General features: G+C 63.7%; 49 protein-coding genes (1 of these 49 running past the window's edge). 24 read left to right on the top strand and 25 right to left on the bottom strand.

Annotated features, from left to right (window positions below; all coding sequences use genetic code 11):
• The 7 genes from C41B8_RS08155 to C41B8_RS08125 all read left to right on the top strand — a co-directional run.
• Positions 1 to 461, top strand: the 3' portion of a protein-coding gene (locus C41B8_RS08155) for an acyl-CoA thioesterase (protein WP_037336481.1). It extends 37 nt beyond the left edge of the window; 461 of the gene's 498 nt are visible here — the last part of the coding sequence; the start codon falls outside the window, past its left edge; its stop codon occupies positions 459 to 461.
• Between the two features lie 73 nt (positions 462 to 534).
• Positions 535 to 2,151 carry an OpgD/OpgG family glucan biosynthesis protein gene (locus C41B8_RS08150; protein ID WP_037336478.1) on the top strand — a complete coding sequence of 539 codons (1,617 nt, stop codon included), beginning with the start codon at positions 535 to 537 and terminating at the stop codon, positions 2,149 to 2,151.
• A 57-nt stretch (positions 2,152 to 2,208) separates the two neighbouring features.
• Positions 2,209 to 3,240, top strand: coding sequence for an Lnb N-terminal periplasmic domain-containing protein (locus C41B8_RS08145; RefSeq protein WP_037336476.1), 1,032 nt, complete (start codon positions 2,209 to 2,211; stop codon positions 3,238 to 3,240).
• Between the two features lie 169 nt (positions 3,241 to 3,409).
• Positions 3,410 to 5,335: an oligoendopeptidase F gene (gene pepF, locus C41B8_RS08140; RefSeq protein WP_051883276.1), complete on the top strand. Its 1,926-nt coding sequence runs from the start codon at positions 3,410 to 3,412 to the stop codon at positions 5,333 to 5,335.
• A 313-nt stretch (positions 5,336 to 5,648) separates the two neighbouring features.
• Entirely contained in the window at positions 5,649 to 6,596 is a 948-nt protein-coding gene (locus C41B8_RS08135) for a hypothetical protein (protein WP_037336474.1), read from the top strand.
• A gap of 58 nt (positions 6,597 to 6,654) precedes the next feature.
• Positions 6,655 to 7,002, top strand: a complete 348-nt coding sequence (locus C41B8_RS08130) for a hypothetical protein (RefSeq protein WP_037336472.1) — start codon at positions 6,655 to 6,657, stop codon at positions 7,000 to 7,002.
• A 133-nt stretch (positions 7,003 to 7,135) separates the two neighbouring features.
• The gene (locus C41B8_RS08125; protein WP_037336470.1) at positions 7,136 to 8,203 is read left to right on the top strand and encodes a Gfo/Idh/MocA family oxidoreductase; all 1,068 of its coding nucleotides are present in this window, start codon (positions 7,136 to 7,138) and stop codon (positions 8,201 to 8,203) included.
• On the opposite strand, the gene C41B8_RS08120 is transcribed toward C41B8_RS08125, so the two are convergent.
• The 3 genes from C41B8_RS08120 to C41B8_RS08110 form a co-directional block, all read right to left on the bottom strand.
• Positions 8,190 to 9,269, bottom strand: coding sequence for a glycosyltransferase family 4 protein (locus C41B8_RS08120; protein ID WP_051883275.1), 1,080 nt, complete (start codon positions 9,267 to 9,269; stop codon positions 8,190 to 8,192). The genes C41B8_RS08125 and C41B8_RS08120 overlap by 14 nt on opposite strands.
• Positions 9,266 to 10,159 carry a UDP-2,3-diacylglucosamine diphosphatase gene (locus tag C41B8_RS08115; protein WP_084188700.1) on the bottom strand — a complete coding sequence of 298 codons (894 nt, stop codon included), beginning with the start codon at positions 10,157 to 10,159 and terminating at the stop codon, positions 9,266 to 9,268. The genes C41B8_RS08120 and C41B8_RS08115 overlap by 4 nt, the downstream gene beginning before the upstream one ends.
• A gap of 68 nt (positions 10,160 to 10,227) precedes the next feature.
• Entirely contained in the window at positions 10,228 to 10,710 is a 483-nt protein-coding gene (locus C41B8_RS08110) for a GtrA family protein (RefSeq protein ID WP_037336468.1), read from the bottom strand.
• 101 nt (positions 10,711 to 10,811) lie between these two features.
• Between C41B8_RS08110 and C41B8_RS08105 the strand changes: the two genes are divergently transcribed.
• Together C41B8_RS08105 and C41B8_RS08100 are read left to right on the top strand one after the other, a co-directional pair.
• Complete coding sequence (locus C41B8_RS08105) at positions 10,812 to 12,065, top strand: NAD-dependent epimerase/dehydratase family protein (protein ID WP_037336467.1); 1,254 nt, start codon at positions 10,812 to 10,814, stop codon at positions 12,063 to 12,065.
• A 70-nt stretch (positions 12,066 to 12,135) separates the two neighbouring features.
• Positions 12,136 to 12,669 carry a cupin domain-containing protein gene (locus C41B8_RS08100; protein WP_051883274.1) on the top strand — a complete coding sequence of 178 codons (534 nt, stop codon included), beginning with the start codon at positions 12,136 to 12,138 and terminating at the stop codon, positions 12,667 to 12,669.
• Between the two features lie 44 nt (positions 12,670 to 12,713).
• Here C41B8_RS08100 and C41B8_RS08095 read toward each other — a convergent pair whose 3' ends face one another.
• Positions 12,714 to 14,108 (bottom strand): aminotransferase-like domain-containing protein, encoded by a 1,395-nt coding sequence (locus tag C41B8_RS08095; protein ID WP_037336465.1) that lies wholly within the window; start codon positions 14,106 to 14,108, stop codon positions 12,714 to 12,716.
• Between the two features lie 143 nt (positions 14,109 to 14,251).
• Between C41B8_RS08095 and C41B8_RS08090 the strand changes: the two genes are divergently transcribed.
• The gene (locus C41B8_RS08090; protein WP_037336463.1) at positions 14,252 to 14,857 is read left to right on the top strand and encodes a LysE family translocator; all 606 of its coding nucleotides are present in this window, start codon (positions 14,252 to 14,254) and stop codon (positions 14,855 to 14,857) included.
• Here C41B8_RS08090 and C41B8_RS08085 read toward each other — a convergent pair.
• Positions 14,844 to 15,350, bottom strand: coding sequence for a GNAT family N-acetyltransferase (locus C41B8_RS08085; protein ID WP_037336461.1), 507 nt, complete (start codon positions 15,348 to 15,350; stop codon positions 14,844 to 14,846). The two genes, C41B8_RS08090 and C41B8_RS08085, sit on opposite strands and share 14 nt — an antisense overlap.
• A 599-nt stretch (positions 15,351 to 15,949) precedes the next feature.
• Between C41B8_RS08085 and C41B8_RS20440 the strand changes: the two genes are divergently transcribed.
• From C41B8_RS20440 to C41B8_RS08065, 5 genes are all read left to right on the top strand, one after another.
• Positions 15,950 to 16,111: a hypothetical protein gene (locus C41B8_RS20440; protein WP_156962477.1), complete on the top strand. Its 162-nt coding sequence runs from the start codon at positions 15,950 to 15,952 to the stop codon at positions 16,109 to 16,111.
• A gap of 285 nt (positions 16,112 to 16,396) precedes the next feature.
• A complete protein-coding gene (locus C41B8_RS08080) occupies positions 16,397 to 18,487 on the top strand; it encodes a M13 family metallopeptidase (RefSeq protein WP_037336459.1) in 2,091 nt (696 codons plus the stop codon).
• A gap of 199 nt (positions 18,488 to 18,686) precedes the next feature.
• Positions 18,687 to 19,298, top strand: a complete 612-nt coding sequence (locus tag C41B8_RS08075; protein ID WP_037336457.1) for a DedA family protein — start codon at positions 18,687 to 18,689, stop codon at positions 19,296 to 19,298.
• A gap of 308 nt (positions 19,299 to 19,606) precedes the next feature.
• Entirely contained in the window at positions 19,607 to 20,986 is a 1,380-nt protein-coding gene (locus C41B8_RS08070) for a GntP family permease (RefSeq protein ID WP_037336455.1), read from the top strand.
• A gap of 13 nt (positions 20,987 to 20,999) precedes the next feature.
• Positions 21,000 to 21,770 (top strand): glucose 1-dehydrogenase, encoded by a 771-nt coding sequence (locus tag C41B8_RS08065; protein WP_037336453.1) that lies wholly within the window; start codon positions 21,000 to 21,002, stop codon positions 21,768 to 21,770.
• A 46-nt stretch (positions 21,771 to 21,816) separates the two neighbouring features.
• On the opposite strand, the gene C41B8_RS08060 is transcribed toward C41B8_RS08065, so the two are convergent.
• The gene (locus tag C41B8_RS08060) at positions 21,817 to 22,644 is read right to left on the bottom strand and encodes an HAD-IIA family hydrolase (RefSeq protein WP_037336451.1); all 828 of its coding nucleotides are present in this window, start codon (positions 22,642 to 22,644) and stop codon (positions 21,817 to 21,819) included.
• A gap of 261 nt (positions 22,645 to 22,905) precedes the next feature.
• On the opposite strand from C41B8_RS08060, the gene C41B8_RS08055 reads away from it, so the two are divergent.
• Complete coding sequence (locus C41B8_RS08055; RefSeq protein WP_037336449.1) at positions 22,906 to 23,190, top strand: ComEA family DNA-binding protein; 285 nt, start codon at positions 22,906 to 22,908, stop codon at positions 23,188 to 23,190.
• A gap of 91 nt (positions 23,191 to 23,281) precedes the next feature.
• On the top strand, positions 23,282 to 24,187 hold the full coding sequence (locus C41B8_RS08050) for a 5'-nucleotidase (RefSeq protein ID WP_037336447.1): 906 nt from the start codon (positions 23,282 to 23,284) through the stop codon (positions 24,185 to 24,187).
• A gap of 38 nt (positions 24,188 to 24,225) precedes the next feature.
• Here the strand turns inward: C41B8_RS08050 and C41B8_RS08045 are convergent, their stop codons facing one another.
• The gene (locus tag C41B8_RS08045) at positions 24,226 to 24,915 is read right to left on the bottom strand and encodes a hypothetical protein (protein ID WP_156962476.1); all 690 of its coding nucleotides are present in this window, start codon (positions 24,913 to 24,915) and stop codon (positions 24,226 to 24,228) included.
• 33 nt (positions 24,916 to 24,948) lie between these two features.
• Here C41B8_RS08045 and C41B8_RS08040 point away from each other — a divergent pair, with 33 nt between their 5' ends.
• On the top strand, positions 24,949 to 25,752 hold the full coding sequence (locus C41B8_RS08040) for a zinc-dependent peptidase (protein ID WP_037336442.1): 804 nt from the start codon (positions 24,949 to 24,951) through the stop codon (positions 25,750 to 25,752).
• Here C41B8_RS08040 and C41B8_RS08035 read toward each other — a convergent pair.
• The gene (locus tag C41B8_RS08035) at positions 25,739 to 26,797 is read right to left on the bottom strand and encodes a saccharopine dehydrogenase family protein (protein ID WP_037336440.1); all 1,059 of its coding nucleotides are present in this window, start codon (positions 26,795 to 26,797) and stop codon (positions 25,739 to 25,741) included. The two genes, C41B8_RS08040 and C41B8_RS08035, sit on opposite strands and share 14 nt — an antisense overlap.
• Positions 26,794 to 27,627, bottom strand: a complete 834-nt coding sequence (locus C41B8_RS08030; protein WP_037336438.1) for an SDR family oxidoreductase — start codon at positions 27,625 to 27,627, stop codon at positions 26,794 to 26,796. The genes C41B8_RS08035 and C41B8_RS08030 overlap by 4 nt, the downstream gene beginning before the upstream one ends.
• Before the next feature lie 111 nt (positions 27,628 to 27,738).
• On the opposite strand from C41B8_RS08030, the gene C41B8_RS08025 reads away from it, so the two are divergent.
• Together C41B8_RS08025 and mtnC are read left to right on the top strand one after the other, a co-directional pair.
• Positions 27,739 to 28,353 (top strand): glutathione S-transferase family protein, encoded by a 615-nt coding sequence (locus C41B8_RS08025; protein ID WP_037336596.1) that lies wholly within the window; start codon positions 27,739 to 27,741, stop codon positions 28,351 to 28,353.
• A gap of 88 nt (positions 28,354 to 28,441) precedes the next feature.
• Complete coding sequence (mtnC, locus tag C41B8_RS08020) at positions 28,442 to 29,155, top strand: acireductone synthase (RefSeq protein ID WP_051883273.1); 714 nt, start codon at positions 28,442 to 28,444, stop codon at positions 29,153 to 29,155.
• A 246-nt stretch (positions 29,156 to 29,401) separates the two neighbouring features.
• Here mtnC and mtnA read toward each other — a convergent pair whose 3' ends face one another.
• From mtnA to C41B8_RS08000, 4 genes are all read right to left on the bottom strand, one after another.
• On the bottom strand, positions 29,402 to 30,448 hold the full coding sequence (mtnA, locus tag C41B8_RS08015; RefSeq protein ID WP_037336436.1) for an S-methyl-5-thioribose-1-phosphate isomerase: 1,047 nt from the start codon (positions 30,446 to 30,448) through the stop codon (positions 29,402 to 29,404).
• Between the two features lie 9 nt (positions 30,449 to 30,457).
• On the bottom strand, positions 30,458 to 31,816 hold the full coding sequence (locus C41B8_RS08010) for a phosphohexomutase domain-containing protein (RefSeq protein ID WP_037336434.1): 1,359 nt from the start codon (positions 31,814 to 31,816) through the stop codon (positions 30,458 to 30,460).
• Positions 31,817 to 31,849: 33 nt separating this feature from the next.
• Entirely contained in the window at positions 31,850 to 33,307 is a 1,458-nt protein-coding gene (locus C41B8_RS08005) for a mannose-1-phosphate guanylyltransferase/mannose-6-phosphate isomerase (protein ID WP_037336432.1), read from the bottom strand.
• Positions 33,308 to 33,434: 127 nt separating this feature from the next.
• Entirely contained in the window at positions 33,435 to 34,088 is a 654-nt protein-coding gene (locus C41B8_RS08000) for a thiol:disulfide interchange protein DsbA/DsbL (protein WP_051883272.1), read from the bottom strand.
• 115 nt (positions 34,089 to 34,203) lie between these two features.
• Between C41B8_RS08000 and yihA the strand changes: the two genes are divergently transcribed.
• Positions 34,204 to 34,839, top strand: a complete 636-nt coding sequence (yihA, locus tag C41B8_RS07995; RefSeq protein ID WP_051883291.1) for a ribosome biogenesis GTP-binding protein YihA/YsxC — start codon at positions 34,204 to 34,206, stop codon at positions 34,837 to 34,839.
• A gap of 835 nt (positions 34,840 to 35,674) precedes the next feature.
• Positions 35,675 to 36,376: an IS5 family transposase gene (locus C41B8_RS07990; RefSeq protein ID WP_232226022.1), complete on the top strand. Its 702-nt coding sequence runs from the start codon at positions 35,675 to 35,677 to the stop codon at positions 36,374 to 36,376.
• Between the two features lie 899 nt (positions 36,377 to 37,275).
• On the opposite strand, the gene polA is transcribed toward C41B8_RS07990, so the two are convergent.
• From polA to C41B8_RS07965, 5 genes are all read right to left on the bottom strand, one after another.
• On the bottom strand, positions 37,276 to 39,981 hold the full coding sequence (polA, locus tag C41B8_RS07985) for a DNA polymerase I (protein WP_037336429.1): 2,706 nt from the start codon (positions 39,979 to 39,981) through the stop codon (positions 37,276 to 37,278).
• Between the two features lie 218 nt (positions 39,982 to 40,199).
• A complete protein-coding gene (lysA, locus tag C41B8_RS07980; RefSeq protein ID WP_037336427.1) occupies positions 40,200 to 41,465 on the bottom strand; it encodes a diaminopimelate decarboxylase in 1,266 nt (421 codons plus the stop codon).
• Positions 41,465 to 41,701: an LPS translocon maturation chaperone LptM gene (gene lptM, locus C41B8_RS07975; RefSeq protein ID WP_037336424.1), complete on the bottom strand. Its 237-nt coding sequence runs from the start codon at positions 41,699 to 41,701 to the stop codon at positions 41,465 to 41,467. Before lptM ends, lysA begins: the two co-directional genes overlap by 1 nt.
• Positions 41,702 to 41,756: 55 nt before the next feature.
• Positions 41,757 to 42,611 (bottom strand): S-formylglutathione hydrolase, encoded by an 855-nt coding sequence (gene fghA / locus C41B8_RS07970; protein ID WP_037336422.1) that lies wholly within the window; start codon positions 42,609 to 42,611, stop codon positions 41,757 to 41,759.
• 23 nt (positions 42,612 to 42,634) lie between these two features.
• Positions 42,635 to 43,744, bottom strand: a complete 1,110-nt coding sequence (locus C41B8_RS07965; protein WP_037336421.1) for an S-(hydroxymethyl)glutathione dehydrogenase/class III alcohol dehydrogenase — start codon at positions 43,742 to 43,744, stop codon at positions 42,635 to 42,637.
• A gap of 158 nt (positions 43,745 to 43,902) precedes the next feature.
• On the opposite strand from C41B8_RS07965, the gene C41B8_RS07960 reads away from it, so the two are divergent.
• Together C41B8_RS07960 and C41B8_RS07955 are read left to right on the top strand one after the other, a co-directional pair.
• Positions 43,903 to 44,577, top strand: coding sequence for an alpha/beta hydrolase (locus C41B8_RS07960; protein WP_037336588.1), 675 nt, complete (start codon positions 43,903 to 43,905; stop codon positions 44,575 to 44,577).
• A 3-nt stretch (positions 44,578 to 44,580) separates the two neighbouring features.
• Positions 44,581 to 45,156 carry a DedA family protein gene (locus tag C41B8_RS07955; protein WP_037336420.1) on the top strand — a complete coding sequence of 192 codons (576 nt, stop codon included), beginning with the start codon at positions 44,581 to 44,583 and terminating at the stop codon, positions 45,154 to 45,156.
• Between the two features lie 285 nt (positions 45,157 to 45,441).
• Here the strand turns inward: C41B8_RS07955 and C41B8_RS07950 are convergent, their stop codons facing one another.
• The 7 genes from C41B8_RS07950 to C41B8_RS07920 form a co-directional block, all read right to left on the bottom strand.
• Positions 45,442 to 49,311 (bottom strand): translocation/assembly module TamB domain-containing protein, encoded by a 3,870-nt coding sequence (locus tag C41B8_RS07950; protein ID WP_037336419.1) that lies wholly within the window; start codon positions 49,309 to 49,311, stop codon positions 45,442 to 45,444.
• On the bottom strand, positions 49,308 to 51,155 hold the full coding sequence (locus tag C41B8_RS07945) for an autotransporter assembly complex protein TamA (protein ID WP_037336418.1): 1,848 nt from the start codon (positions 51,153 to 51,155) through the stop codon (positions 49,308 to 49,310). Before C41B8_RS07945 ends, C41B8_RS07950 begins: the two co-directional genes overlap by 4 nt.
• 192 nt (positions 51,156 to 51,347) lie before the next feature.
• The gene (locus tag C41B8_RS07940) at positions 51,348 to 53,276 is read right to left on the bottom strand and encodes an alpha/beta hydrolase family protein (RefSeq protein WP_037336417.1); all 1,929 of its coding nucleotides are present in this window, start codon (positions 53,274 to 53,276) and stop codon (positions 51,348 to 51,350) included.
• Entirely contained in the window at positions 53,273 to 54,049 is a 777-nt protein-coding gene (locus C41B8_RS07935) for an NRDE family protein (protein ID WP_051883271.1), read from the bottom strand. Before C41B8_RS07935 ends, C41B8_RS07940 begins: the two co-directional genes overlap by 4 nt.
• 61 nt (positions 54,050 to 54,110) lie before the next feature.
• On the bottom strand, positions 54,111 to 55,610 hold the full coding sequence (gene ntrC / locus C41B8_RS07930; RefSeq protein WP_037336416.1) for a nitrogen regulation protein NR(I): 1,500 nt from the start codon (positions 55,608 to 55,610) through the stop codon (positions 54,111 to 54,113).
• Positions 55,603 to 56,679, bottom strand: coding sequence for a nitrogen regulation protein NR(II) (gene glnL, locus C41B8_RS07925; protein ID WP_037336415.1), 1,077 nt, complete (start codon positions 56,677 to 56,679; stop codon positions 55,603 to 55,605). Before glnL ends, ntrC begins: the two co-directional genes overlap by 8 nt.
• A gap of 308 nt (positions 56,680 to 56,987) precedes the next feature.
• The gene (locus C41B8_RS07920) at positions 56,988 to 57,587 is read right to left on the bottom strand and encodes a DUF4124 domain-containing protein (RefSeq protein WP_198025119.1); all 600 of its coding nucleotides are present in this window, start codon (positions 57,585 to 57,587) and stop codon (positions 56,988 to 56,990) included.
• Positions 57,588 to 57,671: the final 84 nt, after the last annotated feature.

Here is a 57,671-nt window from a genome sequence, read left to right as displayed (position 1 = left end):
AACCCTCGGACGTGAATTTCGGGGGCAACGTATTCGGCGGCAGTGTCATGAAATGGATCGACCACGCGGGTTATACCTGTGCGGCGAACTGGTCGCACAGCTACTGCGTCACGGCCTACGTCGGCGGCATCCGGTTTCTCAAGCCGATCCGGGTGGGCGACCTGGTGGAGCTCAAGGCCGAGCTGATGCATACCGGCAACACCAGCATGCACATCTCGGTCAGCGTGTATGCCCGCGACCCGAAATCGGACGATGCCCGTTTCACGACGCACTGCATACTGGTGTTCGTCGCCGTCGACGGCGACGGCCGCCCCACGGCGGTGCCGGCGTTCACGCCGGAAACACCGCAGGCCCGGCGCCTGAACGATTACGCGCGCAAGATGATCGACCTGCGTCAGCGCATGCAGGACGAAGCGGCCGATTTCCTCCAGGAGATGGAGACCCATGTCCACGACGACTGAGCGCCGGCGCACCGGGCGACGCGCCGGTAATCGCGGATCGCTCGACTCCGGCTTGTCTTGATAAGGCGAATTCATGCAACGACGTACTCTGCTCAAGGCCTCTCTGGCCCTGACCTCTTTGGGCCTGCCGGCGATCCCGGCCTTTGCCAAGTCGCCGATCGATGAAAGCAAAGGCCAGCCATTCTCGTTCGGGTGGCTTAAGGACAAGGCCCGGAAGATGGCCCGTTCGGCCTATCAGTCGCCGGCCGAGAAGCTGCCCGAGGCACTGGCCAGCCTGGCGCCGCTGAACTACCAGAAGATCGTCTACGACTGGCACGACGCGCTCTGGTCATCGGACCCGAAGGTCGCACTGCGGGTGCATTTCTTCCATGTCGGCATGCATTTCAATACGCCGGTGCGCATGCACGATGTCGACCCGGATACCGGCAAGGCCCACCCCATTCCGTTCAAGCCGGAGCTGTTCGACTACGACCACAGCGGTGTCGATCCCAAGCAGCTCGAGGGGCACAACCTGGGGTTTGCCGGCTGGCGGCTGGCGGTGAACCCGGGCGGGCCCTACGTCAATGAAGTGGCCTCGTTCCTGGGCGCCAGTTATTTCCGCGCGATCGACAAGGACAAACAGTACGGCCTGTCGGCGCGCGGTCTGGCGATCGATACCGACGAGCCCGGCGGCGAGGAATTTCCGGATTTCACCCAGTTCTGGTTCGAGCGGCCCAAGGACGGTTCCGAGCGGGTCACCGTCTATGCGCTGCTGGATTCGCCGAGCGCGACCGGTGCGTACCGGTTCGATATCGATGCCGGCAACGCCCAGGGCGTGATCATGGATATCTCGGCGCATGTCTATACGCGCAAGGCGATCAAACGCCTCGGCATCGCGCCGATGACCAGCATGTACCTCAAGGGCACTGCCCAGGAGACCGCGCGCGATACGATCTATCCGCTCATGCACGACTCGGATCGATTGTCGATGTGGCGCGGCAACGGCGAATGGATATGCCGGCCGCTCTACAACCCGCCGACGATCCAGTTCAACACGTTCATGGACGAGAACCCACGCGGTTTCGGTCTGGTCCAGCGGGATCACGATTTCAACGATTATCGCGACCCGGTCACCTGGTACAACCGACGCCCGAGCCTGTGGCTCAAACCCACGAACAAATGGGGCAAGGGGCAGATCGCGCTGATGGAAATGCCCACCGTGGGCGAGACGGTCGATAACATCGTGGCGTTCTGGATTCCGGAAAAGCCGGTCCACTCCGGCGAGCATTTGCACTACGACTACACGTTGTACTGGTGGCCCGAGCCGCCGGTGTCGCCGTCGCTGGCCATTGTGGATAAGACCTGGTCCGGTATGGGCAATGTGCAGGAAGGCTGGATTCCGGGCAACAAGTCGCCCGACCAGTATGCGCGCCGCTTTGCCGTGGACTTCGTCGGCTCGCCGCTGGACAAGCTGCCGGACGACGCCCACGTGACGGTCAACGTATCGGCCTCCAACGGCAAGATCAGCTATACCTCAACCCATGCCATGAAGCCGATCAACGGCTATCGGGCCGTGTTCGACTGGATGCCCACCAGCGACGCCACCACCCCGGTGACGCTTCGGGCCTATCTGGTCAACGGCAATCAGACGCTCACCGAAACCTGGCTGTATCAATGGGTGCCGCCGGCGCCGCAGGACCGCCATTATTAGACCTATGATGGCCGACGCGGCCTCCACGATGCCCTCATCGAACAGCGCCACCCGGCGATGAGCGCCGTGCTACTCGTAGCGGCCCGCATCGTCGCCGGGCTGCTCGTCGTGCTCGTCGCCGGCTACGGCACCGGCGCGTTATGGTTTCGCGGCCCCCGCCCGCGCGCTCTGCGCATTGTCTTGATCGTGGCGTGGTGGGCCGCGGCGCTGGCCGGCCTCGTCGGGCTGATCGTGCCCGATCGCGTCGGCCCGGCCGTGTTCGCAATCGCAGGGTTGATGTTCGCGCTGTGGTGGGCCCAAATCCGGCCGCGCTCGGATCGACCCTGGGCCGACGACGTCGAGCGCGTGCTCCACGTGGAACGTAACGGCGCCCGGGTGCGCCTGCACAACGTCCGCAACTTCCACTGGCGCACGCGCGACGACTACACCCCAAACTGGGAAACCCGCGATTACGATCTCGACCAGCTCGTCGCGGTCGATATGGTGGCCTCGTACTGGATGGGGCCGACCATCGCCCATACGCTGGTTTCTTTCGCGTTCGCCGATGGCCGGCATCTGGTGTTTTCGGTCGAGGTCCGGCGTCTGGCGGGGGAACAGTTCTCGGCCATCGGGGGCCTGTTTAGGCAATGCGAGCTGGCGTTGGTGGCCGCCGACGAGCGCGATATCGTGCGTACCCGCACCACGGCCCGTCGCGAAGATGTGTATCTGTATCGCGTCGCCCTGCCGCGCCCCGGCATACGCGCCCTGTTCGAGGCCTATCTGGATACCGCCGAAACGCTGGAGCGACGACCGCGCTTCTACAACACGCTGACGTCCAACTGCACGACGCTGGTCTACGACATGGTCAAGGCGATCGTGCCCGGCCTGCCCTGGAACTGGCGGCTGCTGGCGTCGGGCCATCTGCCCGAATACCTCTACGATCTCGATGCCCTGGATACGCGTCTTTCGATGGCGGAGCTCCGACGTCGTTGTTGTATCAACGACGTCGCGATTGCCTCGGATATCGACGGCCAGGCCAGCCCTGATTTCTCCGACGCGATTCGGCGCAATCTACCGGCGCCCGAAGGCACGCCGGCGCCGCCCCCGTAACCCGCTGACCGATACCGGACGGGGCACACCGGTCGGACTCGTACAAAACCTCATCAGGCCCTAATCTGATGGATGTCCCGCGAGCCTGGGTCATGTTTATCCGGCTTGCTTCTTGCTTGCGAACCGACCGTATGTGATCTGCTCTTCTTATCGATCCTCGGGGGCCACGATGTCTCGCATCGCTATTCGTGCCGCGGTCGCAACCGCGCTGCTCGCCGCCGGCCTCGTGCCGGCTCTCGCTGCCGATACCGGCTCGGGATCGAGCCCAACCACCCACACTGACCACCCCGCCAGCCAGACGCCCACCACTTGGGATCTGGACGATCTGTATGCCTCGCCCGCGGCCTGGCAGAGCGCGTACGACCAGACCCAACAGCGCATCGACACGCTGTCGCGCTTCTCTGGCCATCTGACCGACAGCGCCGACGCTCTGGCCAAGGCGTTGAACACGATCTCGGACGTACAGAAGTCGGTCGCCCGTCTGTCGGTCTATGCTGGGCTGGCCGCCGATCAGGACCTGCGCGACAGTCACGCGCAAGAGCGCCGCAACAAGGCCGACCGCCTGGCGGCACAGTTCGGCGAGGCGACCGGCTACGTCCGGCCCGAACTGGTGGCGATGGATCAGGACAAGCTCAAGTCCTGGAGCCACGAGACAGTGCTCGCCGACTATCAGTACATGCTCATGCAGATTATGAAGGCGGCGCCGCACACCCTGTCGCGCCAGACCGAATCCGCACTGGCCGCACTGAGTCCGGTCAACGGTCAGAACGACACCTTTTCATTGTTATCGAACGCCGATATTCAATGGCCGAAGATCAAGATCGACGGCAAGGAACGCACGATCGATCAGGCCGGCTACACCAAATGGCGCAGCAACCCGAATCGCGAGGTCCGTAAACGGGTGTTCAAGGCGTTCTGGTCGAAATATAACCAGTACGAAAGCACGTTCGGCTCGCTGCTCGACCAGACCGTGCTCCAGCACGTGATCGACGCCCGCCTGCATCACTACGACAGCGCCCTGGCGGCGGCCACGGCCGCCAACGATATTCCCACCAGCGTTTATCACCAGCTGGTGGCCTCGGTGAACGACAACCTCGACACGCTGCATCGCTATCTCAAGCTGCGGGCCCGCATGCTTGGCGTGAAGCAACTGCATTACTACGACATCTACCCGCCGCTGGTGAAGTCCGACCGCGCCTTCACCATCGACGAGGCCCGCTCGCTGGTGCGCCGCGCCACCCGGCCGCTCGGCGCACACTACGAACAACTGCTCGACAAGGCCACCAACTCGCCCTGGACCAGTGTCTACCCGAGCCCCGGCAAGAGCTCCGGCGCCTACATGAACGGCGCCGCCTACGACGTGCATCCCTATGTGTTGATGAACTTCAACGACGACTACGAGAGCGTGTCGACCTACGCGCATGAATGGGGCCACGGCGTCCATACCATGCTGGCCGACGAGCGCCAGCCGTTCGCCACCGCGGACTATCCGATCTTCACCGCCGAGGTTGCCTCGACCACCAACGAACAGCTGCTCGTTCATTACATGATCGAGCATGCGAAGACCGACGAGGCCAAGCTGTTCTATATCGGTCAGGCGCTCGAGCAGCTGCGCGGGACCTTCTTTCGCCAGGCCCAGTTCGCCGAATTCGAGCTCGCCATTCATCAGGCCGTACAGAAGGGCGAGCCGCTGTCCGGCGCCCGCTTGACCCGGATGTACGGCGATATTCTCGACAAGTACTACGGCACCCAGGACGGCATCACCCAGATCGACCCGGCCGACGACATCGAGTGGGCCTATATCCCCCACTTTTATTACGACTTCTATGTTTATCAGTACGCCACCTCGATCACCGCGGCGCATTATTTCGCCAGCCATATCGAACAGGGCGACGCGAAAGTGCGCAAGGCGTATCTGCACGCGTTGTCCGAGGGCGGTGCCGACAGCGGCTACACGATTCTCAAGAATGCCGGTGTGGATCTGGCGACAGCGGCGCCCTATCAGGCACTCATGGCCTACATGAACGGCCTGATGGACCAGGCCAATGCCATCCTCGACAAGCAAACCGACAACCACGAGAAGGACGCGGGCTGACCCGGCTGCGAGACGCGTCTGCCCGGTCGTCGTGCCGCCAGCGGACCGAGCACGTCAGCGGGGCGGCGCCGCCCATGCTAGGGTTGTGATCACGAAGCGCATGCTGCGACGGACCGGAGGGCTGTCGGTCGCATGCCCAACGCTTTGTTTGCCCGCTCCTTCACAACTAAGTCGAGCGGTCATCGGGTCTGTCGTTGTTGCATGCGAGTCCGCGCCCAGCGCTGTCTTCCGACAAGCCTCGGATAGCACGGGGGCTCTCGTTTCGAACGACAACAGATCCCAAGGGACATCTTTAAAAAATCAAGGGGGACTTGTGGATCGTGTATCCAATCGACGTCTTGCCGTTGCGCTGATCGGCGCCGGCGTACTTTGTTCCGGCCAGGCGCTGGCCCAGACCGGCGACGCCGCCAAAGCACAGCGGTTGCAGGCCATGCAGCAAAAGCTGAATGCTTTGAAAGCACAGCTGGCCACGCTGAAAAAGAATCAGCAGACGCCGGCCGAACCGTCGACCGACAATGCCTCGACCAGCGATCAGGCCAGCGCCGGGCAAACAGCCGAGACCCAGAAGCCGAAGACCACGCTGACCCTGGGCGGCGCCGTGACCGCCGGTTACAAGCTCAAGCCGGACATCAAGAACCACAGTAAAAGCGGTGACGCCCTGGTTGGCATCACGGCCTTCAACGTCCACGGTAGCCACGGCAAACTGTCGTATGGCGCCGAATATCGCTGGTCGCCCAAGGCATTCGCCGACGACAGCTATCTGCGCTATGGCTGGGCGGCCTACGATTTCAACGCGCATAACCAGCTCAAGGCCGGCATGTTCTACGTGCCGTTCGGCAACCTCAAGTTCGGCTACCAGTCGTTCTGGGGCAACCTGACCTACTTCGCCGGCTTCACCGACAACCAGGCCGCCGGCCTCGGCTATAAATACCAAAACGGCCCGTGGCGCCTGGACGTCGACGCCTTCAAGAACGACGATCTGGGGCAACGCAGCCTGTACGGCTCCAACCCGTTCGACGGCTACCAGCAAATCAACGGCGGCAACGTGCGCGTCGCCTATACCTTCAACCAGGGCACGGATCATAGCGTGCAGGTGTCGAGCGCGGTTCGCGGCGGCGAGCTCGAGGTCGGCGGGGCCGAGCGGCAAACTCGGCACGCGCTGGGCGGCCACCGCAGCCGTCGATGCCGCACTCGGGCCGTGGACGCTGCAAGGCCAGTACGTCGACTATCGCTACAACATCCCCGACGGCCAGTCCTTTAACGGCAACGCGCTGCCGACCGACTCGATCACCGTCGAGAACTATGGCTTCGGTTATCAGATGCCGGCCTCTGGCCAGATCTTTGCGGCCAACATCGCGCGCACCTTCCCGGTCGACTGGGGCGCCCTGGATTCGATCCAGCTGTATGACAACTATGCCTATTTGATGACCGGCGGTAACGGTCAGTTCAACAGCGCGTTGCCCGGCAACCCGGCCAACCCGACCGGCGATATCCAGTTCAACGCCGCCGGCGTGAACTTTTCGTTCGGCGTGCTGCAGGTGTGGGCCGACATTCTGAGCGGCAAGAACGCCGGGATGACCTTCGACGGACCGAACGACGGCAGCTGGAACACCCGCTATAACCTGCAGATGGGCCTGTACTTCAGCGGCGATGTGATCAAGGACTGATCGATCGCGCCGCCTCGTCAACGAACCGGCCGTCGCTCGACGGCCGGTTTTTTTTGCGCGGCGTCCGCGATTGGCAGAATCCCTGGCTTTGCGTCAGCATTCGGGGCCGCCATGCAAATCAATCAGATCGCCCATGTCCGAAGCTGCCGCTCCACGCATTGCCGTCATCGGCTACGGTACCGCCGGCCGCGTATTCCATGCGCCGCTTATCCATGCCACGCCGGATCTCGAGCTGGCCGGGATCGTGACCGCCAATGCCGAACGCGCCGCCGAGATCGGCCAGCGCTATCCCGACGTCACGGTCGTCGGCGATGTAGCGACGCTGCTCGCGCGGGCCGACGAGTTCGATGCGGTGGTCGTGGCCAGCCCCAACGGCCTGCATGCCGAGCACGCTCGCGCGGCGATCGAGGCCGGGCTCGCCGTGGTTGTGGACAAACCGCTGGCCGCCTCGGCCCATGACGCGGATGCCCTGATCGCGGCCGCCCGCGATCGCGGGGTCGCACTCACCGTGTTCCAGAATCGCCGCTGGGACGCGGATTTCCTGACCCTGCGCTCGCTGATCGACGCGGACCGGCTCGGCCGTGTCCGACGCTTCGAATCCCGCTTCGAGCGCTGGCGGCCCGAGCCCAAGCCGGGCTGGAAACGCAACGCCGCACCCGACGCGGCCGGCGGCATCTTGTTCGATCTGGGCAGCCATCTCATCGACCAGGCGCTCACCTTGTTCGGCCCGGCACGCGAGGTCTACGCCGAGCTGGACCCCGGCTATGCCGACTCGGGTGTCGACGACGATTCCTTCGTCGCGCTCACGCATGTTTCGGGCGTACGTTCCCATCTGTGGATGAGCAGCGTGGCACCGGATCTCGGCCCGCGTTTCCGCGTGCTGGGCGATCGCGCCGGCTTCGTGAAATTCGGGCTCGATCCGCAGGAGGATCGCCTGCGCGAGGGTGCGGTACCCACGGGCGCGGACTGGGGCGCCGAAGCCGAGGACGCCTGGGGCCGGCTCGGCGCCGGCGAGGCCGTCGAGATGGTGCCGAGCATGGCCGGCAGCTACCCGGCTTTTTATCGCGAATTCGCGGCCGCGCTGCGCGGCGACGCGCCGTTGCCGGTGGACCCGGCCGATGCGGTCGCCAACCTGCGCGTGATTGAAGCCGCCCGGCACGCCTCGGCCGAGCGCCGCGTGGTCGGCCTCAGCGGCCGATGAAACGGGTGACCGGGGCGCTCAGCCGCGCGGCCAGCGAGGCATGCGCCCCGTCCCAGACCGCGGGGTCGAGCACTTCGACCTGCTCCACGAAGCGCGTGGCGCAGGCCGTCCACGAATAATCCAGGGCGAACGCCCGTGCATCGGCGGGCGACAGCTCGAGCGCGCCGTGCACCGCCGTGGCCAGATCGTCGTTCAGACACGCTACATGCGGCGCATGGCCGAGTACGTCCGCCGGCCCGGGCACCGGATAGGCGGCCACCGGCAACCCGCTCGCCAGCGCTTCGAGCAACACCAGGCCATAGGTATCGGTACGGCTGGCGAACACGAATACATCGCCGGCCGCATACCAGCGGGCCAGATCGTCGCCGCTCTGCCAGCCGGCGAACACCACGTCCGGATAGCGCTGCTTGAGCTCGGCCAGTTGCGGGCCGTCGCCCACGACGACCTTGGTGCCGGGCACGTCCAGATCGAGAAACGCGCCGATATTCTTTTCCACCGCCACACGCCCGACGTAGACCATGACCGGACGCGGGCCGTCGATCGCGACCGCATCCGTGCGCGGCGCGAACGCCCGCGCATCCACCCCGCGCGGCCAGAGCACGGTATGGGTGATGCCGTGGGCAGCCAGTTCGTCGGCCAGCGTATCGGTGGTCACCAGCACTCGCGCCGCCGCGGCATGAAAACGACGCATGACCGCGAAGGTGAGCCGGCGCGGCACGCCCATGCGCATTTCCAGATACTGTGGAAAATGCGTGTGATAAGAACTGGTGAACGCCAGGCCGCGGGAACGACAATAGCGACGCGCGGCTTGGCCGAGCGGGCCTTCGGTGGCGATATGAATAGCCTCGGGCCGGGCATCGGCCAGCCGGCGCCCGACCTGACCCGGTGTGGCCAGTGCCAGGCGGATCTCCGGCTCGCCGGGACACGGCAGGCTACGGAACCGATCGGGCGTGATCGTGACCACGTCGTGGCCGAGCTGCGTCAACTCGTCGACCACCGTCGACAGGGTGCGGACCACGCCGTTGATTTGTGGATGCCAGGCATCGGTGACCAGTGCGACCCTCATACCGATGCCGCCCGGCGGCTCTCGCGCTCGGCCGGGATCTCGTCGTCGGTGCCGCGGCCCCAGTACAGCAGCGACATGCGCCCGGCGAAGTCCTCGGTCAGCGCAGTACAGGATTCCACCCAGTCGCCGTCGTTGCAGTAGTCAATGCCGTCGACATCGCGCCGCGACGGGGTATGGATATGACCACAGATGATGCCGTCGAGCCCGCGTCGTTTGGCTTCGTCGGCCAACGCCTCCTCGAAGCGTCCGATATAGGCCACGGCATTCTTGACCTGATATTTCAGAAACGCCGAGAGCGACCAGTACGGGTAGCCCAGACGCCGCCGCACCGTATTGAACCAGCTGTTGCCGACGATCACGCCGCGATAGGCATAGTCGCCCAGCACCGCCAGCCAGCGAGCCTCGGTACAGACCGCGTCGAAGGCATCGCCGTGCATGACCAGATAGCGCCGGCCGTCGGCGGTCTCGTGCACGCACTCGTCGCAGAATTCGATGCCGGCCAGATCCAGTGGCAGGAAATCGCGCAGCATCTCGTCGTGGTTGCCGGGCACATAAACGATGCGCGTGCCATGATCACGATGCAGAGCCAGCACCGCCTGAATCACCGCGCCGTGGCTGGCCGGCCAGTACCAGGCATTCTTGAGTGCCCAGGCATCGATGATGTCACCCACGAGATACAGCGTGTCGCAGCGCACGGTGGCCAGAAAATCGAGCAGCCGCTCGGCGCGGCAGCCGCGCGTGCCCAGATGAAAATCCGAAATCCAGACGCTGCGATATCGATGGAAGCCCCGCGGCGTGGGCGGCGATTTGGAAGCGGCGGGCTTGTAGCTTGAAGAAAACCGGTCGTCGGAACCGACCGGGCTGGAGTCGAGCACGTCATCGAGCGCCATGGCGGTGCCTCCACGCAGAACCTGCAGCGCATTGTCGACACCGGATGTGACGCCTATATGGCGTTTATTTAACGTCCCGATGACAGATTCGGGTCACGAAACACCCAGCGGCCGGCCAGCCGGTAGTTGATCGCGAGCCCCAGCAGTGCACCCGGGACTACGCTGATCAAGGGATGCGCCGCGCCCACCGCGGTGGCCGACACCAGCGCCAAATAACAGCCGAAGTTGACCGTGATGTTGATCGTGTTCACGGCCAGATAACGCAGCCATTGATGCCAGCGCGCACGGTCGTCGCCGCTGGCGAACGTGAAGCGCCGGTTGATGAGCCAGGCGGTACTGGCTGCCAGCGGTATCGAGATCAGCCGGGCCTTCACCGGCGCGATGCCGAGCCCGTGCACCAGGGCGCCGAGCGCGCCCATATCGACACCAAACGCGATCAGCCCGGCCGTGCCGAAGGCCAGCCAGCGCCGCAGCGCGGCCGGCGCGACCGGCCGAAACCGACGGCGCGCGCGCCGCACCTCGCCCATGGAGAACACATCCCGATCGATCATCCCCCCAGACTTAGCAGCCCCGCACGACAAATCGATGACTGTCATGCTCCGGTCATGCGAACGCGCCAGCCTCGGATCAGTCGATCCAACGGAGCACGACCATGTCGATCGCATCGCAACAACCCAACCAGCGCATCCTCATCCTCGGCGGCGACGGCTTCTGTGGCTGGCCGACCGCCCTGCATCTGTCCGATGCCGGCCATGAGGTGATCATCGTCGACAACCTCTCGCGGCGCATGATCGACGTGGAACTCGAAGTCGAATCGCTCACGCCGATCCGGCCAATGAGCGAACGCCTCGCGGCCTGGCGCGAGATCAGCGGTCGCGACATCGGCTTTCATCGCTTCGACGTGGCCCGCAACTACCAGCGATTGGTGAATCTGCTGTGCGAATTCATGCCCGACGCGATCGTGCACTTCGCCGAGCAGCGTGCCGCGCCCTACTCGATGAAATCCCCGGCGCACAAGCGCTATACGGTCGACAACAACGTGGGCGCCACCAATACCCTGCTTGCCGCGCTGGTCGAGTCCGGGCTGGATGCCCACGTCGTGCATCTCGGCACCATGGGCGTCTACGGCTACGGCAGCGCCGGGATGAAGATTCCCGAGGGCTATCTGAAGGTCCACGTCGAGACCGAGGCCGGCGGCATGACCACCGACGAAATCCTCTACCCAGCCCACCCCGGCAGCATCTATCACCTGACCAAGACCCAGGACCAGCTGACGTTTGCCTTCTACAATCGCAACGATGGCGTGCGCGTGACCGATCTGCACCAGGGCATCGTCTGGGGTACCCAGACCGAACAGACCGCACGGGATGAACGGCTGATCAACCGTTTCGACTACGACGGCGACTACGGCACCGTGCTCAATCGCTTCCTGATGCAGGCCGCGGTCGGCCATCCGCTGACCGTGCACGGCACCGGCGGCCAGACCCGCGCTTTCATCCATATCCAGGATACGGTGCGCTGTATCGAACTGGCGATCGGCAACCCGCCGGCCGCCGGCGAGCGCGTACGGATCCTCAACCAGATGACTGAAACCCATCGCGTGCGCGACCTGGCCGACCGCGTGGCCGCGCTCACCGGCGCGACCCTCGACTACCAGCCGAACCCGCGCGTCGAAGCGGTCGAAAACGATCTGCATGTCGCCAACGACACGCTCATTCAGCTCGGGCTGCGTCCGACCACGCTGGATACCGGCCTGTTCACCGAAGTCACCGATATCGCCGCGCGCTATGCGCATCGGGCCGATACCCGGCGCATCGTCTGTCGTTCCGCCTGGCGGGCCGATCGCCAGGTCCCCGACGTGGAGACAGGCGCCGCCACGCCGTCGCGCGTCACCATCCCGGTATAGATCCGGATTCGCGTCGCCCCGGGCCAGGCCCTACGCTGTCGACATGATTCGTCATTGCAACGAGTAAGCCATGACCTCGCGCCTCGAAACCGGCCCGTCGGTCGAGCCGGAAACGCATATATTCGACGACGACGGCCGCACGCCCAACAGCCGGCATCCGGTGCTGCTCTATCGCGGACTGACGAACGAAACCGGCGAGGCCGCCGCGGCCGATTTTGAAGCGTGCTTTGCCGCGAACCGCTGGCCACCGCAGTGGCGCGGCGGCGTGTTTGCGTATCACCATTTTCATTCCAACGCGCATGAAGCGCTCGCGATCTATGCCGGCGAGGCCGAACTGGTGCTGGGCGGCGAGTCGGGCCAGCCGATCCGGCTGGGCGCGGGCGGCGTCGTCATCCTGCCCGCGGGCACCGGCCACTGCCGCGTCGAGGCCAGCGAGGATTTCGCCCTGACCGCTGCCTATCCAGACGGCCACGGCGACTGGGATCTGTGTCGCCCCGGCGAAACCTCCCCGGAACGCGCCCGCGAGCGTATCGCGGCAGTCCCGATCCCGCCGCAGGACCCAATCACCGGCGCCGACGGCGCGTTGGTGCGGCTCTGGCGCTGAGTTTCAACACACGCGCCGGGCCTGGCTTTCTCCCAGGCCCGGCATCAGATGGTCTGCCAAGGGCTCGGCGCCGGCACGGCCAGCACGTCGCGCACCTGCATGAGCGCATGCGCCAGCGTCGCGCGGTCCCGGGCGGCGGAAAAACACAGCCGTATCGCCTGCGGGGCGGCTTCGCTGCCAACACAGAAGGCCTCAGCCGAATTCACGCGAATACGTGACTCGGCCAGCCGTGCCACCACCTGCGAGGCGCGCTGGCCCGGCGGCAGGGACAACCAGGCATAGAAACCGCCGGGCCGCGTGCGCGGCGAGAACTCGGCGAGCGTCTCTTGCACCATATTCCGTCGTGCTTCCAGTTCGGCGAACTGGCGGGCCAGCTGGCGATCGGCATCGCCGGAGGTGATCCATCGGCCGACGATGGAGGCGATCAACGGCGGCGGCATCCAGCTGACGTTGCGAACGACGGTCGCCACGCGTTCGCGCATGGCCGACGGTACGCGCATGACGCCGGAGCGCAGCCCGCCGGATAGAATCTTGGATACCGAGAACAGGAAGATCGTGCGCTCCGGCGCCAGCTGATGGAGCGGCGTTCCGCGTTGCTCGACCGGCAGATGCTGCACGCCGTCCTCCACCAGCCAGACATCGCGCTCGCGGGCGAAATCCACAAGCGCGGTCCGTCGATCCTCGGCCAGCCGGGCCGTGGTCGGATTCTGATGCTCGGGCATCACGTAAAGCACATCGAACGGCTGTTGGTCGTGGCGCGCCGCCAGCGTCTCCACGACCAGCCCGTCGTCATCGTGATCGAGAGCGACCATACGCAGGCCCAGCTGGCCCGCCACGCTGATCACGCCCGGATAGCATAGGCGTTCGGCCGCAATACGCCCGCCGGGCCGCGCGAGTGTCGATAGTGCAATGAAGATGCCGTTCATGCCGCCCTGGTCGATGACCAGTTCATCGGCCGCCATCGGCAAGCCGAGCCGCCCCATCCATTCGGCATAGATCTCGCGGTGCCAGTCGAGGCCGCTTTCGGGTTGATAGTCGAGCGCCTCGGCCATGGCCACCGGATCGGCCTGTACCGCCGACAGCGCCCTCGACAACGCCGCATCGCGTTCGACGTCGGCCGGCGGCAGCGCTAGCGACAGATCCACCCAGCCGTTGTCGTCGCGCGCCGCACTCACATGCGAGAAGGCCGGCCCCTCGTCGACGCCGCGTACATAAGTACCACTGCCGACGCGCGCACTCACCCAGCCGCCGCGTTCGGCTTCGCTGTAAGCCCGCGTGACGGTGCCCACCGTCACGCCCAGGGCTTCGGCAAGCCGCCGCTGGGTGGGCAGCTTCGCTCCCGGCGCGAGCTCGCCCTGCCGCACAGCCTGAGCGATGGCGTTTGCCAACTCGCGATAACGCGGCCCGATGCCCGCCAGTTCCGGCACCCAAATTGTCATGGTGACAATAAATTCATTGACGCTCTAAAAATACCGTCTAATCTTAAAATTGCAGCACAAAACTGCGAATTTATCCGAAAATTGAACCCATACATTATCATGAAATATTCGATCCGAAACCCGCTCGAGCCGAGGCGCGCACCATGATCGGCCCGACTGCCATGATTCCGGTCGCACTGTTCGCCCTGGCCACGGTCGGCACCCCGGGCCCGAACAACGTCATGCTTACGGCCTCGGGCGCGCGCTACGGTTATCGTGGCACGCTCGTGCATATCGCGGGCATTCTGGGCGGCAGCGCCGTGCTGTATCTCGGCGTGGCCCTCGGGCTCGGCGCGATTTTCCAGCAATACGCGCTCGTGCAGTACACATTGCGCGGGTTGGGCGCTGCCTATCTGCTTTATCTGGCCTGGCGTATTGCCAGTGCCCCACCGCCCCGGCTCGACGTCGCCGGTGATGCCCGGCCGCTGTCGTTCACGGCCGCCGCCGCGTTCCAGTTCGCCAACCCGAAAGTGTGGGTGATGGGGCTGACGCTGACCGCGTCATTTCTGCCGGCCCAGGGGCCGATGTTCGCGAACGCGGTCGTGCTGACCGCGATCATGCTTATCGTCGGCTTTCCCTGCCTGTCGTTCTGGGCCACCTTCGGCAGCGTGATCGGCCGCATGCTCCGCACGAATCGTGCCTGGCGGGTGTTCAATATCGTGATGGGCGCACTGACGGCCGCCTGCGTCGGTTTCATCATTGTTGATTGAGCGATGCCAGCGACTTGTACATAACCAACGCATCGATGTCGCCGAGCCGAGGATGACAGAACGCACCGGGCAGGCGCCCGACAATCTCGAAACCGTGCTTCTGCCACAGGCGGACAGCGCCTTCATTGGTCTCGGCGACGAAGTTGTACTGCATGGCCCGGAAGCCCCGGGCCCGTGCTTCGTGTTGGGAGTGTTCGCACATGGCACTTGCCCAGCCCTGCCCGCGAGCGGCTTCCGAGACGACGTAGCCGCAGTTGGCCACATGGGCGCCCTGACCGGGCTGATTGGCCACGATGTAGTAGGTCGCCACGATCTCGCCCCGTGCGTCCACGCCGACGAAAGTCGCCGAAGGCTTGTCCATCCAGGCCGCCCGCGCGCTGGCTTCATCGATATCGCGCGAATAGGCATAGGTCTCGCCGGCAGCAAATACCGGCGACAGAATCGACCAGATAGCCCGCCAGTCGGTCGCCTCGGCGATACGTATCGAATGCATGACCTGCAACTCCCATGAACGAACGCGCCAAGATTACAACGAATCGGGCAGCGGCATGCCCGATCGCCGGGGTTTACTGTCGTTAATGCGGGCTCGATGGCGCTACTTCGATTCATGAATCGTTCATTCACACGATCGTGGCCACGAGGCACCGCTATGGCTGCCGAACGAGGTATTTCACCGCCGGGTGACGCAATGGACGGCATGAGGCGCGATCGCGGGCAGAAAATGACTTGCGCGCCGCTCTCAAAAATTTTTAAGTCATTGATTTAAAATGCCACTAAAACACCCCTGATCAATACAGATTTTTTTTGCGAACAAGGGTTGTCAAATTCGACTTTAGGCGTAGAATCGCCCGCGTCGACGACAGATAACGAGAGTTCAGGGCGTTTTTCGCCGCCTACGGGCAGAACTCGTCGTTCTCGTCGAATCGGGCTTGTCCCAAAGAGGCAATACTTGCTTATTTCTATTCGTTGACCGGCATCGGCAGCGTGACACCGAGGGAAGCGGTTCACGTCAATGCGGATGCCGGGAATTGGCGTGGCGTCGTTCAAGCAGCGAGCCACCGAATATTTTCTGGTTTTTGAGGAGCATTGATGATGGATACGTTCAAGCTGAACATCGTGAACAGCCTTGTTGTCACCGGCCTGGTCGCCGCTTCGATGATGATGCCGATCGTCGCCGCCGAACTGTCGCAAGCCCCGAGCAACCACTCGGTCCCGACTGCAGCCCAGACGACGGACGTTAAACCGATCCGCTGATCGGCCCGGCGACACGAATATCAAAATACCCGGCCCCGCGCCGGGTATTTTTTTGTCTGCGGTGCGCGGGCCATAACCCGGTAGACGCGGTCGCGCCGTCGGAAAACGTCGGTCCGTGGCCATCTGAAATCGTGTCAATATAAAAGCTTCCGGACTACGAGCGGCATCCACCCGGCTCCGCTCGAGTTGGCACGCTCGGTGCTTGGCGCTCAGACGCCATACGTCGCGCCGTACCCATCGGCACCGGCCGGGATGGCTATCGGCATCAAACGACCAAGGACGATCATGACCCGACGACAGGCCTTAACGCCCATAGCGATCGCGCTCGGCCTCGCCATAAGTTCGCCCGGCGCCTTCGCCGCCGATTCCGATTCTCAGGCTGCCGACATGCAGTTATTGGCCGCGAAACAAATCTTCGATACGAGCAATCTCGACACGCAAGTCAGCGCCTGCCACAACCTCAATACCTTCGTGAACACGAAATGGGTGGCTGCCAATCCGATCCCGGACGATCACACGCGTTGGGGCTCGTTCAACATGCTGGCCGAGAAGAGCCTCGAGGATCAGCACACGATCGTAAAGAAAGCCGCGGCCGAGGCCGACAAAGCCGATGCCGGTTCGATCAAGGCGAAGATCGGTCATCTCTACCAGTCGGGCATGGATGTCGAGGCCATCGACGAGGCCGGTTACCAGCCGATCGAGCCGCGACTGAAACAGATCGCTGCCATCGACAACCGGCGCGAGCTAAGCCATTACCTCACCCAGGCATTCGCTGCCGGCCAGGGTCAGGTTTTTGCGCTGGACGCCAGCCCCGACTACAAGAACGCCACGCGTGTCATCGCTTACGCCTACCAGGGCGGGCTGGGCCTGCCAACGCCCAAGTACTACACCGACAAGGATTACGCCAAGCAACGGGCCGCCTATGTCGACTATATGACCACGCTGTTCAAGCTGACCGGCGAATCCGACGCAAAAGCCGCGGCCGACGCCAAGCAAGCCATGGCCTTCGAAACCGAGCTGGCCAAGCATTCGCTGTCCCGCGTGGCCATGCGCGATCCAAAGAACCAGTACCACTTCGTAAGCCTGGACGAGGCCAACAAGGCGACACCGAACTTCGACTGGAAAGCCTTCTTCGTCGCCCAGGGCGCCGATATCAAGAAGGGCTTCTCGCTATCCGAGCCCAAGTTCTTCGCCGAATTCAACAAACTGTTGGGCAACGCGCCGCTCGACCAGTGGCGTGCCTATCTTCGCTTCCACACCATCGACGATGCGGCCCCGCTGTTGTCCACGCCGTTCAACGAGGCGCATTTCGCGTTCTATGGCACCACGCTCAACGGCCAGCCCAAACAGAAGCCGCGCTGGAAACAGGCGCTGGATGCGGTTAATTCCGCCATGGGCCAGGCACTGGGCCAGCTCTATGTCGCCGACTACTTTCCGCCGGAAGCCAAGGCCCGCGCCCAGCAGATGGTGGCCAACATTCGCGCGGCGCTGAAGACTCGCATTCAGAACAACGACTGGATGAGCGAGAAGACCAAGGACAAGGCGCTCGACAAGTGGTCGAAGTTCCTGCCCAAGATCGGCTACCCCGAGCACTGGCGATCCTGGAAAGGCCTGAACATCTCGGCCGATGATTTCTACGGCAACATGGAACGCGCCGCGGAGTTCAATCACGCCTACGAGATGGCCTATGTCGGCCAGCCGCGCGATCGCCAGCGCTGGGGGATGACGCCGCAGACGGTCAACGCCTATTACAACCCGACCGACAACACCATCAACTTCCCGGCCGCTATCCTGCAGCCGCCGTTCTTCTATGCCCACGGCGACGACGCGGTGAACTATGGCGGCATCGGCGCGGTGATCGGGCACGAGTCGTCGCACGGCTACGACGACCAGGGCAGCCAGTTCGACGGCGACGGCAATCAGGTCAACTGGTGGACGGCCGCCGATCGCAAGGCCTTCGACGCCCGGACCCAGAAGCTGGTCGACCAGTTCAACCAGTACACGCCCATCCCCGGCAAACCGCAGCTGCACGTCAATGGCAAGCTGACGCTGGGCGAAAACATCGCCGATCTGGACGGGCTGACGCTGGCCTACGACGCACTGCAGACCGCACTGGCCCACAACCCGAAAGAAGCGCACATGAAGATCGACGGTTACACCGAAGATCAGCGTTTCTTCATGTCGTGGGCGCGGGTCTGGCGCGGGCACAGCCGGGAAAAAGCGCTCGAGGTTCAGCTGAATTCCGACCCGCATTCACCCATGTCGTTCCGCGCTATCGGCGCGCCGTCTAACATGCCGGCGTTCGCCAAAGCGTTTGACTGCAAACCGGGCGACGCGATGGTCCGGCCGAAGAACAAGCGCGTCGAAATCTGGTAATCGCGCGACCGAACAGGCCGCGGGGCTTCGGTTCCGCGGCCCGGGCGGCGACGCGCAAGCGCCTCCGGCGGCATTGCGTGCGCGCTGGCGTATCATCCCGTAACTCCGGGTCGGATACACTGCCGCCCCAGCCGTTGGCTTCCCGACGCGCTCGTATTCCTGCCATGACGACGCCCGCGTCTTACGTTAGTTTCCAGGCATGCCCGATATCAGCCAGATCATCTCGGACTATGGCCCCTGGGCCATCTTTCTGCTCGTGCTGCTCGAGGACTTCGGCATTCCCGTGCCAGGTGAGACGGCCCTGATTTCGGCCGCCCTGCTCGCCTCGCAGGGTAAGCTGCCGATCGAACTGCTGTTGCCGGCGGCCTGGCTGGGCGCGGTCATCGGCGACAACATCGGCTATGCCATCGGCCGCTTCGGCGGACGGCGATTGGTCATACACCACGGCACGCGAGTGGGCATCACGGATGCCCGCCTGGCGCGTATCGAGCGGTTTTTCCAGCGCCGCGGCGGGGCCATCGTCATCATCGCCCGCTTCTTCGTCGGCCTGCGCCAGCTCAACGGCATTGTCGCCGGCATCGGCTGCATGGCGGCACCACGCTTCGTGTTCTACAACGCCATCGGGGCCGCGCTCTGGGTCGGCGCCTGGGGCTTCGGCACCTACTGGTTCGGCAAACATTTCGAGCAGGCACTCGAGAAATTCGGCCCGATCGGCATGTACAGCGCCGCCGGCGTCGCCGTACTGGTCGTGGTGACGTATATCGTCTGGCGCCTGTTCTACCGGGGCCGCCCCCAGAGCTCGAACGATTGATAACAGCAGCCGTTAAGAATCCACTTTAAGAGCCTATCCCAATAGGATGGCGTGGTCTGAGCGTGTGCCCGGCTAGGCGCGGCCGACGCCGCGTGGTCATTCCACGTCAGGAGGCCGCAACACCGCCGGGTGCGCGCTCAGACCCGCCCTTCGGGGCGCACGAAACGGCAACAGCCCCTAACAAGGATTTCGAAGCTTATTCTGAGGCCTGTCTCTAATACGAAAAACTAACAGGAGTGGGACCGATTCCACTGTAGGGTGTGCCGCCTCTTGCCGCTTCCATTCAGACCGCGCAGAGGAGACCTCGCATGGATCACTGGCACCAGAGCCTGTCGACCGGCCCGCTGCTGGGCATTGCTGCGGGCGCGATCGCGCTGCTGCTCATTCTCATCATCCGATTCAAGGTCCACGCGTTTCTGGCGCTGACCGTGGTCAGCCTGGCGACCGGTTTTGCCACGCTGATTCCGCCGAAGCAGATCCTGCCGACCATGTTGAACGGTTTCGGCGATACGCTGGCCTCGGTCGCCCTGTTGGTCGGTTTCGGCGCCATGCTCGGGCGACTGGTGGAACATTCCGGCGGCGCCAAGGTGCTGGCCGACCGGATGGTCGAGGTGTTCGGCGAGAAGCGCGCCCCGTTCGCGCTCGGGCTGGCCTCGCTGTTCATGGCGTTTCCCATCTTCTTCGACGCCGGGCTGGTGGTGATGCTGCCAATCATCTTCGCCGTTGCCCGCCGGCTGGACGGCCCGCTGCTGCTTTACGGCCTTCCGGCGGCCGGCGCATTTTCGGTGATGCACGTGTTCGTACCGCCCCATCCCGGACCGGTGACCGCAATCGCCGCCTACGGCGCCAATCCAGGTCTTGTGCTGGCCACAGGCATCGTCGTGGCATTTCCCATGTGGTACATCTCGGGCTATCTCTGGGGCAAAATTGCGGGTCGCCGGTATCCGTTCGCGGTGGCCGAGCATCTGTTCGGTGCGACCGACCACGACACCATCGACAACCCGCCACGCGTATCCACGGTTATCGGCCTGTTGCTGATTCCGCTGGTGCTGATCTTCGCCAATACCGGCCTGCACTTCGCGGCCACGCTCGGGTGGGTCGACGACCAGGCCGAGTGGTTCCATGTGCTGCGCCTGATCGGCCAGACGCCGGTGGCGCTGTTGATTTCGGTACTGGTCGCGTCCTACGTGCTGGGCTGGCGCCGGGGCGAGCACGGCAGCGCCCTGGAAAAGATTCTGGATTCGGCCTTGCCGGCAATCTGCTCGGTGGTGCTGATCACCGGTGCCGGCGGCATGTTCGGCGGCGTGCTGCAGGCCTCGGGTATCGGCGACGCGCTGGCCGGTTCACTCAACAATCTGGGCCTGCCGGTAATCGTGGCGACCTATGTCGTCGCCGTGATGATTCGGCTCGCCCAGGGCTCGGCCACGGTCGCGCTGGTCACCGCCGCCGGGCTGATGGCACCGGCCGTGGCCCAGGGCGATTATTCGGCCATGCAGGTGGTGGCGATCGTGTTCGCGACCGCGGCCGGCTCGGTGTTCGCCAGCCACGTCAACGATTCCGGCTTCTGGCTGGTCGGCCGCTTGATGGGCATGGACGTGGCCACGACACTCAAGACCTGGACGGTGCAGCAGGCGCTCGAGTCGATCGTCGCCTTCGTCATCGCCTATGCCATCTTCGCCATCTTTTAGAGGACGCAATCTCATGAGCGATGCACTGTTCGATGTCGCCGGCAAGCTGGCGCTGATTACCGGTTCGTCGCGCGGGCTCGGCGCCGAGCTGGCCCGCGGCCTGGCCGAGCGCGGCGCGCAGGTGATCCTGCACGGGCGCGATCCGGACAAGCTGGCCGGGGCCGCCGAGCGGCTTGCCGGCGAGACCGGCGCCGAGGTGGCGTATGTTGCCTTCGACGTGACGGATGCTGCCGCCGTGAAGCAGGCAATCGCCGAGGTGATCACGGCCCACGGCCTGCCGGACATTCTGGTCAACAACGCCGGGCTGCAGAAACGCGCGCCCTTCGCCGAGTTCCAGCCGGCTGAGTGGGACGCCGTGGTCGCGACCAACCTGTCGAGCGCGTTCTATGTCGCCAACGCCCTGGCCGGGCCGATGAGCGAACGCGGCTCCGGCAAGATCGTGAATCTGGGCTCGGTCCAATCCAAACTGGCCCGCGAAACAATCGCACCCTATTCCGCCTCCAAAGGCGGCGTGGCCATGCTTACCCAGGGCATGGCCGCCGATCTGGCGCGCTACAACATTCAGGTCAACTGTATCTCGCCCGGCTATTTCCAGACCGATATGAACACCGCCCTCTGGCAGGACGCGGATTTCGATGCCTGGATCAAGAAACGCACGCCGGCCGCACGCTGGGGCCAGCTCGATGAACTGATCGGCACGCTGATCTATCTGTGCTCGGACGCTTCGAACTTCGTTTCGGGCCAGAATATCTTTGTGGACGGTGGGATGACTTCGGTGGTGTGAAGCCGGCCCGGCGGTGCTTGCACCGCGGTATCACCGGCAGCGTGGATCAACTCTTGTTCTTTCGGCCCTTATGGCTCTTGTCGTCGCTGCCGTCGCCCGTGCCCGATTCGAGTAAATCCTGCACCGAATCGAGAATCGCCGCCGGCCGGAACGGATAGCGATCGACGTCCTCGCGGCTGGCGATGCCCGACAAGACGAGGATCGTATGCAGCCCGGCCTCGATGCCGGCCACCACGTCGGTATCCATGCGATCGCCGATCATGCCGGTACGCTCGGAGTGGGCACCGAGCTTGTTCATGGCCGAGCGAAACATCATGGGGTTCGGTTTGCCGACGTAGTAGGGGTCGCGCTTGGTGGCAGCCGTGATCAATGCGGCGACCGCACCCGTGGCCGGCAGTACGCCTTCGGCGCTGGGGCCCGTAACATCCGGATTGGTGGCGATGAAGCGGGCGCCGTTGTTGATGAGGCGGATCGCCTTGGTGATCGCTTCGAAGGAATAGGTCCGGGTCTCGCCGAGCACCACGAAATCCGGGTTGGCGTCGGTCATCACGAAACCGGCCTCGTGCATGGCGGTCGTTAACCCCGCTTCGCCGATAATGAACGCCGAGCCCTCCGGTGCCTGATCGGCCAGAAACGCTGCCGTGGCCAGTGCCGAGGTCCAGATCTTGTCTTCCGGTACTTCGATGCCACTGCGATACAACCGGGCGGACAGGTCGCGCGGTGTGTAGATCGAGTTATTGGTTAGCACCAGGAAACGCGTATCGCTGTCGCGCCATTGCTCGATGAGCTCGGCCGCGCCCGGCAATGCCTTGTTCTCGTGCACCAGCACGCCGTCCATGTCGGTCAGCCAGCAGTCGATCTTGCGCTTTGCCACAAAGGCCTCGGGGGGTTGGTTCGATGACAATGCCCCCGATCATACCGAGTCTGTTCGCCACGTCATCGTCTTCGCCGATGCGCGCTGGGCATCGCCGCAAGCACGGTGGTAAGTAAGTTTTAACAAATAACTAAATTTGACGACTATTCATGTGCTTAATGCACGGTCACGTTAGTCCTTTGGCGGCCGGCACTTGCATAGTTACGAACAGTTTGAATACGTTTTAATTTCGTTACATTGCATAGCGCTAAGGGGTTAAGGATGAAAAAACTACTGATGGCAATCGTGGCCGGTTCGGTGTTTTATGCGGCGTCGGCGCTCGCAGCGGTCAATATCAATACCGCCAGTGCCGATCAGCTCCAGACGCTCGATGGCATCGGCAGCGTCAAGGCGCAGGCGATCGTCGAAGATCGCAAGACCAATGGCGACTACGACAGCCTCGACCAGCTCACGCGAGTCGACGGCATCGGCGACAAGACCGTCGACGGGCTGCGTTCGGAAGCCACGGTCGGCGACGACAGCGGCACGAGCGACAGCGACAGCTGACGGCAGGTCGGGATCGGCCGGCCCGAGCCCGGTCGATCCCGGCAATGTTCCGGGCTACGCCGCGACGATTCGTGGCGCTACACTCGGCGCTATGAACACTCATTCCGGCAAGCTGGTTATCGGCATCTCCTCGCGGGCGCTGTTCGATCTGGAAGCCAGTCATGCCGTATTCGAAACCGAAGGCCGCGAAGCCTATTGCAACTATCAGATCGAGCATGAGGACGATGTGCTCGAACCCGGGGTCGCATTCGGCCTCGTGCGTAAGCTGCTCGCCCTCAATGATCAGGCGCGCGAGCGGGTAGAGGTGATCCTGCTTTCACGCAACAGCGCCGACACTGGATTGCGCGTATTCAATTCAATCGCGCATCACGATCTACCCATCACGCGAGCCGCCTTCACCAGCGGCGATTCGCCCTGGCGCTATGTTGCGGCGTTCGGCGCCGACCTGTTTCTCTCGGCCGATCCGGAAGACGTTCGAGCCGCCCTGGCCGCGGGTTGTGCCGCGGCCACCATCGTGCCCGGCTATTCACGGCCCGCCGGCCAAGGCGTGCTCAAAATCGCGTTCGACGGCGATGCCGTGCTGTTTTCCGACGAAGCCGAGCGCATCTTCAAGCAACATGGGCTGGCTGCCTTCACCGAAGCCGAATCGGCCGCTGCGGGAGAACCGCTGCCAGGCGGCCCGTTCAAGGCGTTTCTCGAAGCCCTGACCCATATCCAGAGCGAATTCGACCCGGACAATTGCCCGATTCGAACCGCCCTGGTGACGTCGCGCAGCGCACCGGCCCACGAACGCGTCATCCGCACGCTGCGCGCCTGGCATATTCGTATCGACGAAGCGCTTTTCCTCGGCGGCATGGCCAAGGCCCAGTTTCTGCAGGCTTTCGGTGCCGATATCTTCTTCGACGACCAGGCAACACATATCGGCCCGGCTTCGAGCCTGATGGCTGCAGGCCACGTGCCGCACGGCGTCGCTAACGAGACGCCGGCGTCGAGTTAGGCGTCCACACCGAGACAGCAAACCGCAGGACTGGACAGCTAGTATCGACCGCTGTCGTCGCTCTCACTCGCGAGTTCGGGCTGCGCCCGTCGCTGTCCGGGAAACCGAGTGGCAAGAATATAACGCCGGAAGTCGTCGTTGAGCGCCCCAAGGATCTCCTCCCTGGCTTCAACCACCATCAGGCGCCGCGTATTCAACAGAGTCGGGTAATCCAGAACGAGAATGAGATGCGCGAAACGCCAGTTCGGATCCTCGACTTGCTCGGCCGTCAGCGCCCACAGTCCGGCGGTCTGCGCCGGCAGCTCGACGAAATTGCGTTCGATCAGCCCGGCCCGCTCGTGCCGCGTGACCACCGAATTACGGCGTCGGGCGATGATGTCGTCATTGCGGCGCGGCCGGATCACGTCGCCCGTGTCGCCGAAATAGGTCAGGCTGATATGGGTATCGCTGGCGGTGATCAGCCGAACGTCGCGAACGGTCACGCGCACATCGGTGCCGTTGGCGCAGACGATATGTACGCGATTCTCGTCGGGATCGCTGCGTTCGGGCCGAATCAACCGCTTGAGCTTGAATTCCAGGCTCTTGTTGCGCAGCACGAAGAAACCGTAGACCAGCGCCGACCAGACGACGAACGACATCACGGTACCGACGATGTTTTGTAAAATCGTGCCCCAGGCCATCCACACCCCCGCCCTCGTGTATCGGTCGTATTCTCGTCCGTCCAGCATGATGATGATCGCCGATTTTTCGGAGGCGACGCCATGAATCTGTTCACGAGCCTGCTGGTGGCTGCGGGGGCATTGCTCGGCGTGGCGCTGCTCGTGATCGGCCCGGGCTGGCTGCGCCAGCGCCCGACCCTGTCGCCGTCACAGCGCCGTCGTCTGGGCCGGCTCATGCCCTGGACCCAGCGACTCGATGCCCGGCGTCGCGAGCGCCTGCAGACGCGAACCGCGCGTGTGCTGCGCGACATCGATTTGCTCGGCGACAACGGTCGGGCGCTAAGCGAGGACCAGCGGCTGGCCGTCGCCGGCCAGGTCGGCATGCTCTGTCTTGGGGCCCAACCCAGCCAGACCCGTCTGCCCAGTGAAATCGTGGTGCATGCCATGGCGGACGATGAATGGTCCGGCCCACCCGTGGCCGGCCTGCTCGAGGATCTGGGCGAAATAGCCACCGGCGACAGCTGGCAGAACCTTCGGCTGCACATCGCATGGCCGGCGGTCGCCGAGGCACTCGCTGGCGGGCCGCACAACCCGATCGTGCGACAGATCGTACGTCTGCACGATTTCGCCGTACCCACCACGGCCGTGGCCGGCGGCCAGACCTGGGGCGACGCACTGGATCAGGAGTGGCGTCGTGTGCGTGAAAGCCGATCCAATCTACTGCCCGTGGACCCGGACATCGGCCTGAACGAATTCTTCGGTGCGGCAGCGGAAGCCTTTTTCCAACGTGGCGAAGCGCTGGCGGCCGCCCATCCCGAGCTCTATGCCGTCCTGGCCGCCTATTTCGATATCGAAACCGCGCGCAGCCGCCCCGCCGGCCATCGGACGCCGGCTATGCGTCCGTGATTTGGATCGTGCCGCTGCCCGGCAGCGTCTCGACGAACGCCGCACCCGCGAGTTTCGACGGCGTATAGGCGCCGCCCGCGGGCGCATCGGTAAGCAACCGCTGGGCCAAAGCCAGGCTGGCGTGAATGGTCACGTCATAGCCATTGGCCACATGCACCCGGCCGACTCGGATGTCGCCCGCGGCATTGCGTACTTCGCCCCAGACGTAGGTGCCGTGGCGTGCCCGCGTGGCGGTATCCGGGCCCCGTACCTGTCCCGCGCGAGCTTTCAGGAAATTCTTCACCGGCGACAGCGCGAACACCGGGCGCACCCAGTTCAACCACTTCACCTGCCGAATACGCGCCGATGACATCGGCATATACACCGCGACATTCGGGATACGGGTGGAATAATACGCGGTGGCCACGTCACCCCAGGGGATGGTCATGGCCGGCTTGAGGCCGTTGCCGAAATCGATTTCGCGAACATCGGCCGCCAGCGGCACCTTGACGATCCGTCCGTTGCGGCGCACTCGCCCCCCGCCGGCCAATCCGTCGACCGATGTCTTGGCCGTGCCCGGCGACAGCCCGGAGCGCGAATCGAAACCCAGCGCGAGCGTTGTGGCATCCGGCAGTGCCGCCGCCAGCGCCGCCGCGAGGCAATCGGTGGGCACGACATCGAACCCGGCGCCCGGGCACAGCACCGCACTGGTCTCGCGAGCATCGGCATCGCGCGCAAAGACGTGTTCGAATACATCGATCTCGCCGGTGATATCGAGATAATGCGTGCCAGTGGCGATACAGGCCTCGACCATGGCCGGCGCCGTCTCTACGAACGGCCCGGCGCAATGCAGCACGACATCGATATCGGCGAGCTGGCCGGCGATGGTATCGCCGCCGAGATCGAACGGGCGAGCGTCGAGCCCGAGCTCTTGTGCCAGGGCCGCGACTTTCGCCGCATTGCGCCCGGACAGCACCGGCGAACGCCCGTCGGCCACGGCTTGGCGAGCGATCAGTTCACCGGTGTAGCCATAGGCCCCGTAGATGAGCAGACGATCGTGACTCATGCGGGCTCCTCCCTGCGCGGTTTGAGCATCGAACGCGCGATCTTTTCCACCGCGCGAAAGAACAACTCCGGCTGCAGTCTCTTCAATCGATATTGCCACCGTGTATCGCGATGCGTAAGCACCAGAAAGCGACCGGCCGCCACCGCGTCGAAGATCTGCCCGGCCACGTCATCGGCGGTGACGCCCGAGCGCGCCATCAGCTTTTCCACCAGCACCTCGCGGCCCGGCGTGGTGCTGCGAAACGATTCCATCAGATTGGTGGAAAAGAACGCCGGACAGGCCACGGTGACGTTCACGCCGTGATGACGCTCCTCGGCGCGCAGTGTTTCCGACAACGACAGCACCCCGGCCTTGGTCACGTTGTACGACGCCATGCCGGGCGCGTTGGCGATCGCGGCGAACGACGCCGTGTTGACGATATGGCCGCGCGAGGCGCGAATGGCCGGCAACGCCGCCCGACAGCCCCGCACCACGCCCATCAGGTTGATATTGGTGATCCAGTCCCAGTCGGCCTGCGGCGTGTCGGCCACGGTACCGGATGAGGCCACCCCGGCGTTATTGACGAATACGTCGACGCCACCCCACTCGCTGTCGAGCCGCTCGATGAGCTGGTCAAAATCCGACTGGCGCCGCGTATCGAGCGTCTGCGCCATGGCCTCGCCGCCGGCATCGTTGACCTCGCCGGCCACGCGGCGTGCCCGACCGGTCTGAATATCAGTGACGGCCACCCGCCAGCCGTCCCGGGCATAGCGCAGCGCCAGCGCACGGCCCAACCCGCTGCCGGCACCGGTAATGGCGATGCGTTTGGATTGATTATGATGAGCACTCATATCTGACACGTCCTATTGTCACAATTGCGAGCATACGCCAACGTATTGCCAATGTCTTGTCGGCGGCGCATGGTCGGCGGGTCATGCATTGGCAAAGCAAAGGAATCGCTCATGAAAATCTATGAAATGCGTCGGGCGCCGAACCCGCGCCGGCTGCGTATCTTTCTCGCGGAAAAAGGTATCGACCTGGCCGATTTCGAAGTCGAGCAACTCGACCTCGCGGCTGGGGATAACTTATCGGCGTCGTTCAAGGCCAAGAACCCGATGAGCGGTGTGCCGGTGCTCGAATTCGACGATGGTCAGTGTCTTTCGGAGTCGATGGCGATCTGTCGTTATTTCGAAGTGACCCATCCGGAGCCACCGTTGATGGGCGATAGCGCCGAGTCGCAGGCCCGCATCGAGATGTGGAACCGGCGCATGGAGTTGCATCTGCTGTTCCCGGTGGCGATGGCGTTCCGGCATATCACGGGCCATTTCGCCGATCGTGAAGCGGTATTCCCGGACTACGGGGCCGATCGCGCCCAGGCCGCGGCGCGGATGTTCGATTTTCTCGACCGACATCTGGCCGAATCGTCCTATATCGCAGGGGAGGACTATACGGTGGCCGATATCACGGCGCTGGCGGCCATCGATTTCGCCCGTGTGGTGGATTTGCAGATTGGCGAACGAGCGCATCTGGCCGCCTGGCACGAACGCGTTTCGGCGCGCCCGAGCGCGCGCGCCTGAACGACGCGGGGCAGCATCGGGCGCGCCGCTTGGCGAGGCCGGCCATGCGGGATAGCATGCCGGCCTCGTCCCTTCGCCGGAGCCGGTCGTGCGCCTGGAAGAACTCAGCCCGGAAGTCGTGGCTATCATCGTGGATATCGAGGGCACCGTCAGCGATGCCGGATTCACCCGCGATGTCCTCATCCCCTACGCCGAATCCCATCTCGGGCCGTGGATCGAGCGTCACGCTGAACGCCCGGATGTGGCCGAAGCGCTCGAGGCACTGGCCCAGGCGGCCGGCGAACCGGAGGTCGATGTTCCGCGTCTGATCGAGCTGGCCGAATTCGGGCTCGTCGAGCGCGACTCGGGTCCGGTCGCCGCCCTCTGTCATCTATTGTGGCGGGATGCCTATCAAGCCTTCGAGCTGACCGGCCACGTCTATGACGACGCCGTGGCCGCACTGCAAGCGTGGACCGACGATCATCGCGCGCTGTTCACCTACTCGGCCGCGCCCTCGGAAGCCCAGCGACTGCTACTGGCCTATAGCGAGTTCGGCGATATCTCCGGGCTGTTCTCCGGCTTTTTCGATCGCCGTATCGGTGCGAAGAAAAACGCCGATAGCTATACGGCGATCGCCCAGGCCCTGGGCGAGAACCCGGGCTCGCTGTTGTTCATCTCGGACACGCGCGGCGAGCTCGATGCCGCCAAACAGGCCGGGCTGCAGACCTGCTGGATCGCCCGTGACGAGGAAACGCAAGAGAAAGCCGCATCACAGGACGCGCATCAGAACGTGGCGTCGTTCTCCGAGATCGAGCTGCTGTAAGAGCCTATTCCAATAGGATGGCGGGTCTGCGCTGGTCTGAGCGTGTGCCTGGTTAGGCGCGGCCGACGCCGCGTGGTCATGCCACGTCAGGAGGCCGCAACACCGCCGGGTGCGCGCTCAGCCCAGCCCTTCGGGGCGCCCGCTCGGGCCCCAGGGCGGTGTCAGGGGCGCCTTGTGTGGCGCCACCACACTGCGTCGCCCCTTCCTACCCCTGAGGCCCGAGCGGGCGCCGCAGTCCACTCCGTCCTATTGGAACAGGCTCTTAGCCGCGCCACCGGTCGCCAGCGCACCGTTGGCCACATCGGCACGGTCGAACACGCCGGCATCCATGATCCAGTGCGTGATCAGGGCGGCCGGCGTGACGTCGAAAGCCGGGTTGGCCACGGGCGCATCGGCCGGCGCCCAGCATAGATCGCCCGCTGCGCCGGCCACGCCGCGCACTTCGGCCGCGGCGCGCTGTTCGATCTCGATCAGATCACCCGACGCGCAGGCGGGATCGAGCGTCGTATAGGGCGCGGCCACGGCGAACGGAATGCCGTGATAATGCGCGGCCACAGCTAATCCATAGGTGCCGATCTTGTTGGCCGCATCGCCGTTGACCGCAATACGGTCGGCGCCGACGATCACGCGATCCACCTGACCACGCGCCATCAGCGCCGCTGCCATGTTGTCGGTAATCAGCGTATACGGCACGCCGAGCGCACCAAGCTCCCACGCGGTCAACCGGCCGCCTTGCAACAGCGGCCGTGTCTCATCCACCCAGACCGCGATGCCCTTGTCCTGCTCATGGGCGCGGCGGAGGACGCCGAGCGCGGTGCCGATGCCGGCCGTTGCCAGCCCGCCGGTGTTGCAATGGGTCAAAATGCGTTCGCCGGGGGCAATCAGCGCCGCGCCGTGATCGCCGATGGCCTCGCACAGCGCGACGTCGCCATCGGCCAGATCATCGGCCGCTTCGACCAGCGCGGCGCGCCAGTCGGTAGCCGCCATCGATTGGCGCAGAACGTCCATCGCGTTCGACAGATTCACCGCAGTAGGCCGAGCGGCACGCAACGTTTCGATGGCGTCGAGCAACGTCTCGCGATCATCGCCGGCTTCGGCGCGCACCGCGATCATCAACGCCGCCGCGATCGCAATCAGCGGCGCGCCGCGTACCCGCAGCGCCTGAATCGCTTCGACCATGGCCGGGATCGTATCGATCGCCAGCCAGCGTTCCACCTGGGGCAGTTGCGACTGATCCAGCAGTTCCAGCTGGCCGTCAATGACCGCCAGCCCCAATCCTCGACGATTCCGCATGGGCCGACCTTACGCCGTGCCGCCGATACGCGCGAGCAGTTCGTCGGTCTTTTCCTGCATCAACGCCTTGTCGCCGCGGGTTTCAACGTTGAGCCGAATCACCGGTTCGGTGTTCGATTTGCGCAGATTGAAGCGCCAGTCGCCGAAATCCATCGACAGGCCGTCGACGTGCTCCACGCTCTGAGCGGAATCGGCGTAATGCGCCTCCATGTCGGCCATCACGGCATCAGCGTCGTCGACCTTACGATTGATCTCGCCCGAAGCCGGGAACGCAGCGATGCGTTCCTTGACCAGCGTGGACAGGCCTTTGCCGGTTTCCGAAATGAGTTGCGCGATAACCAGCCACGGCAGGTGGCCGTTATCGGCATAGGAGAATTCACGGAAATAATGGTGCGCGCTCATCTCGCCGCCATACAGCGCATCGTTCTCGCGCATGACCTGCTTCATGAACGAATGGCCGGATTTGGATTCGACCGCTCGGCCGCCGGCTTCCTCGACCTGGGCCAGCGTGTTCCAGATCAGACGCGGGTCGTGCACGATTGCTTCGCCCGGGTTCATTTTGAGCAACATCTGAGCAATCAGGCCCACGATGTAATAGCCCTCGATGAACTCGCCGTGTTCGTCGAAGAAGAAGCAACGGTCGAAATCGCCGTCCCAGGCCACGCCGAAGTCCGCGCCGGCGTCGCGCACGACTTTCGAAGTCGCCTCGCGGTTTTCCACCAGCAACGGGTTGGGTACGCCATTGGGCAGCTCGCCGTCCGGCTCGAACTGCATGCGCACGAATTCGAACGGCAGTTTTTCGGCCAGCTTCTCGACCACCAGCCCGGCACAGCCGTTGCCCGGATTGACCACGATCTTGAGCGGCTTGAAGTTTTCCGGCTTGATCTGGGCCAGCAGAAAAGCGACATAGGCGTCGCGTTGATCCAGCGGGCGGCGCTCGCCTGGCGTGGCAGCCGGGCTGACGTCGTTGGCGTGCACGCGACGCTCGATATCAGCCAGGCCGGTATCCGCCGAAATCGGCTTGGCCTGTTCGCGTACGAACTTCAGGCCGTTGTAATCCTTGGGATTATGGCTGGCGGTGACCATCACGCCGCCGTCGGCATTCTGCGAAAAGACGCCGTAGTAGACTTCCTCGGTGCCGCATAGCCCGATATCGAGCACATCGGCGCCCGCCGTGGTCAGCCCGTCGATCAGGGCATCGGCCAGTTCGGGGCTGGACAGGCGCATATCGCGCCCGACCACGACGGTCTTCGCGCCCAGTTCGGCGGCAAACGCCAGGCCGATGCGGCGCGCCATGTCGGCGTCGAGTTCTTCGGGCACCCGCGCCCGCACGTCGTACGCCTTGAAGAACGGATAATACTGGCCCATCGGCGTGCTCCTTGAAATAAATGGTGTGGCGGCTCAGGCCCCCGTACCCGGCGCTGCACCGGTGTCGTCTTCCTCCAGCTCGGGCCGCCCGTAGACGTCGTCGTAACGCACGATGTCGTCTTCACCGAGGTAGCTGCCCGACTGTACTTCGATCAGATCCAGTTCTACCTTGCCCGGGTTTTCCAGACGATGAACCGCGCCCAGCGGGATATAGGTGGACTGGTTCTCGGTCAGCAACATCTCGCGCTCGTCGCAGGTGACCTTGGCGGTGCCACGGACCACGATCCAGTGTTCGGCGCGATGATGATGCGACTGCAGCGACAGCCGGCCGCCGGGCGTCACGCGAATATGCTTGACCTGGAAACGCGGCCCCGCCGCGATCTGCTGATACGAGCCCCACGGCCGGTACGACTTGCGATGCGCCGTGGCCTCGCTGCGACCCGCCGCATCCAGATTCTTCACCAGCGCCTTGATGTCCTGCTCGCGCGAACGATCGGCGACCAGCACCGCGTCCGGCGTCTCGATGATGATCTGATCGCGCGTGCCCAGCGCCGCCACCAGGCGGCCTTCGCTGCGCACTACGCAGTCGTCGGCATCTTCCAGCCAGACATCGCCGGTGGCGCTGTTGCCGCGCGCATCAACGCCGACCGCGCGGGCGACCGCACTCCAGCTGCCGAGATCCGACCAGGCGGCATCGAGCTCGGCCATGACCGCACGATCGGTCTTTTCCATCACCGCGTAGTCGATCGAGTCGGACCGGACGGCCTCGAAGCTCGCCTTGTCCAGGCGCAGGAAATCGATATCGGTGGTCGCTTTTTCGTAGGCCGCGGCAACGCCATCGAAGATATCCCGGGCGTGCTCGGCCAGCAGCTCGAGATAATCCACGGCGCGGAACATGAACATGCCGCTGTTCCAGTAATGATCGCCCGCGGCCAAAAACTGCTCGGCGGTGGCCCGGTCCGGTTTCTCGACGAAGGCATCCACTACACGCACGCCTTCGGAGACCGGTGCCCCGGCCCGGATATAGCCGTAGCCGGTTTCCGGCCGATCCGGGGTCACGCCAAACAAAGCCAGCCGCCCGGCGCCGGTCGCCGCCCGCGCGCGCTGGATGGTGGCCACGAATTCGGCCTGATCGGTCACGGCATGATCGGTCGGCAGCACCAGCAGCTCGACCTCATCGCCGTGTCGAGCCCGGGCTTCGAAAGCGGCCGCCGCCACGGCCGCGGCCGTGTTGCGCGGTGCCGGTTCCAGGATGATGCGGCCGTTATGGCCGGCGCCGTGCATCTGCTCGGCAATCACGAAACGATGCGCTTCGCTGCCAATGGCCAGGGCATCACCGAGATCGTCCAGGGTCTGCAACCGCTCGAGCGTGGCCGACAACAAGCTGGTCTCGCCACCGGCCAAGGGCAAGAACTGCTTGGGCCGACTCTGGCGCGACGCGGGCCAGAGTCGTGTGCCGGTGCCACCGGCGAGAAGAACGGGAACGAGCATTGAAACCCCTGGAATTCGATTCGAACGTCTAGGTAGATCGCGCCCGCAGGCGCAGTCCATGCGCTATCTGGACGCTATGATACAAACCGCACGGTGTATTGCGCTACGCGCCGCGGTCGCCTGGCGTTCAGCTTCCGCTCGAAGGGTTCGTCGTGCGGCTCTGTTCGATCAGATAATCCGCGACCTTGAGCATGCGCTCGTTGCTGCCCGCCATGCGACCGCTGGTCCAGTAGCGGCCGGCCACGCTGATGCTGGGAACGGACATGACCGGATAGCGCTGCATACGCGCGACGATGTGCTGGACCTTCTGCTTGACCGCCGCGCTATTGTAGATCCTATCGAAGCGCTGGCCGTCGACGCCGTGCGCTTCCATGAACTGGCGCATCTGGCCTTCGGTGGACAAGGGCCGGCCATCCTCGTGGATGGCATCGAAAATCTGATCGTGCAGGCGATCGACTACGCCGAGTTTGACCTCGGTGTAATACAGCCGCGCGTACGGCTGGGCGCCCGAGCCGAACAGCACCGGCACCCGACTGAAGGCGATCTTCGGATGCTGCTTGAGCCAGGCGTTGAGCTTCGGCTCGAAATGGAAACAATGCGGGCAGCTGTACAGAAAGAATTCGGTCACGCGAACCGCGCCGTGCGCCCGGGCCGGCCCCGGCGAACTGGCGACCTTGTAATCGTCGCCGGCCACATAACGCGAGACCAGGCTCTGCGCGGCCGCCGGCAGGCACACCACAAGCCCGAGCAAGGCCAACAGGACGGTTTTTCGATGCAACATCCGTTCGTGTCCGTAGATTGACGAAAGCCGGCTACAGTGCGGCGTCGGGCGAAATCCGCCGACGGAGACCGCTACAATGGCCGAGCGCCGTCACACTACCAGCCTGATCTCATCGATGCCCGAACTCACCGCCCGCGATTTTCGAACCATGCGCTTTCTGCTGTCGGCGCCCAAGCTCTCGGCGCTGCCGCCGGCCGATCGCTGCGAAATCGCGTTCGCCGGGCGCTCGAACGCCGGCAAGTCGAGCGCGCTCAATGCCTTGTGCGAGCAGGGCAACCTCGCACGCACTAGTAAAACGCCCGGACGTACCCAGGCGATCAATTTCTTCGATAACGATCGGCTGCGCTTCGCCGATCTGCCCGGCTATGGCTTTGCGCGCGTACCGCCGGCCATCAAGGCCGAATGGGGCGCGCTGATCGAGGGCTATCTGGCCGAGCGTGAAACGCTGGCCGGCATCGTGCTGATCATGGATGCCCGCCGGCCGCTGCTGGATTTCGATCGACAGCTGATCGAATGGGGGAGCGCCTACGGGCTGGCCTTCCATCTCATGCTGACCAAGGCCGACAAACTGTCGCGTAACGAGCAACACAATGTTTTGCGTCGCACGCGCGCCGCGGTCGAAGGTGCGACCGCCCAACTGTTTTCATCGACCAAGCGAATCGGTATCGAGGAAGCACGAGCCGCGATCTCGGCGCTCGTCCCGGATGACGAAAGCGATGGCGATGATCCGCTGATCGAGACATCCGACTGAAACGCAACGCTTATTCAGGTTGCGCCCGGACGCGCTACGTTCATCGAGCCAGACCGACCACTTGTCGGCAAAATCGCGTTTAAGAGTCGACCCGGGCGATGGCTTGTGCGATAACAGGATCCACGGGTTACGCCCAGGGAAAATAAAAAGGGCCTCGGCGACGCAGGGAACGCCGCCGAGGCGCCGAATCCGATCTTAGGGGGAACCGGACTCTAACCGCTCAGGGAGAAAAGCGGGCAGGCACGGCCTGCTGTGAATATAGACGACAGGCCCGGAGAAAAGTTCCCGGGCCCGTCGAATAATTCGGGAGCCGATCAGGTCGCGAAAAACGACCATAAAAAAGCCCCGACGGTCGGGGGAAACCGTCGGGGCGGATCCGGTCATTGGGGGGGAACCGGATGTAGCCGCTCAGGGAGAAAAGCGGACAGGCGTTGCCTGTATAGAAGTAGACACGGGCTCGCTCGAGAAGTTCCGCCGATGCGAAAATTTTTACGCTATGCGTTCGTCGAGCAAAAAAAGCCCCGACGGTGGGGGAAACCGTCGGGGCGGATCCGGTCTTGGGGAGGGAACCGGATGTAACCGCTCAGGGAGAAAAGCGGGTAGGCCATGGCCTACATCAAGTCAGACGCCGCACGTCGCACAGAGTTCCCGCAAGCCTCAAAAAAAATTCTCGGTATATCGGATTGAAGGCACTAGGACGTGTTGAGGTTTCGTCATAAGCGATTGAAATGAAATGGCGAACTCGCATTGTTGCGGTATTCCACCCCCGCTTCAAAACGAGTTCGCCATGGCCCGCCAGATGCTCTCAGAAAAGCTCTGAGCGAAGCTCAGACAGATACTGCTGGCTGAGTCGATTTACGACAAGCCACGATTGCGGCAAACAGTCGAGGGCATGCTCTACCGTGTGCGGGTCGGATGCCCATGGCGCGATCTGCCGCAGGCCTTCGGGCCGTGGACTACGATTTATCAGCGTTTTCGAGCCTGGGCCGCCAGTGGCAAGTGGCGGCGTATTTTCCATGCGTGCATCGTCGACCCCGATCTCGAATGGGCGTTTATGGATGGCAGCTATGCCAAGGCCCACCAGCACAGTGCCGGGGCTAGCGGCGGTCAGCCGCAGGCGATCGGCGCCAGTCGCGCCGGGCGCACGACCAAGATTCACTTGGCCGTGGATGCCTACGGCTTGCCGATCACCTTCGAGATCACGGGCGGTCAGATCAACGATTGTTCGATCGGGCCGAGCCTGGTCGACGCGATACCTCGCGTTGACATCATGATCGCGGACAAAGGCTATGACAGTCGTCGGGTTCGAGCCGCGATCCAGACTCGATCCAGTCGGCCGGTCATTCCGCGCCGGCGTCATTCCAAGCGAGCCAATCCAGACTTCGATAGCGGTTTGTACCGTTATCGCCATCTCGTCGAGAACGCGTTTGCACGGCTCAAACAGTACCGTGCGATCGCTTGTCGCTTCGATAAATTAAAGACGCACTACGAAGCGGTCGTCGCCATGGCATGTGCTCTGCTCTGGCTGCCCATGTGACGAAACCTCAACAGACCCTAGCACTAGCTCTTCCAGTCCGGCCCGGTAAACGCCTCCAGCCGGCGTTTAGCCGCTTTTTGCCGGACACGATGGGCGAGGCCCACAAGGCGGTGCCGGAAAGATCCATCAGGGCGCATGGCGACTGCTATCGAGTCATTTGCCCCAGAAGCTCGTTGCGAATTCTGAGGTCATGCTGGCGCGCGCGGGCTATGGCTTCTTCCGAGCGCTCTTCTATTTTGAACAAGCCGGAGAAGCCAACCGCGCCGCAGCGCGAAACTGGTGGTCAGCGGCGGCCTGGACTTCTTCCGCATGGGCTCAGCGCGCCCGGTACAGTGCGCCGCCCATTCGCACGTCTCGCCTTTCCGAACGCTCGGAACAACCCAGAGAACGCTATTACCCAACGGATTTACGAAGGGCCAAAAAAAATGCCCCGACGGTGGGGGAAACCGTCGGGGCGGATCCGGTCATTGGGGGGGAACCGGACGTTGCCGCTCAGGGAGAAAAGCGGGTAAGCATTGGCTTACATGAATGAGACTGCAGGCGACTGGAAAAGTTTCAAGCCGATTCGAAAAAATTCTTCGAGGTGGAAATCGCCGTCCCGCTTCTGCCACGGGAGCCGAGCAAAAAGAAGCCCCGGCAGCAGGGGGAATTGCTACCGGGGCAAGCATTCCGGTTCTTGGGGGGAAACCGGATGGGGGTTACCGCTCAGGGAGAAAAGCGGGCAAGCCGCAATGTGCTTGCACGGAATAAGACCCGTCCCCATCCGGCAAGTTCCGACGGGCAAGAAAAAATTTTGCCGAAAAAATACAAGCCGCTGTTATGCCTCGAAATTTGTATTGAAACTGACGCGAGCGCAAACCCGCCAAGGCGCCGATCCAGCGGCCGGCGCCTGGCGGGCTTCAATGCGCCTGTTGCCAGTTATCGGCCACGCCGGCTTCGGCCACCAGCGGCACGTCCAGTTCGGCGACCGCGCTCATGCGCTGTGCGATAGTCTGGCCCAATGCTTCGGCTTCGGCGGCCGGCACTTCGAACACCAGCTCGTCGTGGACCTGCATCACCATGCGCGCCTCCACTGCCGAATCACGCAGCCAAGCGTCGACGTCGATCATCGCCTTCTTGATCAGATCGGCAGCCGTACCCTGTAACGGCGCATTGATCGCCGTGCGTTCGGCGTACTGGCGACGCGATGCATTGCGGGCGTTGATCTCGGGCAGATAAAGACGGCGCCCGAACAGCGTTTCGACATAGCCCTGGGCCTTGGCCGCGGCACGCGTGTCGTCCATGAACTTGGCAACGCCGGCAAAGCGGTCGAAGAACTTGTTGATGTAGGCGCCGGCGTCTTCGCGCGACAGGTCCAGCTGCTTGGCCAGGCCATAGGCCGACATGCCGTACATCAGCCCGAAGTTGATCGCCTTGGCCGCGCGCCGCTGGTCGGGGCTCACGTCGGCCAGCGGCGTATCGAACACCTCACTGGCGGTCGCGGCATGGACGTCGCGCTGTTCGTTGAACGCCGCCAGCAGGCCGGGATCGCCCGACAGATGCGCCATGATGCGCAGCTCGATCTGCGAATAATCCACCGCCAGGATCTTGGTGCCGGGCGGCGCGATAAAGGCCTCACGAATACGCCGGCCGGCCTCGGTCCGGATCGGGATGTTCTGGAGATTCGGGTCGGAAGACGACAAGCGCCCGGTGGCCGCCACAGCCTGGTGATAGCTGGTGTGAATACGCCCCGTCGCCGGATTGATCAGCGTCGGCAGCTTGTCGGCATAGGTCGAACGCAGCTTCGACAATTCCCGCCAGGCCACGATATGCGCCGGCAGCGCATGTTTGTCGGCCAGCTCGCGCAGCACATCCTCGGCCGTGGACGGCGCGCCCTTGGGCGTCTTGCGGATAACCGGCAATTCCAGCCGATCGAACAGGATTTCCTTGAGCTGGGCCGGCGAGCCGAGATTGAACTCGCCGCCGGCGGCGTCGTAGGCGGCCTTCTCGATCTCTTTCATGCGCTCGGCCATTTCACCGGACACGCGGCGCAGCAGCTGGTCGTCGACCAGCACGCCGTTGGCCTCGACGCGGGCGAGTACCGGCATCAGCGGCATTTCGATCGTTTCATAAAGCTCGAGCAGACGGCCGACCTCGCTCAAGCGCGCATGCAGCAACTGATGCAGTTGCAGCGTGATATCGGCGTCCTCGGCCGCATACGGCGTGGCGACATCCAGCGACACCTGATTGAAACCAACCTGCTTCGCGCCCTTGCCGGCGACGTCCTCGAACTTGGTGGTCTTGCGCTCGAGGTATTTCTGCGCCAGCGAATCCATGTCGTGGCGCGTCGCGGTGGAATCCAGCACATAGGATTCGAGCATGGTGTCCTGATCGGCGCCGGCGACATGCACGTTGTAGCGGGCGAGCACGTTCAGGTCATACTTGATGTGCTGGCCGAGCTTGCTGATGGCCGGGTTCTCGAGCACGCCGCGCACGCGATCGAGGACGGTATCCATCGGCAGCTGGTCCGGTGCGCCGAGATAATTGTGCCCGACCGGCACATACCAGGCCTCGCCCGGCTCGACCGCGAACGATAGCCCCACCAGATTCGACTGCATGGCCGACAGAGCGTCGGTTTCGGTATCCACGCAGATCAGCTCGGCGGCCTCGAGTTTGGCCATCATGGCCTCGAGCGCTTCGATATCGAGCACGGTGTGATACTGCGTTTCGCTCGGCGCAGCCGGCGTGTCGGGCGCCGCGGACACATCGGTCGGAGTATCCAGCTCTTCCAGGAACTTGCTGAAATCGTAACGACGAAACAGCGCATGCAGCGCGTCGTTGTCCGGCTCGCGCCGAGTCAATTCGTCGGCCAGCCCGGTCAGATCCAGCTCGGTGCGGATCGTGGCCAGATCCTGATACAACGGCAGCTGGTCGAGCCGCGCCCGCAGATTGTCGGCCACCTTGCCGCCGATCTCATCGGCGTGCTCGATCACGCCGGCGAGATTGCCGTACTTGATCAACCACTTGGCCGCTGTCTTCGGGCCAACCTTCTCGATGCCCGGAATATTGTCGGAGGTATCGCCGACCAGCGCCAGATAATCCGTGATCAGTTCCGGGCCGACGCCGAACTTGTCGTGTACACGGGCGACGTCGGTGCGCTTGTCCTGCATGGTATCGAGCAGCACGACCCGCTCGTCGACCAGCTGAGCCATGTCCTTGTCGCCAGTCACGATCACGACGGGGCCGGGCTCACGCGCGGCCAGCGTACCGATCACGTCGTCGGCCTCCACACCGTCCATCTGCACGATCGGTAGGCCCATCGCGTGGATGACCTCGCGGATGCCCTCGAACTGATCGGCCAGATCCGGCGGCACCGGTGGCCGATGGGCCTTGTAGTCGGGAAACAGTTCGTTACGGAAGGTCGGCCCGCGCGGGTCGAACACCACCACGATGCGATCGGATTCGTACTCGCGCAGGAACTTGCGCAGCATGTTGGTCATGCCGTAAATCGCACCGGTCGGCTGGCCGTCGGCATTGGTCAATGGCGGCAGCACGTGAAAAGCACGATACAGCCACGACGAGCCGTCGATGAGGATCAGCGGGCCATGGGCATTGGATTCGGACATGACGAACGGGAGACGGCGAAGCAATGCCGCTACTTTAAGAGGGCGACGATCGCGGGTCCATGAACGGCAGCGCCAATTTTGGATTACGGCGCTCGTTCCTCAAGTGTGATCCGCAGATTTCTCAGATGACACAGATTGGAGACCATGCCATTTCGAGTGACTCGGCGTGATCTGCAAAATCCGTGGATCGTTTTCTTATTCGAGCGCTGAATCGCGACTCAGGTAAACGGCAGACGTCGCTCGCCGCGCATGAGATCGGCCAGCGTCTCCCGGGCGCGGACTTCGTGCATCGTGTCGCCGACCACCATCACTTCGGCCGCGCGCGGGCGCGCGTTATAGTTCGATGCCATGGTGAAGCCGTAGGCACCGGCCGTGCGCACGGCAAGCAGGTCGTCCTCGGCGAGCGTGAGTTTGCGGCCCTGGGCGAGGAAATCGCCCGTCTCGCAGATGGGGCCGACGATATCCCAGGCTCGGGTCTGTCCCCCATGCGCATTCGCTTTCACGGGCACCACGCGGTGCCAGCCGTCATAAAGCGCCGGGCGGATCAGGTCGTTCATCGCCGCATCGACCACGGCGAAATGCTTGTCCGTCTCGCTGGCCCCAGGTTTCAGCAGTTCCACACGGGTCACGAGAATGCCGGCGTTGGCGGCCAGCACGCGCCCCGGCTCGAGGATCAGTTTGAGCGGGCGGTCGCCCAGCATTTCCGCGATCGCACTGGCGTATTCGGCCGGTGTGGGCGGCGTTTCGTCGCGATAGCACACGCCGAGGCCGCCGCCGACATCGATATGCGACAGTTCGATACCATGGGCGGCCAGCCGATCGATCAACGCCAGAATACGGGCGACGGCATCTCGGAACGGCGCCAGAGTGGTCAACTGCGAACCGATATGGCAATCGACACCGATCGGGAACAGCCCGGGGCGTTCGGCGGCCTCGGCATAGAGCGCCTCGGCGCGCTCGATGGCGATACCGAACTTGTTTTCCTTGAGCCCGGTGGAGATGTACGGATGCGTCTGGGCATCCACATCCGGGTTCACGCGCAGCGAAATCGGGGCAACAACGCCCAGGCGCTGGGCTACCGCATCGATCCGCGCCAGTTCGGCTTCGGACTCGACGTTGAAGCAGGCAATGCCCACCTCCAGCGCGCGTTCGATCTCGTCGACGCGCTTGCCGACCCCTGAAAACACGATGCGCGCCGGATCGCCGCCGGCCGTGATCACTCGTTCCAGTTCACCCACCGATACGATATCGAAGCCGCTGCCCAGATCGGCGAGCAACCCCAGCACGCCGATATTGCCGTTGGCCTTCACGGCAAAGCAGATCTCGTGGTCGATGCCGGAGAGCGCCTCGTCGAACACGCGATAGTGGCGCGTCAGCGTGGCCGCGCTGTAGACATAGGTCGGCGTGCTGAAACGCTCGGCGATATCGGCCACGGGGACGTCTTCGGCGTACAGGGCGCCGTCGCGGTAGTCGAAATGATCCATTACGGCGTGCTGCTTTGCGAGTGGGAAGCGCCGTTGTCGCCGCCTTGGCTGGACGCATCGCCCGATGGCTTCTGGCTCTCGTCCTTGTCCTGGCCCGGGCTCTTCGCCGGTTTGATCAAAGGCTTGGGCGGGTTCGGATTATGGCCCGGCAAATACAGCGGGCCTTTCTGCCCACAGCCGGCCAACACGAAACCGGCCGCCAGCGCGACGAACAGGGCGAGGAGAATCGGCTTCATGCGCGGCACTCGCATTCCGAAAAACAACGGCCGGCCAGTCTAACCCGAGACGCCGTCAGACGCCCATATAGCGCGCCAGGAACCGCAGATGCTCGTCAATGAACGTGGCGATGAAGAAATAGCTGTGGTCGTAGCCTTCGCGGCGCCGAACCTCGACCGAGGCGCCCGCTTTCTCCGCGGCCTGTTCCAGCGCCTCGGGCTTGAGCTGTTCCTCGAGGAAGCCGTCGGCCAGGCCCTGTTCCAACAACACCGGCGGCAAGGCGGCGCCGTGATCGGCATGGGCCATCAGATCGCTGGCGTCGTACTCGGCCCAAGCCTTGCGATCATCGCCCAGATAAGTCGAGAAGGCCTTCTCGCCCCAGGGCACGGCCACCGGATTGCAGATCGCCGAGAACGCCGAGATGGCGGCGAAGCGATCGGGATTGCGCAGGCCGATGACCAGCGCGCCGTGGCCGCCCATGGAATGCCCCGCGATCGCCTCGCGCGAAAGATCCACCTGCTCGCCGAAGCGATCGGCGAGCAGGTCGGGCAGTTCGGTCACGACATAGTCGTACATCCGGTAATGCGTCGACCACGGCGATTGCGTGGCGTTGACGTAAAAGCCGGCGCCCTGACCCAGATCATAGACGTCCTCATCGGCCACATCCTCGCCGCGCGGGCTGGTGTCCGGCGCGACGATGGCGATGCCGAGCTCCGCGGCCACGCGCTGGGCGCCTGCCTTGTTGACGAAGTTCTCGTCGGTGCAGGTCAGCCCGGACAGCCAGTAGACCACCGGCACGCGATCGTGCTCGGCGGCCGGCGGCAGATACAGAGCGAACGTCATGTCGCAGCCGCACGTCTTTGAGTGGTGCGTATAGCGGCGCTGCCACCCGCCGAAGGATCGATGCTCGTCGATGACTTTCACGTCCACGGTCGTCGTCTCCCGCAAGCGATTTAGAAATGCAGTACCGAGCGGATCGCCTTGCCCTCGTGCAGAAGATCGAAGGCCTCGTTGATCTGCTCGAACTTGAGATCGTGGGTCACGAAATCGTCGATATTGATATCGCCCGACATATAGCGCCCGACATAGTCCGGCAGCTCGGTGCGGCCCTTCACGCCGCCGAAGGCGGAACCGCGCCACACGCGTCCGGTGACCAGCTGGAACGGACGGGTTTCGATGGTCTCGCCCGCGCCGGCCACGCCGATGATGGTCGACTCGCCCCAGCCCTTGTGGCAGCACTCGAGCGCGGCCCGCATGACGTTGGTATTACCGATGCACTCGAACGAGTAGTCCACGCCGCCATCGGTCATGTCGATGATGACCTGCTGGATGGGGTCGTCATAGTCGGCCGGGTTGACGAAGTCGGTCGCGCCCAACTGGCCGGCGAACTTGAATTTGTTCGGGTTCAGGTCGATGGCGATGATGCGCTCGGCACCAATCATCTTGGCGCCCTGGATCACCGACAGGCCGATCGCGCCGAGGCCGAACACGGCGACCGTCGAGCCGGGCTCGACCTTGGCGGTGTTGTAGACCGCGCCGATGCCGGTGGTGATGCCGCAGCCCAGCAGGCAGACCTTGTCCAGCGGGGCTTCGGGGCTGATCTTGGCCAGCGAGACTTCGGGCACGACGGTGTATTCCGAGAACGTGGACGTGCCCATGTAGTGGTACAGATCCTGCCCGTTCTTGGAGAAGCGGGTGGTGCCATCCGGCATCAGGCCCTGGCCCTGGGTCTCGCGCACCGCGCCGCAGAGATTGGTCTTGCCCGATTTACAGAACTTGCACTCGCCGCATTCGGCCGTATACAGCGGAATGACGTGGTCGCCCGGCTTGACCGAGGTCACGCCTTCGCCGACTTCCTCGACGATACCGCCGCCTTCGTGGCCAAGAATACGGGGAAAGAAACCCTCGGGATCCTTGCCCGACAGGGTGTAGGCATCGGTATGACACACGCCGGTAGCGACAATACGCACCAGCGCTTCGCCGGCCTTCGGACCGGCAACGTCGATTTCCTCGACCGACAACGGCTTGCCTGCCTCCCAGGCGATCGCGGCGCGTGACTTCATCGGAACTCCAATCGACTCGGCGTCGTTGTTGTGTACATAACTGCGCCGATACTATCGCAACTCTCTTGGGTGTCGAAGGCCAGGGTGGCCGCATGTCGCATGGGCGATGTTGCATGTCGTTCAGCGCCTGTCCAGACTTCGCCATCGGTACCCTGCTCATGGACCACATCATGCTCGACTGCGTTGAAATCCAACCGCCGAATCCGGCAACCGCCAGCGTCATATGGCTGCACGGTCTGGGCGCGGATGGAAATGATTTCGTGCCCATCATCCCGGAACTCGGGCTGGGGGACGCGCATTCGGTGCGCTTCGTGTTTCCGAACGCGCCCCAGCAACCGGTAACGATCAACGGCGGCATGCGCATGCCCGCGTGGTACGACATCAAGGGCGCGGATATTGCCGATAAACAGGATCGCCCGGGCATCGAGGCCAGCACCGCCGAAATCGAGACACTGATCGCCCGCGAGATCGACGCTGGCATCCCGGCCGATCGCATCGTGCTGGCCGGCTTTTCCCAGGGCGGGGCGGTCGCGCTGCATGCAGGGCTGCGCCATAACACCCCGCTTGCCGGTATCATGGCGCTTTCAACTTATCTGCCGCTACACGACTCGCTGGCCACCGAGGCGAGCGACGCCAACCGCGGTATTCCGATTTTCATGGCCCATGGCAGCGAAGACCCCATCGTGCCGATCGCTCTGGGCCACGGCAGCCGAGACCGGCTCCTCGCCGCTGGCTACGCCGTCGACTGGCATGAATATCCCATGGCCCATCAGGTTTGTCTGCCCGAGATCGCAACCATCGGCCGCTGGCTGCGCGAACGCCTGGAGCGGTAACGCATGATCGATACGCTGTGGCATCTGATCGCGGAATACGGCTATTTCGCGGTCGCCGCCGGCTGCTTCTTCGAGGGCGAGGCCTCGATTCTTCTGGGCATGCTGGCCGCGAACAACGGCGTATTGACCGAACACGGCGTGTGGTTGGCCGCGACCATCGGTACCTTGCTGGGCGACAACATCTGGTTCCATATCGGCCACAAAATGGGCCGACCGGCGCTGGCCAAACGCCCGCGCTGGCACGCGAGGGCGACCCAGATCGAGGCCCTGCTCGAACGCTACGGCGCCGTCGTGATGATCGGCTTCCGGTTCCTCTGGGCGATGCGTTCGCTTACCCCGTTCGTGCTCGGCTCGCTCGGCGTCTCGCCCTGGCGTTTCCTGTTCTACGATTTCATCGGCACGCTGATCTGGTCGACCACCGTCACCGTCGTCTCCCATTACCTGGCCGATGCGATCGGGCAGGCGATCAGCCATATCCAGAACATCGAGCAGGCCCTGCTCGCGCTGGTCATTGTGTTGGCCGGGGCGGCCTGGCTGGTGTATTACCTGCGGCGCCGTTCGAACGAAAACAGCGACTGAGCCCGCTCCGGCCGGCGCGATCGGCGGACATCGGCATCACGCCCGTTGCTTTGAATCGAGTCGGCCGACCGCCTCAGAACGCTCGGCTCCACGTCATGCGCCGCGATTGGCGCTGGCCCACCGGCCCGCAAGTCTCACGCAGGCCGGATGGCGCTTGATAACGCCGCACACAACCGGCGCCATCCGCTATTTCAAGTGGCTTTTGACCGCCGCCCGCGGTGCGTATGCCCGGCGTACGTGCTTTATCACCCCGAATAACATCGAGCTTTGTGCGGGGGCTTGTAACTAGCGATCGAACTTCCAGACCACGTCGCCACCGGTCGACTTGCCGCTCGATGAGGTCTCGAGCGTCCAGTGCGACGACAGGGTATAACGCATGGTGACAGTCGAGACCTGATCGAAAAGACCCAGACCGTAGCCCACATAAAGCTTCGGCGACAGATATTTGCCCACGGTCAGCGCGGCCTGGCTGCTGCTCTTGCCGGCGCCCGTGCCGATGCCGACATTGTCCAGCCCCAGTTTGCTGCCGATATCCTGCAATACCTTGTTACCGCGTGAAGACCCGAGCGCCAACGCGGCACGGGCGACCAGACTGGACTGCTGCCCGTTGGTGGAATCCAGCGGCCGGCCGAGCAACAGCCAGGACAGCTGCTCCGACTGGCTCATGGCTGGCGTCGAAAATAATTGCAGCTTCGGATTCTTGATACTTCCGCGGACGTGCACACCGACGGTCACGTTATCTGTCGGGTAGCGGGCCGCCTTGATATCCAGGCCGGGCTCGCTGACCGGGCCGCCGGCAAACAGAATCTTGCCCTGCTGAATATCCAGGCTTTGGCCGTAGGCCTGATAGGAACCGTTGTTGATGTGAATCGCGCCGGTGCCGGTAGGTTCGTTACCCGGCTGTTGCACGACCCGCAGATTGCCGCCCAGATCGGCTTTCAGACCGAACCCGTCGATATGGACTTTCTTGCCGAGGATCACGTTTACATCGGCGTGGATCGCGCGTGCCGCTGCCTTCGTGGGGCTGGGCTTGTTGCTCACGATCACCTGATCAGAGGAGGGCGTGGTCACGCCCGAAGCCGGCAGGTTGCGCGGCGTGATCGAGGCCTCGGGGATGGTCACGCTACCGCTGACATCTACCTTCGACGGTGTCACCGCGACCTTGAGATCCGGACTGACGTAGGCCGTGACGTCGGGAATATGCGCGATCTGGAAGTGATCGCCCTTGATCGCGAGATTGACCGTCTGCCCTCGATCGGCCAGAGAGATGTCGCCGTTGGCGTTGAGCGTACCGCCGCCGGACTTGGCCGCGGCCGTGATCCCGATGGACTGGCCCCGACCCTGGGCCGCCAGACTCACGTCGGTGAGCGTCAGGCCCGGGGTCACCAGCACGATCTTGGAGGCATCGAGCCCGATATGACCCAGCACGGTCGGCTTGGCCAGCGTGCCGCCAAGCTGCATGTCGCCCGCGAACTTGCCGTCGAAAGTCGCGACCTCGGGCGACAGTTGGGTAATGAATCCCATCGACGCCAGGCCGATATGCAACTGCCCGTTGAGCGAATGCTTGAGCAGACTACCGCGTCCGGAGGCCACCGTGGCCTGCGCCCGAATGCCGTCGCTGCCGGCCAAGGGCAGGTCGACGTTGGCATCCAGGCCATTGTTGGCCATCTTGGCCTGGATGTGGCCGGGCCGCATCTCGAGCACCTTGACCGTCTCGCCCTGCGGATTGGTCATGCTGACCGTGCCGGCCGAGGTTTGCAGATTGGCGTTGACCTGCGGCGTACCGCCGGTGGGCAGCTTGGCGTCCACCTGGCCGGAAACCGAGCCGGTCACCGCCAGGCCGTCGGGGAAGAAGCTCTTGGCATAATCGTAGTTGAAATTCGACAACTCGATATGGCCCTGGCTCACCTTCGTATCATGCTTGCCGGTCAAGCACAGGCGCGCCCGGCCGGAGGTCAGACAGGCGTTGTCGATCGACTGAGCGCCGGCGGAGATGGCTCCAGAAGCCGGCGCCGCCAACGACCACGGCGCGAGCTTTTCGTAGCCGGCGGTCAGCCGGTGCAGCGTGAACTTCTCGCGATAGGTTTTCTTGTCGAGTGAGCCGGTCAAAGCCAGATCGGCCTTGGCCGTATCGCTGTCGAGATTCAGCGCCAGGTGGTGCGAGGACGGGGTGCCGTCGAGATTGAGCGTGACCTTGTGGATCTTCTGGCCGGAGGCATCGATCCCGCGCACCGCCAGATCGACCTTGGACTGCGTCGCCCCAGACCAGTCCACCTTCGCGTTCAGGTCGGCGGCATCGACTTTGTTGCCATAGGCATCGAGGTGACGTGCGGTGAGCTTGGCGGTAACGTCCGGTGCCTTGAACCGGCCGGATACGCGGCCATCGGTCTGCAGGCTACCCGCCAGCCCCGGCATGATCGTGGACAGATCCGTCGAGTGAATCGACCACTGGCCGTCGAGCTTGGCGTCCGGGGTCCAGCCAAACGTACCGTTGATATCGGCGGTCGCGGCCCCCGATACCAGATGTAGTGTATCCACCTTGACGTGATCGCCCAGGTACTGCGCCTTCGCTTTCAGATCCAGCGGCTGATGGCGCAAGCTGCCGTGCGCGGTCAGCGTTTTCAGATCCGCGTGAATTTGCTGGCCGACCTGGGTCGCCGTGACGTCGGCATTCAGATTGAAGTCGCCCGGCACGTTGGCCACGATCGCGCCCGGATTGATATGACTGCCTTCCAGATGCGCGTCGACATCGAGCTTCGGCGACCATCGGGTTCTGGCATGCCCGGTGATATGCCCCGGCCCCCCGGAAATATCCAGCGATTTCAGGTCGAACGCCTTCAGGCTGCCGGAGCCGTTGGCGGCCAGCTTGCCCTGGGTCTGGCCGACCACCTGCCAGACCAGCTGGGTATCGAGATCGTAGTTGTCCAGCGTGCCGGTGAGCCGGACCTTGCCCTTGTCCGACTTGTAGGACGGTTTGGCCGATAGCGGCCAGGCCAGATTCGACCAATCGACGGTCAGATCCATCTTGTTGCCGGAGGCCATGGCGACCTGGCCGTTGGCCGTCAGCTGGCCGTTCGTGGCCGGCACCCCGATCTTGAGGTTCTTGATGTCGACTGTCTTCGGCGTGTAGTGCAGCCCACCGTCGAGCGTGGCCTTGCCGTAGTCGGCGCTGTCCACTTTCGCCGACAATTGCACGCCCAGATCGTCGACCGGGCCCTTGGCCTTGATATCGGCATCGGCGGCGATCTTGGGCAATGTCTTGCTGATCGCCTGCGTCTTCACGCCCTTGGCCTGAATTTCGGCGTCGATGCCCATTTTGGACAACACATGCGTGATGTCGCCGGTGAGCTTGAGGTTATAGGGCGAAGCGACGTTAGCGGCCAGATGCAAATCATCCAGGTTGCCGGTGATATCGGCGGTCGCCGACAACGGCGCGTAATTCGGCAGGCGCAGCTCGGCCTTGGCTTGCAGGTTCGTGTTGTAGCCGCCGTTCGGCGTGACCGCCGCATGCGCGTCGAGATCGAACATCGGGCCGTGGCCGGTCAGCGACTTGATTTGCCACTGGGCGTCATCGAGCCGAGCACCGGTCAGCTTCACGCTATCGACCTTGACCGGCTTGGCTTTGGGCGCGGTCACCGCCGAAACGTCGGTAACCGCCACGCGATCCACGATCACCGTGACCGGCAGATTGATCTGCTGGGGTAGCGAGAACGGCTGGCTATTCTGCTTGGGCTGAGTCGGCGTCGTCTTGAGGACCTTGTAATCGACGTTAGCGACATCGAGATGGGTGATATGAACGGTCCGGTGCCAGATCGCCGAGAAATCCATATCGAAATCGATCGAGCCGACATGCACTTTCATCGCATCGGTATCGTAATCGACGCCGGAGACGTGCAATGGCCCGATCAGGCGGCCTTTGACCGAATCGATATGGATGCCGGCCGGCATGAACCGCTGCGCTTGGTGCCAGGCGAATTCGGTACCGGTGCGCGTGCCGCCAACCCAGCAGACCAGGCCCACCAATACGACGACTACAATCAGCAACGCCAGCAGCGTCCACTTGAGGATGCGCCACAGCCACGAACGCCGGCGCGCCGGCGTCTTGTTCGGCGCCGGTTGCGGGGTCGGGTCGTCGTTGTTCTGCGGCGTACTCAAAGATCGGGCCCAAGACTGAAGTGGATACGAACAGGGGTACTCGAGTCATCCAGCGGATGCGCCAGATCCAGCCGCACCATGCCCACCGGCGAGCCCCAGCGGAAGCCGATACCCACCCCGCGCTTGAAGCTGAAATTACCCAGGCTGTCGGTTACGTCACCCGCATCGAAGAACGCCGCCACGCCAAACTTCTTGTAGAAGAACCAGTCGCCTTCGACGCTACCGGTGGCCAGATAGCGACCGCCCACATCCTGGTTCTTGCTGTTGGTCGGGCTGATCGATTGATAGGCGTAGCCACGCACGCTGCGATCACCACCCGCGAAAAATCGCTGGGACGGCGGCACTTCGTTGAAATTGTCGGTTTCGATGGCACCGAGCTCGGTCCGCATGACGATACGGGTCTTGGCGGTCACCGGAACCACGGCATGGGCGCTGAAATCGCCCTCGATGAAGTTGGTACTCGACAGCAACTTGTCGCTGGCGCCGCGAACATCGAGCGACAGGCTCACGCCCTTGTGCGTGAACAGCAGATTGTCGGCTTTCTGCAGCGTGATGTTGTAGCCGGGATAAAGCAGCGTGCTGTTACGCGAGCCGTAGCCGAGGTTGTAGTACTCCCGTTCCAGCTTGATATAGGCGCGCTGCCGACCCAGCTGCCAGCCGGTGTCGCGTGTCACGCCCACACCATAGAGCGTGGACGTGATATCGCCGAAGTCCTGATTGCTGATGGTGGCGGTGAAACTGAGTTTGTCCTGAGTCACGTCGCCGATCGGGATATCGTAGGACGACTGCAGCGTCCGCTGGATCTGGGAAATCCGTAGATCGGTGCGGAACTGGTGGCCATACTGATTGAGGTGACGGAACTTGACCCCCAGCCCCAGACGGGGCCCGGTGTCGGTACCGTAGCCAGCCGAGATCTTGTAGCTTTGCCCCTTGCTCGGCTTGGCTTTGACCGTGACCGGAATCCGCAACTCGCCGATCGATTGCAATGGATCTTGCGGCGGATAAATCAGATCGTAGAACCATTGATTCATCGCCGGGGCGCGGGTCGCTTTATCGCGCGGCGCGTTGATCTCAATCTGACTGAAATAATCGGTATCCGACAGCGCCAGCTGGAGATTGATCAGTTGTTCGGCGTCATACGGCTGGCCCGGCGTGAACGGTACATAGCGGTGTACGAACTTGTCGTTGAGCAGATCCTGATCGAACGTGACCGGACCGAAGTAGTAACGCTCGCCGGTATCGAGCACGAGATCGATCTCCGCCGTATTGGTCTTCGGGTTCACCCGAATCGCCGACTTGGAAAACTTCGCGTCCAGATATCCGGCATTGTAGGCCGCGTTATATAGCGCGCTCTTGGTATCCGAATACTGGGATTCGACCAGGCGCTTGCCTTTCTTGAGCTCGGTCGAGTGCAGCGCGGACTGTATCGCTTCGAGCTGATCGCCCGGGCCCTCGACGTCGATATTCAAGCGCGTGATCTTGGTCGCCGGGCCGTGCTTGATATTGAAGCGCGCGTGCCAGGTCTTGGAATTACCGCTGGGCTGTTTGAGGCGCTCGTTGATCTCGGGATTGAAGTAGCCGTAAGGCTGGAGCGCCTGCTTGATTTCTTTGGGCGCCAGTCGAAACAGGCGCTGGATTTGATCGGGCGACCACGGCTGCTTGTGATCGCCGGCCACCGAAAGCGACTTGCGCACGTTGCTCTCGAGCGGATTGCCGATGCCCTTGATCTGTACGTCGACATCATCGGCCAAGGCCCGCGGGATGAGCACCAGCGCGACCATGCCGGCCGCGGCCAGGCCGACGACGGCTGTGGTGGTGTACCCACGTGGACGAACGTATTTCACAGTGACTGCATGGTTTCGCGGCCCGTGGCGACACGCGCGACAAACGCGCTGTAATCAATGACTAACAACAGCAACGTCGCGATCGAAGAAAAATCCCTTGCGTACAATCCAGACTACCCCAGAAGCCTGCGATCGGGCGATACCATCCACCCCGGATACCCCACCGCCGATCACCGCGATACGATTCGCGAGTTATGCGCTATCGAAATTCTCGATGGTCAAGGGTTCGAGATCCTCGACATCGGAAATGCGCAGGACCCGGCTGTAGAACGTGCGCTCGGCCTCGATCGCCGTCATGACATTATCGGCATTACGAAATCCGTGGCGTTCGGATTCAAACAATACGTAAGCCACCGGGACACCGCGCTCGCTGAGCGCCTCCACCATGGACTCTGCCTGGTCCGGCGGCACCACCTTGTCTTGCCCGCCCTGCAGGAAGAGCACTGGGCAAGACAGCTGGTCGGCGTGGTACAGCGGCGAGCGCGCGATCAACGTGTCGTCGTCGCGACCGATCAAGCGCTCCAGATAACGCGATTCGAATTTATGCGTCGACGCCAGCAGGCGCTTGAGATCCCCGATCCCGTAATAACTCGCACCGGCGGCCGCCAGATCGGTAAACGCGAGCACCGACAGCACGGCATAGCCCCCGGCGCTCGACCCCGAAATCAGTACGCGATCCGGATCGATGCGATCGGCTTCCGCCAGATACGCGGCGCCGGTGCGACAATCCTCGACATCGGCTACACCCCAGACGCCGTCGAGCGCCATTCGATAATCCCGCCCATAGCCGGTGCTGCCCCGATAATTGACGTCGAGTACCGCATACCCACGCGAAGTCCAGTACTGAATTCGGGCATCGAGGGCGGTATCGGTGGCCCCGGTCGGGCCACCGTGACACTTCAGGATCAGCGGCGGGCGTTCATCGGGCGGCGCCGTCCAGCGTTCGCTGACGGGCGGGTAGAACAGACCGTGCGCGATCTCGTCGCCACCCGTCGGCCAGCTCATCGACTCGGGCCGCGACAGGGCGGCATCAGCCGGCAGGCTGTCCGCCGAGCGCAATACTTCACCGGCGCCCTCGATATCCAGCCGGCGAATATGCTTGGCCCGTGCCGGGTTGGCCGCGACCACCGCGATACGATCGCCGATGGCGGTAATCTGTTCGAAGAAATCGCAATCGTGGCGCCACGCGTTGAAGGTGCCGGAATCGCGATCGACTTCGCCGAGATGCCAGGCACCGTCCTGGGCAAGCAGCGCGAACAAGCGGCCATCGTCGGTAAAATCGTAGGTCGACTGGCCGAACACCCACTGCGGCACGCCGAATTCGCCTTGCTCGGCCGTCAACGCTTCAAAGCCGGCCTCGTTTTCGCGGTGAATATTCCACCAGTTGTCAACATCGGCCACCACATGCAAACGACCGTCCGGATCGAAGACCGGTCCGAACAACGAGACGTCGTCGGGCTGCCATAGCGGCGTGGGCGATCCGATATGACCCTCGTCGTCGATTGAGGCCTGCCATAGCTCGCTCACGTCCCAGGGCATGTTCGGATGATTCCAGGCCAGCCACACCAGCCGATCCGACCCGGGCGACAGACGCGGGCTGGCATAGAAATCCTGGCCCGAAGCCAGTGTATGAACGCTGCCGTCGCGATGGATGCTCACGACCCGGGCCGCCGGCTCGTCGAGCGATTCGTCGAGATCCTCGGCAATCGCGATTAATCGGCCGAAACGAGCGTCGTACTGCAGGTCGGCGAAACGGATATCCGCATCCGGATCAGTGATCGCCGATAAATGTCCCTCCGGATCGCGCATCCAGACCGCCTGATCCGAGGCATTCACGAACCATATGAACCCGGCGTGCACCGCAAACGCGCCGCCGCCATATTCATAAACCGCGCTGCGCGCGGAGGCCGGCGCGTCCAGACAGGACGTGGCGCCATGCTCGGACAGCGTCATGATGGTATTGCGACCGGCTTCTTCCGGTCGGCTTTCCAGCCAGTACAGCCGAGGGCCCTCATGCGCGCCGCGGTCGACCCGAAGATCGGCGAACTTGCGCCCGGCGGCCGCGACATGGGCTGCGGATATCGATGAAGGCCAGCTGCCGTAAGGACGAATCGGTTTCATGTGGAACCAATGGACCAGGATTGATGTATACGGTGCACTGGTTGCCCGGCTTGAGCAAAGCCGCGTTCGTGAAAATCGAGGGTGTCTTGTGCATGGCGACGAATCACGGTCGAGGCACGGGTCCCGTAGTGCTCCCCCTTGATGAAAGGCGAGGATAAAAAACGCTCATGTTCGCGCGGTATCCCGGTATCCGGCAACTCGGTATAAGCCGCGGGCTCGGTGTCGGCGAGCAGCGCGAACAGCGCGTCGGTCACCGGCGTGCCGGCGGCCAGTTCACGTCGCATGCCGCGTTCGGCGCGTTGCGTCTTGGGCCAGCGTTCCCCCCAATGGCCGTTGGAAATCGCAACGATGCCCGGCGACAGTTCCCGGACGCCGGCGCTGTCGCGATTGGAGACGAAACACAGTCGCGACCGGTCGGCGACGAGCAAATTGAACGGCCCATAGTCGGCGCCGATGCCCGCCACATGCTCGGCCCAGCCACGCGCATCCGCATCACCGGCAAAGAAATCGGCAACCAACGCGCCGCGGGAACGTAGGGCGCTGGTGTTGTCGAAACCCGGCTCCCGGACATTGGTCACTGCCGCTATGCGGCCTTGGGTATCCGCGCCGCACCAGGTACCGCCGGAGCGTAGATCACGCCCGGCGAACAGGCCCGACGGCGTTGTCCACCAGTGCGCGGCTTCGGTGGGGCGCTCGTGAAATTCGTCACGATTGGCCGCGAGTACCAGCGGGCAGGTCGGATCGACCTGCCACGCCACCACGATGAGACACATGCGTCCTCGCCATCGATCGAGTAATAGACCGACGACGCTATCATGCGCCCGCCCCGAATAGTCAGGCGGATTCGTCCGACATCGAAAGCTCCTTGATCTTGCGCGTCAGGGTGTTGCGTCCCCAGCCGAGCAGTCGCGCCGCCTCCTGTCGATGGCCGTCGGTATGGGCCAGTGCGGCCCGAATCATGACGCGTTCGAGCCGGGGAATCGCTTCGTCGAGCAAATGATCGGCACCCGAGGCAAAGCGCTCGTCCGCCCAGGTCGACAGCAGCGCATCCCACTTGGCCGGCGCCACGGGCGTGCTCGGCTCGGCGCTGGTCGGTGCGGCGGGCGCGTCGGCCGTTGCGCTCTCGGCGCCAAAGCCCATGGCCGATGGGGGATGACCGGCGTCGGCTCGCGGTCGCAGCTCGATAGGGAGGTCATCCAGCACCACTTCGCGGCCCGGCGCCATGACCGTGAGCCAGCGACACAGATTCTCCAGCTCGCGGACGTTACCGGCCCAATCGAGCCCGGTCAGGTACTGGCTGGCGCCACAGGACAGCGTCTTGATCTCCATATTGAGTTCGCGCGCCGCGCGTCCCAGGAAGAAATTCAGCAGCAGCGGAATATCTTCCCGGCGCTCTCGCAGGGGCGGCACGCGCAGGCGGATCACGTTCAACCGATGGAACAGGTCCTCGCGGAAATGGCCTTTCTTCACCTCGGCTTCGAGATTCTGGTTGGTGGCCGCAATGATGCGCACGTCGACCTTGACCGCCTGGTGCCCACCAACGCGATAGAACTGACCGTCCTGCAACACGCGTAACAGCCGGGTCTGCAGATCCGCCGGCATGTCGCCGATTTCGTCGAGAAACAGCGTGCCGCCGTGGGCCTGCTCGAAGCGCCCGCGGCGCTGGCCGGACGCCCCGGTAAACGCGCCTTTTTCGTGGCCGAAGAACTCGGACTCCATCAACTCCTTGGGAATCGCGGCCGTGTTGACCGCAATGAACGGCCGATCGGCGCGCGGGCTGTGTTCATGCAGGGCATGGGCAACCAGCTCCTTGCCGGTGCCGGATTCGCCGGTGATGAGCACCGTGATGTTGGAAGCGGACAAACGGCCGATGGCCCGGAAGACCTCCTGCATGGCCGGCGCTTCGCCGATGATGGTCGACTCGGGCCCGGATTTGCTGGCGGGCTTGTCGTGGGCCCCGGTCTCTTCGGCGACCATGGCCGCACGCTGTACCAGTTCCACCGCTTCGTCGAGATCGAATGGCTTGGGCAGATACTCGAAGGCACCGCCGCGATAGGACGACACGGCCGAATCCAGATCGGAGTGCGCCGTAATGATGATCACCGGCAACTGAGGCTGCACGGCGTGCACGCGTTCGAGCAGATCGAGCCCTGAGATACCCGGCATGCGAATATCGGTCAGCAGCACATCGGGGACATCCTCGGCGATCGCGTCGAGCAGCTCGGCGCCGCCGGGAAAACAGACGACGTTGATCGAGGCCGCCTTCAACGCACGCTCAAGCACCCAGCGAATCGATTCGTCGTCGTCGACGACCCAGGCAGTGAGTTCAGCCATCGCTGGCCTCCATCGGCAGAAAGACGCTAAACATGGTCTGACCGGGGCGGCTTTCGCACTCGATCAGCCCGTCGTGGAGATGGATCAGATACTGCGCGATCGGCAGTCCCATGCCGGTGCCTTCAGCACGCGACGACACCATGGGATGAAAAATACGCGGCAGCAGATCGCGTGGAATCCCCGGCCCGTTGTCGACCACGTCGACCCGCGTAACCAGGCGATGCTTGACGCCGCCGATGGTGAATAAGCGCTGGGTGCGCGTGCGCAGCAGAATGTTGCCCGACGTGCCCAGCGCGGTGACCGCATTGCCCACCAGATTGAAGAACGTCTGAATGAGCTGCTCGCGATCGGCCCGGACTTCCGGAATGCTCGGGTCGTAATCGCGCTCGAGCGTGATACCGGGCGGCAGCTCGGTATCGATCAAAGCGCGGACATGCTCCAGCGGCTCGTGGATATTGAGCAGCTGCTTGTTCGGCGGCCGGCGTGGCCCGAGCAGATCGTCCACCAGATTCTGCAAGCGATCGGCTTCACGAATGATGACGGTGGTGTATTCCTTCAAACCGTCGTCGTCGATCTCGCGCTCGAGCAGCTGGGCCGCGCCCCGCAGGCCGCCCAACGGATTCTTGATCTCGTGTGCCATGCCGCGAATCATTTCCCGGTTGGCAAGATTCTGAATCCGCATCTGGTCGTCGCGGGAGATTCGAAGCTGGCGATCCAGCGACAGGAATTCCAGCAGCAAGGCGGACTCGCCGGCCTGATCGGTGAACGGCGTCACCGTACAGTCCACGATCAGCGGGTCGCCGCCGCCGGCCCGCAGGTGCAGTTCACGCTCGGTGTAGGCCGCGCCTTCGGTCAGGGCCGCAATCAGCCGGCCCCGATGATCCGCCAGATAGGGCAGCGCCTTGTCGAAGGCTTCCTGATCGCAGTGCCGGGCGGATACGCCGAACAGCATTTCGCTGGCCGTATTGAGATACGTCACGCGCAGCTGGTCGTCCAGACACACGACGGCGGTCTTGAGGTTATCGAGAATCGTATCGGGACGATGCTCGTTGTGATCTTCGGAACGCATGGCGCCTGCCTCGCAAGGTTTAGGCCACTGTTGCATACAGCAAGCGGAAAAAGCGCGGCGTCATTCAGCAGCTTAGAGTCTGTGCCGCGGTTTTACGCCAGCCCGCCCCGGGCACTGTTCGGCAGCAACGGGGGATCGCGGTAAAACAGCGCTTACCGCTTCGCTTGGGCCACCTGTAAAAATCAACCCGGGCGCCCCGGGGCCGTCGCGAGTCTGGGTGGTCGCGCATGCCCATAGCCGGCGACTCGTGGCTTGCCGGTCACGATGTGCGGACGCCAACGCGGCGCTCGCGCAAACCTCAACACCTCCTAGGACGGCGGCCGGCCGTCCGCCGACTGCGGCGGCTGCGAATTCGATGGACGAGCCCCCGAACCGCGCAGGACGCGAAACGAGACCGGCGCACTGTGTTGTACCGCATGCCCGCGATAGAGCAGGGTGACACGCAAGGTATGCGCGCCCGGGGCGACGTTGGATAACGTCAGCCGTGTCTGCTGACTCGGCCCCTGGCCGATCGACGCGCCGTCGAGTCGGTAACGCAACGACTCGCCGTCGCCGAGACCAGCCTTGTCGTCCGTATTGCCGACAATGACCGACACCGGCACCTGGCCGGGCGTATTGTTGAACACCTGCCCGGGCTGCGGCGACACCACATGCAGGGCCCGGGCATCGCCGGCCGGCGCGTTCCTTGGCGCGCCCGATGCGCCCGTCGCGGCCCCGCCGCCATTCGACGCCGGTGCCTGGGTGATGCCAGCCGGCTTCGCGCTCGGCGGGTGTGACGTATCGCTGTAGTGCAGTACGCCCTGGGCATCGGTCCAGGTATAGATCGTGGCCTGAACCGGCGCGGTTATCGCGAGGCCGGCCGCGGCCAGAGCCCAGGCCATGACTTGCGCTGATCGCACTGCCTGCATCGTCTGTCTCACCATAAAAAAAGGTTCATCGCACTTTACCGGGAAACGCGGCTTTGATTTTGAGGAAGAAGTAGTCGGCGTTAC

Source organism: Salinisphaera hydrothermalis C41B8, from assembly GCF_000732535.1.
Lineage (GTDB): Bacteria > Pseudomonadota > Gammaproteobacteria > Nevskiales > Salinisphaeraceae > Salinisphaera > Salinisphaera hydrothermalis.
This window is presented reverse-complemented; position numbering and strand designations above follow the sequence as displayed.

Bases quoted from the DNA above. Each gene is read 5' to 3' on its own strand.
- C41B8_RS08150 (WP_037336478.1), top strand. From the start codon at position 535: ATGCAACGACGTACTCTGCTCAAGGCCTCTCTGGCCCTGACCTCTTTG.
- C41B8_RS08145 (WP_037336476.1), top strand. From the start codon at position 2,209: ATGAGCGCCGTGCTACTCGTAGCGGCCCGCATCGTCGCCGGGCTGCTC.
- pepF (WP_051883276.1), top strand. From the start codon at position 3,410: ATGTCTCGCATCGCTATTCGTGCCGCGGTCGCAACCGCGCTGCTCGCC.
- C41B8_RS08130 (WP_037336472.1), top strand. From the start codon at position 6,655: ATGCCGGCCTCTGGCCAGATCTTTGCGGCCAACATCGCGCGCACCTTC.
- C41B8_RS08125 (WP_037336470.1), top strand. From the start codon at position 7,136: ATGTCCGAAGCTGCCGCTCCACGCATTGCCGTCATCGGCTACGGTACC.
- C41B8_RS08120 (WP_051883275.1), bottom strand. From the start codon at position 9,269: ATGAGGGTCGCACTGGTCACCGATGCCTGGCATCCACAAATCAACGGC.
- C41B8_RS08115 (WP_084188700.1), bottom strand. From the start codon at position 10,159: ATGGCGCTCGATGACGTGCTCGACTCCAGCCCGGTCGGTTCCGACGAC.
- C41B8_RS08110 (WP_037336468.1), bottom strand. From the start codon at position 10,710: ATGATCGATCGGGATGTGTTCTCCATGGGCGAGGTGCGGCGCGCGCGC.
- C41B8_RS08105 (WP_037336467.1), top strand. From the start codon at position 10,812: ATGTCGATCGCATCGCAACAACCCAACCAGCGCATCCTCATCCTCGGC.
- C41B8_RS08100 (WP_051883274.1), top strand. From the start codon at position 12,136: ATGACCTCGCGCCTCGAAACCGGCCCGTCGGTCGAGCCGGAAACGCAT.
- C41B8_RS08095 (WP_037336465.1), bottom strand. From the start codon at position 14,108: ATGACAATTTGGGTGCCGGAACTGGCGGGCATCGGGCCGCGTTATCGC.
- C41B8_RS08090 (WP_037336463.1), top strand. From the start codon at position 14,252: ATGATCGGCCCGACTGCCATGATTCCGGTCGCACTGTTCGCCCTGGCC.
- C41B8_RS08085 (WP_037336461.1), bottom strand. From the start codon at position 15,350: ATGCATTCGATACGTATCGCCGAGGCGACCGACTGGCGGGCTATCTGG.
- C41B8_RS20440 (WP_156962477.1), top strand. From the start codon at position 15,950: ATGGATACGTTCAAGCTGAACATCGTGAACAGCCTTGTTGTCACCGGC.
- C41B8_RS08080 (WP_037336459.1), top strand. From the start codon at position 16,397: ATGACCCGACGACAGGCCTTAACGCCCATAGCGATCGCGCTCGGCCTC.
- C41B8_RS08075 (WP_037336457.1), top strand. From the start codon at position 18,687: ATGCCCGATATCAGCCAGATCATCTCGGACTATGGCCCCTGGGCCATC.
- C41B8_RS08070 (WP_037336455.1), top strand. From the start codon at position 19,607: ATGGATCACTGGCACCAGAGCCTGTCGACCGGCCCGCTGCTGGGCATT.
- C41B8_RS08065 (WP_037336453.1), top strand. From the start codon at position 21,000: ATGAGCGATGCACTGTTCGATGTCGCCGGCAAGCTGGCGCTGATTACC.
- C41B8_RS08055 (WP_037336449.1), top strand. From the start codon at position 22,906: ATGAAAAAACTACTGATGGCAATCGTGGCCGGTTCGGTGTTTTATGCG.
- C41B8_RS08050 (WP_037336447.1), top strand. From the start codon at position 23,282: ATGAACACTCATTCCGGCAAGCTGGTTATCGGCATCTCCTCGCGGGCG.
- C41B8_RS08045 (WP_156962476.1), bottom strand. From the start codon at position 24,915: ATGCTGGACGGACGAGAATACGACCGATACACGAGGGCGGGGGTGTGG.
- C41B8_RS08040 (WP_037336442.1), top strand. From the start codon at position 24,949: ATGAATCTGTTCACGAGCCTGCTGGTGGCTGCGGGGGCATTGCTCGGC.
- C41B8_RS08035 (WP_037336440.1), bottom strand. From the start codon at position 26,797: ATGAGTCACGATCGTCTGCTCATCTACGGGGCCTATGGCTACACCGGT.
- C41B8_RS08030 (WP_037336438.1), bottom strand. From the start codon at position 27,627: ATGAGTGCTCATCATAATCAATCCAAACGCATCGCCATTACCGGTGCC.
- C41B8_RS08025 (WP_037336596.1), top strand. From the start codon at position 27,739: ATGAAAATCTATGAAATGCGTCGGGCGCCGAACCCGCGCCGGCTGCGT.
- mtnA (WP_037336436.1), bottom strand. From the start codon at position 30,448: ATGCGGAATCGTCGAGGATTGGGGCTGGCGGTCATTGACGGCCAGCTG.
- C41B8_RS08010 (WP_037336434.1), bottom strand. From the start codon at position 31,816: ATGGGCCAGTATTATCCGTTCTTCAAGGCGTACGACGTGCGGGCGCGG.
- C41B8_RS08005 (WP_037336432.1), bottom strand. From the start codon at position 33,307: ATGCTCGTTCCCGTTCTTCTCGCCGGTGGCACCGGCACACGACTCTGG.
- C41B8_RS08000 (WP_051883272.1), bottom strand. From the start codon at position 34,088: ATGTTGCATCGAAAAACCGTCCTGTTGGCCTTGCTCGGGCTTGTGGTG.
- yihA (WP_051883291.1), top strand. From the start codon at position 34,204: ATGCCCGAACTCACCGCCCGCGATTTTCGAACCATGCGCTTTCTGCTG.
- polA (WP_037336429.1), bottom strand. From the start codon at position 39,981: ATGTCCGAATCCAATGCCCATGGCCCGCTGATCCTCATCGACGGCTCG.
- lysA (WP_037336427.1), bottom strand. From the start codon at position 41,465: ATGGATCATTTCGACTACCGCGACGGCGCCCTGTACGCCGAAGACGTC.
- lptM (WP_037336424.1), bottom strand. From the start codon at position 41,701: ATGAAGCCGATTCTCCTCGCCCTGTTCGTCGCGCTGGCGGCCGGTTTC.
- C41B8_RS07965 (WP_037336421.1), bottom strand. From the start codon at position 43,744: ATGAAGTCACGCGCCGCGATCGCCTGGGAGGCAGGCAAGCCGTTGTCG.
- C41B8_RS07960 (WP_037336588.1), top strand. From the start codon at position 43,903: ATGGACCACATCATGCTCGACTGCGTTGAAATCCAACCGCCGAATCCG.
- C41B8_RS07955 (WP_037336420.1), top strand. From the start codon at position 44,581: ATGATCGATACGCTGTGGCATCTGATCGCGGAATACGGCTATTTCGCG.
- C41B8_RS07940 (WP_037336417.1), bottom strand. From the start codon at position 53,276: ATGAAACCGATTCGTCCTTACGGCAGCTGGCCTTCATCGATATCCGCA.
- C41B8_RS07935 (WP_051883271.1), bottom strand. From the start codon at position 54,049: ATGTGTCTCATCGTGGTGGCGTGGCAGGTCGATCCGACCTGCCCGCTG.
- ntrC (WP_037336416.1), bottom strand. From the start codon at position 55,610: ATGGCTGAACTCACTGCCTGGGTCGTCGACGACGACGAATCGATTCGC.
- glnL (WP_037336415.1), bottom strand. From the start codon at position 56,679: ATGCGTTCCGAAGATCACAACGAGCATCGTCCCGATACGATTCTCGAT.
- C41B8_RS07920 (WP_198025119.1), bottom strand. From the start codon at position 57,587: ATGCAGGCAGTGCGATCAGCGCAAGTCATGGCCTGGGCTCTGGCCGCG.